General features: G+C 72.7%; 46 protein-coding genes and 1 pseudogene (1 of these 47 running past the window's edge). 23 read left to right on the forward strand and 24 right to left on the reverse strand.

The window, feature by feature from the left end; all coding sequences use genetic code 11:
- Window positions 1-29 precede the first annotated feature (29 nt).
- Window positions 30-1,352, reverse strand: coding sequence for a cellulose binding domain-containing protein (locus IOD16_RS22580; protein WP_201436025.1), 1,323 nt, complete (start codon window positions 1,350-1,352; stop codon window positions 30-32).
- Window positions 1,353-1,674: 322 nt separating this feature from the next.
- A complete protein-coding gene (locus IOD16_RS22585) occupies window positions 1,675-3,789 on the reverse strand; it encodes a glycoside hydrolase family 36 protein (RefSeq protein ID WP_201436026.1) in 2,115 nt (704 codons plus the stop codon).
- A gap of 120 nt (window positions 3,790-3,909) precedes the next feature.
- On the opposite strand from IOD16_RS22585, the gene IOD16_RS22590 reads away from it, so the two are divergent.
- Window positions 3,910-4,893: an acetylxylan esterase gene (locus IOD16_RS22590; RefSeq protein WP_201436027.1), complete on the forward strand. Its 984-nt coding sequence runs from the start codon at window positions 3,910-3,912 to the stop codon at window positions 4,891-4,893.
- A gap of 20 nt (window positions 4,894-4,913) precedes the next feature.
- On the opposite strand, the gene IOD16_RS22595 is transcribed toward IOD16_RS22590, so the two are convergent.
- The 7 genes from IOD16_RS22595 to IOD16_RS22625 form a co-directional block, all read right to left on the reverse strand.
- Window positions 4,914-6,542: a cellulose binding domain-containing protein gene (locus IOD16_RS22595; RefSeq protein WP_236594286.1), complete on the reverse strand. Its 1,629-nt coding sequence runs from the start codon at window positions 6,540-6,542 to the stop codon at window positions 4,914-4,916.
- Between the two features lie 395 nt (window positions 6,543-6,937).
- Window positions 6,938-7,747 (reverse strand): ATP-dependent sacrificial sulfur transferase LarE, encoded by an 810-nt coding sequence (gene larE, locus IOD16_RS22600; protein WP_201436028.1) that lies wholly within the window; start codon window positions 7,745-7,747, stop codon window positions 6,938-6,940.
- Window positions 7,747-8,895 (reverse strand): nickel pincer cofactor biosynthesis protein LarC, encoded by a 1,149-nt coding sequence (gene larC / locus IOD16_RS22605; RefSeq protein WP_236594287.1) that lies wholly within the window; start codon window positions 8,893-8,895, stop codon window positions 7,747-7,749. Before larC ends, larE begins: the two co-directional genes overlap by 1 nt.
- Window positions 8,892-9,575, reverse strand: a complete 684-nt coding sequence (larB, locus tag IOD16_RS22610) for a nickel pincer cofactor biosynthesis protein LarB (protein WP_236594288.1) — start codon at window positions 9,573-9,575, stop codon at window positions 8,892-8,894. The genes larC and larB overlap by 4 nt, the downstream gene beginning before the upstream one ends.
- Before the next feature lie 60 nt (window positions 9,576-9,635).
- Window positions 9,636-10,607: an aldo/keto reductase gene (locus tag IOD16_RS22615; RefSeq protein ID WP_201436030.1), complete on the reverse strand. Its 972-nt coding sequence runs from the start codon at window positions 10,605-10,607 to the stop codon at window positions 9,636-9,638.
- Window positions 10,607-11,458, reverse strand: a complete 852-nt coding sequence (locus IOD16_RS22620) for a fumarylacetoacetate hydrolase family protein (RefSeq protein ID WP_201436031.1) — start codon at window positions 11,456-11,458, stop codon at window positions 10,607-10,609. Before IOD16_RS22620 ends, IOD16_RS22615 begins: the two co-directional genes overlap by 1 nt.
- Before the next feature lie 10 nt (window positions 11,459-11,468).
- Entirely contained in the window at window positions 11,469-12,203 is a 735-nt protein-coding gene (locus IOD16_RS22625; RefSeq protein ID WP_201436032.1) for a FadR/GntR family transcriptional regulator, read from the reverse strand.
- A gap of 248 nt (window positions 12,204-12,451) precedes the next feature.
- Between IOD16_RS22625 and IOD16_RS22630 the strand changes: the two genes are divergently transcribed.
- The 5 genes and pseudogenes from IOD16_RS22630 to IOD16_RS22650 all read left to right on the forward strand — a co-directional run bounded on the left by IOD16_RS22630 (window position 12,452) and on the right by IOD16_RS22650 (window position 18,200).
- Window positions 12,452-13,759 (forward strand): enolase C-terminal domain-like protein, encoded by a 1,308-nt coding sequence (locus tag IOD16_RS22630; protein ID WP_201436033.1) that lies wholly within the window; start codon window positions 12,452-12,454, stop codon window positions 13,757-13,759.
- Window positions 13,756-14,553 (forward strand): SDR family NAD(P)-dependent oxidoreductase, encoded by a 798-nt coding sequence (locus tag IOD16_RS22635; RefSeq protein WP_201436034.1) that lies wholly within the window; start codon window positions 13,756-13,758, stop codon window positions 14,551-14,553. The genes IOD16_RS22630 and IOD16_RS22635 overlap by 4 nt, the downstream gene beginning before the upstream one ends.
- A 10-nt stretch (window positions 14,554-14,563) precedes the next feature.
- Window positions 14,564-15,622 (forward strand): sugar ABC transporter substrate-binding protein, encoded by a 1,059-nt coding sequence (locus IOD16_RS22640; protein ID WP_201436035.1) that lies wholly within the window; start codon window positions 14,564-14,566, stop codon window positions 15,620-15,622.
- A 20-nt stretch (window positions 15,623-15,642) separates the two neighbouring features.
- Window positions 15,643-17,149: pseudogene (locus IOD16_RS22645) on the forward strand (sugar ABC transporter ATP-binding protein).
- A complete protein-coding gene (locus IOD16_RS22650; RefSeq protein ID WP_201436036.1) occupies window positions 17,142-18,200 on the forward strand; it encodes an ABC transporter permease in 1,059 nt (352 codons plus the stop codon). Before IOD16_RS22645 ends, IOD16_RS22650 begins: the two are co-directional and overlap by 8 nt.
- A gap of 510 nt (window positions 18,201-18,710) precedes the next feature.
- On the opposite strand, the gene IOD16_RS41550 is transcribed toward IOD16_RS22650, so the two are convergent.
- Window positions 18,711-19,061 carry a hypothetical protein gene (locus IOD16_RS41550; protein ID WP_201436037.1) on the reverse strand — a complete coding sequence of 117 codons (351 nt, stop codon included), beginning with the start codon at window positions 19,059-19,061 and terminating at the stop codon, window positions 18,711-18,713.
- A gap of 109 nt (window positions 19,062-19,170) precedes the next feature.
- Here IOD16_RS41550 and IOD16_RS22660 point away from each other — a divergent pair, with 109 nt between their 5' ends.
- The 4 genes from IOD16_RS22660 (at window position 19,171) to IOD16_RS22675 (ending at window position 22,174) form a co-directional block, all read left to right on the forward strand.
- Entirely contained in the window at window positions 19,171-19,662 is a 492-nt protein-coding gene (locus IOD16_RS22660; RefSeq protein ID WP_201436038.1) for a DUF5980 family protein, read from the forward strand.
- 213 nt (window positions 19,663-19,875) lie between these two features.
- Window positions 19,876-20,586, forward strand: coding sequence for a ThuA domain-containing protein (locus IOD16_RS22665; protein WP_236594289.1), 711 nt, complete (start codon window positions 19,876-19,878; stop codon window positions 20,584-20,586).
- Entirely contained in the window at window positions 20,556-21,662 is a 1,107-nt protein-coding gene (locus IOD16_RS22670; protein WP_201436039.1) for a Gfo/Idh/MocA family protein, read from the forward strand. Before IOD16_RS22665 ends, IOD16_RS22670 begins: the two co-directional genes overlap by 31 nt.
- Before the next feature lie 74 nt (window positions 21,663-21,736).
- The gene (locus IOD16_RS22675; protein ID WP_201436040.1) at window positions 21,737-22,174 is read left to right on the forward strand and encodes a DinB family protein; all 438 of its coding nucleotides are present in this window, start codon (window positions 21,737-21,739) and stop codon (window positions 22,172-22,174) included.
- A 53-nt stretch (window positions 22,175-22,227) separates the two neighbouring features.
- Here the strand turns inward: IOD16_RS22675 and IOD16_RS22680 are convergent, their stop codons facing one another.
- The 7 genes from IOD16_RS22680 to IOD16_RS22710 all read right to left on the reverse strand — a co-directional run bounded on the left by IOD16_RS22680 (window position 22,228) and on the right by IOD16_RS22710 (window position 29,349).
- Entirely contained in the window at window positions 22,228-22,713 is a 486-nt protein-coding gene (locus tag IOD16_RS22680) for a hypothetical protein (RefSeq protein ID WP_201436041.1), read from the reverse strand.
- Window positions 22,714-22,825: 112 nt separating this feature from the next.
- Window positions 22,826-23,230 carry a hypothetical protein gene (locus IOD16_RS22685; RefSeq protein WP_201436042.1) on the reverse strand — a complete coding sequence of 135 codons (405 nt, stop codon included), beginning with the start codon at window positions 23,228-23,230 and terminating at the stop codon, window positions 22,826-22,828.
- A gap of 19 nt (window positions 23,231-23,249) precedes the next feature.
- Entirely contained in the window at window positions 23,250-24,764 is a 1,515-nt protein-coding gene (locus tag IOD16_RS22690) for a S8 family serine peptidase (protein WP_201436043.1), read from the reverse strand.
- Window positions 24,765-24,901: 137 nt separating this feature from the next.
- A complete protein-coding gene (locus IOD16_RS22695) occupies window positions 24,902-25,597 on the reverse strand; it encodes a hypothetical protein (RefSeq protein ID WP_201436044.1) in 696 nt (231 codons plus the stop codon).
- A 312-nt stretch (window positions 25,598-25,909) separates the two neighbouring features.
- Window positions 25,910-26,977: a sporulation protein gene (locus IOD16_RS22700; protein ID WP_201436045.1), complete on the reverse strand. Its 1,068-nt coding sequence runs from the start codon at window positions 26,975-26,977 to the stop codon at window positions 25,910-25,912.
- Window positions 26,978-27,004: 27 nt separating this feature from the next.
- Window positions 27,005-28,051: a hemolysin family protein gene (locus IOD16_RS22705; RefSeq protein ID WP_201436046.1), complete on the reverse strand. Its 1,047-nt coding sequence runs from the start codon at window positions 28,049-28,051 to the stop codon at window positions 27,005-27,007.
- Entirely contained in the window at window positions 28,048-29,349 is a 1,302-nt protein-coding gene (locus IOD16_RS22710) for a hemolysin family protein (protein ID WP_236595211.1), read from the reverse strand. Before IOD16_RS22710 ends, IOD16_RS22705 begins: the two co-directional genes overlap by 4 nt.
- 168 nt (window positions 29,350-29,517) lie before the next feature.
- Between IOD16_RS22710 and IOD16_RS22715 the strand changes: the two genes are divergently transcribed.
- From IOD16_RS22715 to IOD16_RS22750, 8 genes are all read left to right on the forward strand, one after another.
- Window positions 29,518-29,916, forward strand: coding sequence for a helix-turn-helix domain-containing protein (locus IOD16_RS22715; RefSeq protein ID WP_123747090.1), 399 nt, complete (start codon window positions 29,518-29,520; stop codon window positions 29,914-29,916).
- Window positions 29,917-29,977: 61 nt separating this feature from the next.
- Complete coding sequence (locus IOD16_RS22720; RefSeq protein WP_201436048.1) at window positions 29,978-30,721, forward strand: transporter substrate-binding domain-containing protein; 744 nt, start codon at window positions 29,978-29,980, stop codon at window positions 30,719-30,721.
- A 1-nt stretch (window position 30,722) separates the two neighbouring features.
- Window positions 30,723-31,676 (forward strand): cation diffusion facilitator family transporter, encoded by a 954-nt coding sequence (locus IOD16_RS22725; RefSeq protein ID WP_201436049.1) that lies wholly within the window; start codon window positions 30,723-30,725, stop codon window positions 31,674-31,676.
- Between the two features lie 120 nt (window positions 31,677-31,796).
- Window positions 31,797-32,123, forward strand: a complete 327-nt coding sequence (locus tag IOD16_RS22730) for a DUF3040 domain-containing protein (protein WP_170185352.1) — start codon at window positions 31,797-31,799, stop codon at window positions 32,121-32,123.
- Between the two features lie 446 nt (window positions 32,124-32,569).
- Window positions 32,570-33,493 (forward strand): hypothetical protein, encoded by a 924-nt coding sequence (locus tag IOD16_RS22735; protein WP_236594290.1) that lies wholly within the window; start codon window positions 32,570-32,572, stop codon window positions 33,491-33,493.
- Entirely contained in the window at window positions 33,483-35,144 is a 1,662-nt protein-coding gene (locus IOD16_RS22740; protein ID WP_201436051.1) for a polyprenyl synthetase family protein, read from the forward strand. The genes IOD16_RS22735 and IOD16_RS22740 overlap by 11 nt, the downstream gene beginning before the upstream one ends.
- Entirely contained in the window at window positions 35,141-37,885 is a 2,745-nt protein-coding gene (locus IOD16_RS22745; RefSeq protein ID WP_201436052.1) for a lectin-like domain-containing protein, read from the forward strand. Before IOD16_RS22740 ends, IOD16_RS22745 begins: the two co-directional genes overlap by 4 nt.
- A 215-nt stretch (window positions 37,886-38,100) precedes the next feature.
- On the forward strand, window positions 38,101-39,258 hold the full coding sequence (locus IOD16_RS22750) for a M6 family metalloprotease domain-containing protein (protein ID WP_201436053.1): 1,158 nt from the start codon (window positions 38,101-38,103) through the stop codon (window positions 39,256-39,258).
- Window positions 39,259-39,261: 3 nt separating this feature from the next.
- Here the strand turns inward: IOD16_RS22750 and IOD16_RS22755 are convergent, their stop codons facing one another.
- Window positions 39,262-40,155 (reverse strand): helix-turn-helix domain-containing protein, encoded by an 894-nt coding sequence (locus tag IOD16_RS22755; protein WP_201436054.1) that lies wholly within the window; start codon window positions 40,153-40,155, stop codon window positions 39,262-39,264.
- A gap of 130 nt (window positions 40,156-40,285) precedes the next feature.
- On the opposite strand from IOD16_RS22755, the gene IOD16_RS22760 reads away from it, so the two are divergent.
- Complete coding sequence (locus IOD16_RS22760; protein ID WP_201436055.1) at window positions 40,286-41,191, forward strand: oxidoreductase; 906 nt, start codon at window positions 40,286-40,288, stop codon at window positions 41,189-41,191.
- Between the two features lie 9 nt (window positions 41,192-41,200).
- Here IOD16_RS22760 and IOD16_RS22765 read toward each other — a convergent pair whose 3' ends face one another.
- The 5 genes from IOD16_RS22765 to IOD16_RS22790 form a co-directional block, all read right to left on the reverse strand.
- Window positions 41,201-42,361: a cytochrome P450 gene (locus IOD16_RS22765; protein ID WP_201436056.1), complete on the reverse strand. Its 1,161-nt coding sequence runs from the start codon at window positions 42,359-42,361 to the stop codon at window positions 41,201-41,203.
- Between the two features lie 136 nt (window positions 42,362-42,497).
- Complete coding sequence (locus IOD16_RS40525) at window positions 42,498-44,192, reverse strand: ThuA domain-containing protein (protein WP_442978056.1); 1,695 nt, start codon at window positions 44,190-44,192, stop codon at window positions 42,498-42,500.
- A gap of 31 nt (window positions 44,193-44,223) precedes the next feature.
- Complete coding sequence (locus IOD16_RS22780) at window positions 44,224-47,064, reverse strand: PQQ-dependent sugar dehydrogenase (RefSeq protein WP_201436057.1); 2,841 nt, start codon at window positions 47,062-47,064, stop codon at window positions 44,224-44,226.
- Window positions 47,065-47,161: 97 nt separating this feature from the next.
- On the reverse strand, window positions 47,162-49,558 hold the full coding sequence (locus IOD16_RS22785) for a ricin-type beta-trefoil lectin domain protein (RefSeq protein ID WP_201436058.1): 2,397 nt from the start codon (window positions 49,556-49,558) through the stop codon (window positions 47,162-47,164).
- A gap of 284 nt (window positions 49,559-49,842) precedes the next feature.
- Window positions 49,843-51,348, reverse strand: coding sequence for a glycoside hydrolase family 76 protein (locus IOD16_RS22790; RefSeq protein WP_328809354.1), 1,506 nt, complete (start codon window positions 51,346-51,348; stop codon window positions 49,843-49,845).
- Between the two features lie 363 nt (window positions 51,349-51,711).
- Between IOD16_RS22790 and IOD16_RS22795 the strand changes: the two genes are divergently transcribed.
- From IOD16_RS22795 to IOD16_RS22805, 3 genes are all read left to right on the forward strand, one after another.
- Window positions 51,712-52,815 carry a DUF3103 family protein gene (locus tag IOD16_RS22795; RefSeq protein ID WP_201436059.1) on the forward strand — a complete coding sequence of 368 codons (1,104 nt, stop codon included), beginning with the start codon at window positions 51,712-51,714 and terminating at the stop codon, window positions 52,813-52,815.
- 480 nt (window positions 52,816-53,295) lie between these two features.
- A complete protein-coding gene (locus tag IOD16_RS22800) occupies window positions 53,296-53,859 on the forward strand; it encodes a papain-like cysteine protease family protein (RefSeq protein ID WP_201436060.1) in 564 nt (187 codons plus the stop codon).
- 10 nt (window positions 53,860-53,869) lie between these two features.
- Complete coding sequence (locus IOD16_RS22805; RefSeq protein ID WP_201436061.1) at window positions 53,870-54,736, forward strand: hypothetical protein; 867 nt, start codon at window positions 53,870-53,872, stop codon at window positions 54,734-54,736.
- A gap of 95 nt (window positions 54,737-54,831) precedes the next feature.
- On the opposite strand, the gene IOD16_RS22810 is transcribed toward IOD16_RS22805, so the two are convergent.
- Complete coding sequence (locus IOD16_RS22810; RefSeq protein WP_201436062.1) at window positions 54,832-56,751, reverse strand: Calx-beta domain-containing protein; 1,920 nt, start codon at window positions 56,749-56,751, stop codon at window positions 54,832-54,834.
- A gap of 510 nt (window positions 56,752-57,261) precedes the next feature.
- On the opposite strand from IOD16_RS22810, the gene IOD16_RS22815 reads away from it, so the two are divergent.
- A protein-coding gene (locus tag IOD16_RS22815) for an MEDS domain-containing protein (RefSeq protein WP_201436063.1) crosses the window boundary here: on the forward strand, window positions 57,262-57,671 show its 5' end (the start). Its footprint extends 433 nt past the window's final position; the window shows 410 of its 843 coding nt (coding positions 1-410); it begins with the start codon at window positions 57,262-57,264; the stop codon falls past the right edge of the window.

The raw sequence follows: 57,671 nt of genomic DNA on the forward strand, positions 1-57,671 counted from the left end.
CCGGTCGCTTGCCGGCGCGACCGGTGGTGTCAGGCGACGCTGCAAGCCGCGCCGTTGAGGGTGAACGAGGACGGCTCGCCGGCGTTGCCGGTGTGGTTGGCCTGGAAGCCGATGCTCACCGTCGCACCGGGGGCGATGGCGCCGTTGTAGGAGACGTTCCTGGCCGTGACCTGTCCCGACGCGGGCGAGTAGGAGGCGTTCCACCCGGAGGTGATCGTCTGCCCGCCCGGCAGGGTGAACACCAGCGACCAGCCGTTGATCGGCGCGCTGCCGGTGTTCGTGATGGCGATCTCCGACGTCAGACCGCCGTTCCACGCGTTGACGGTGTCGGTCACCCGGCAACCGTCACCGGGCGGGTTCGTGGTCGTGGTGGTCGTGGTGGTGGTCGTCGTGGTCGTGGTGCTGGTCGTGGTGGTCGTGGTGGTGCCGGGGCCGCCCTGGAACTGGGAGATGAACTTCCAGGCCTCGCCCTTGGTCCAGGTCCGGATGCCGCTCTCGGTGTAGGTGCCGTCGACGGGGCCGGGCATGTGGCCGTTGTCGAACGCGGCCCACTGCACCGGGTACCCGGCGCGGCACGAGTACGTGGTCGTGATGTGGGACATGCTGCCGTTGGCCGGCTCACGGGGACTCTGCGGCGTGCACCCGTTGTTCGCCACGAACCGGTCGCGCAACGACCGGCCCTGCGAGATGTTCAGCACGTTGTCGGTGATGCCGTGCATGCCGAAGTACGCGATCGGCTGGCTGCCGCCGCTGCACCCGCTCAACTGCGCGCCCGCGTACACCACGACCGCGCGGAACACCGTCGCGCGGGCACACGCCAGCGCGTAGCTCATGCCGCCGCCGTAGCTGAACCCCATCGCGAACCGCAGCGCGGTGTCGACGCAGAGGTCCGCCTCGATCCGCTTGAGCATGTCGTCGGTGAACACCACGTCCTCGCCGCCGGAGTTGGCCCACCCGTTGCCCAGGCCCTGCGGCGCCACCAGGATCGCGCTGTTGTTCGACTGCTCCTGCATCCCGTAGTACGACCACGCCGTCCCGCTGGTCCCGCCCGAGGACACGTCGTTCATCGTGCCGCCACGCCAGTGGAACCCGAAGATCAACCGGTAGGGACGGGTGTTGTCGTAGCCGTCGGGCACCCGCAGGATGAAGCTGCGGCTCTTGCCGCTGCTCTGGATCGTGTGCGTGCCGCTGCGCAGCGTCGGGGTCTTGCCGCAGCCCGCGCTCGACGCGAGTGCGCCGACCTGCGCGGCCGGCGCGGTCTCGCCGAGCCCTCCGCTCAACGCCGTGCCGGTCGCCGCCGCGGTGAGGAGCACCGCCGCCAACGCGGGCCCGAGAAGCCTACGCGTGATCATCGAAGACTCTTTTCTGCCGTTCCTGCATCGAGTGCGTGGTTGGCGGTCACCACGCGGGGCGGAGTCGCGCGGTGACCGGATCGCGGGAGCCGCACCGGATCGGCCCCGCGCGGACCACCGTCCTCGATGGGAGGTCGCGCCCGGGCGCACTCCCGGCCGGCAGGTTCGAAATTTTCGACGGAAAAACCTTCACTTTCGAGCCAATCTAGCCGGCGACTCGGGCGGTGGTCAACGCCGCGGAAAGCTAAAATTGTTAGCGCTCACTTCACGTGGACCAGACCACTCAGGCCCTGGAACCAGGTTTGCACGGTGAGCAATCTTGTTAACGCAAACAAAGCCTCGTCAGCACGGCGGACGGCGCCGTCGGCAGCGCGAGCACCAGTTCGGCCCGGTCACCGTGCCACGTCGTGGCGGCCCCGCCGGCACCGGGGTAGAGCAGGTCGACCACGACGTCCGCGCCGCGCAGGTGCGGCAGGCGCAGCGTCACCGCGCCCTCCGCGCCGGGTCGCCGCCACGCGGCGAGGTAGGTGGTGTCGGGTGTGCGCAGGGCGAGCGCGATCCACGGGTCGTCCCAGGCGGGCAGACCGAGCGGCCAGGCGGGCACGGCCAGCGGCAGGTCGGCGCGGATGTCCTTGTACACCGCCACCGCCTCGTGCACGAGAGCACGGGCCTCGGGGCGGAGCTCCGAGATCCGCCCCGACAGGTGCATCCGGCCGAGGAGCGCGTTGACCATGGTGAAGGCGACCTCGTCCAGCGAGTCCTCCGGCTGCGGGTAGGCCCACACCGCGCCCTGCTCCGGGGTCACCGCGGTGGGCGCGGCGGCGGCGATGGGCGCGTAGAGCACCAGGTCCTGCTGGTCGCTGGTGGACTGCACCTGCATCCGGGACAGCAGCGCGTGGTCCATGCGCATACCGCCGGAGGCGCAGTTCTCCAGCACCAGGCGCGGGTGGCGGTCCAGGACGCCGTCGAGCCAGTCCAGGTGCGCGCGGTTGTGGCCGAGCAGGCCGGCGCCGGGGTTGTCGCCGGTGCCGGGACCGGCGTCGATGTTGTGGTCCAGCTTGAGGTACCCGACGCCCCACTCGCCGACCAGGCGGTCCACCACCCGGTCGAGGTGGGCGCGGGCGGCGGGTTGGCGCAGGTCGAGCTGGTAGCGGCCCGCCTCGACCACGCGCACGCCGTCGCGCCGGAAGAACGCCTCCTCGGGCAGCGCGTCGGCGACCGTGCTGCGGACGCCGACCACTTCCGGCTCCAGCCACAGGCCGGGCACCATGCCGCGGTCCCGGATGCGGTCCAGGACCTCGTGCAGGCCGCGCGGCCCGGGGAAGCGGGAGCGCGAGGCCTCCCAGGGGCCGACGGTGTCCCACCAGTTCTCGGTCTCGTCGGCGTACCAGCCGGCGTCGATGACGAAGTGCTCCGCGCCCGCCTCGGCCGCGGCGTCCACCAGCGGCAGCAGCTTGGCCGTGGTGGGGTCGCCCATCAGGCAGTTCATGTAGTCGTTGAAGATGACGGGCAGGCTCTCGTGGTCGGGGTGGGGTCGACGCGTCGCACGGCGGTAGTCGGTCAGCGCGGCGAAGGCGGTGTCGGGCCCGCCGTCCGCGCCGAACGCGAGGGCCGCGGGCACGGTGCGGAACTCCGCGCCCGGTTCGAGGTCGTGACGCCAGCCGTGGTGGCTGTCGCAGGGGCCGAACACCGCCAGGTAGGCCGACTCCTCGCGTTCGCCGCACTCCCAGCGCCAGCCGCCGCCGTTGTGCTCCACCTGCCACAGCCACGTCCGGCCGGTCCGGCGGTCGACCAGGCCCCCCATCGGCAACCGGCCGCCGCTGGACCAGGCGCCGACGCCCGCCAGCACGAACGCGCCCCGTCCGTCGGGGGTCCGCACGCGCCCGTTGAGGGCGGGCGAGGTCAGCCGCAGCGGGCTGCGCCGCCAGCGGCACTCGGCGAGCCAGTCGTTGTCCGCCCACAACAGGTCGGCGTCGTCCAGCGCGTCCGCCCACCCCGGGGTGAGGCACCCCACCGCGAGCGAGCTGACCGCCTGGAGCGGGAGGACGGTCTCGCCCTCGTTGCGCAGCAGGACCTCGCCGCGCAGCACGGGCACACCGTCCGGCGAGCCGTAGACCACCTCGGCGACCAGGCCGGTCACCGGGTCGTCGAGTTCGACGACGAGCGTGTGCCACCCGTCCTCGTGGGTCGAGCGGTGCGCCCGGTAGCGGAGCCGCTCGCCGATCGCGGTGTGGATGAAGCGGTCGCCCGACCAGGTGCGGCCGTGACCGACCGCCGTCACGGCCACCAGCGGCACCGGCGCACCGGGGTGGCGCCCACCCGGCGCGTCACCGGGCGAGCCGAGGCGGGTCAGCCGGAGGACGCCGTCCCCGCCGAGGCCGAGCTCGACCGCCAGGCTGCCGTGGCCCCAGTGGATGACGCGCGGTTCGTCGGTCACGATCACTCCTTCTGTTGAAGCGCTTGAACAGTCTCATTTGGGGGTTTGGCGATTGACAGGGTGGCTGGCCGAATGCGAACGTCGAAGCGCTTCACCACTGGCCACCCGAAGGGACTTCGCATGCCGCTGACGGACTCCCCGCAGGACGAGCTGATCCACTACCGCCCGGAGTCGAGCCCACCGCCGGACTTCGACTCCTTCTGGGCGCTCACCCTCGCGGCGGCGCGCACGCGTGGCGGGTCCGTGGAGGTGGAGCGGGTCACCGACCGGCACCTGCTGCGCTCCGTCGAGGTGGACGACGTCCGGTTCCCCGGCTGGAACGGCGAACCGGTGGCCGCCTGGCTGCTGCGCCCGCGCGGCGCCGAAGGCCCGCTGCCCGTCGTCGTGACCTACATCGGCTACACCGGAGGTCGCGGCCTGCCCACCGACCACCTGCTCTGGTCGGCCGCCGGGTACGCGCACCTCGTCGTCGACAGCCGCGGCCAGGGCCACGACACGCCGGACACGACGGAGGGCAACGGCACCCAGTGGGCCGAGGGCTTCATGACCCGCGGCGTCGACTCCCCCGAGCACTACTACTACCGGCGTCTCATCACCGACTGCGTCCGGGCGGTGGACGCGGTCGCCGACCTGCCCGGGCTGGACCACCGGCGGGTGGTCGTCACCGGCGGGAGCCAGGGCGGCGGTCTGGCGCTCGCCGTCGCGGGGCTGGCGCCGGACGACGTGGCCGCGGTCATGCCGGACGTGCCCTTCCTGTGCCACTACCGCAGGGCGGCGGAGATCAGCGGCGAAGGGCCGTACGAGGAGCTCGCGAAGTACCTGCGCTGGCACAGCAGCCGGCACGTGGAGCGGACCTTCACCACGCTGTCCTACTTCGACGGCGTCCACTTCGCCCAGCGGGCCACGACGCCGGCGCTGTTCAGCGTCGGCCTGATGGACCCGATCTGCCCTCCTTCCACCGTCTACGCGGCGTTCAACCACTACGCGGGCGAGGACCGGACCATGACCGTGTGGCCCTTCGCCGACCACGGGGGCGGCTACGGCTCCAACCCGGTCGAGCAACTGGCCTGGTTGCGCGAGCGCGGACTCGGCGTGCCGGCCTGACCGGCACACCCGCCTGCCGGTCAGGTGGTGCAGGCCGCGCCGTCGAGGGTGTACGACGCGGGTTTGGCCGCGTCGCCCGTGTGGGTGGCCTGGAAGCCGATGCCGACCGACGCGCCCGGTGCGATGTCGCCGTTGTAGGAGACGTTCCTGGCCGTCACCTGCCCGGAGGACGGCGAGTAGCTCGCGTTCCAGCCCGAGGTGATGGTCTGCCCGGCGGGCAGGGCGAACGCCAACGACCACCCGGCGATGGGCGCGGACCCGGTGTTGGTGATGGTGATGTCCGAGGTCAGGCCGTTGCCCCAGGCGTTCACGGTGTTCGTCACCCGGCAGGAGCCGCTCGGCTCCGGGGTGGTGGTGGTCGTGGTGGTCGTCGTCGTGGTCGTGGTGCTGGTAGGCCAGCCGGACCCGGACGCCCGGTAGACGACGGTGCCGTGGGCGGGCACGGACGCGGAGATGTTGCCGCTCGTCCCGGTGACCGCGTCCGTCCAGACGTCCCGCAGGGTGAACGACACGCCTTCCAACCCGACGGAGAAGCCGTTGGTGGACACCGTGGTCGTCGTCGAGCCCTGGTTGAACAGCGCCACCGCGACCTCGCCGTTGGACAGCCGCTTGGCCAGCACGCGGCGGGTGCCGTCGTTGGAGACCTCGATGGCCTGCACCCCGAGCGGGTCCTGGTTGATGGCGATGAGGTTGGCGTTCTTGAGGATCGTGGTCGTGGCCGCGTTCATGTTGCGCAGGTCGTTGCCGGCGATGAGCGGTGACGCCATGACCGCCCACAGGGCGAAGTGGCTGCGCATCTCGGTGTCGGTCATGCCGCCGCGGCCGACCTCCATCATGTCCTGGTCGTTGAACGCCCCCGGCTTGGCGTAGGACCACAGGGGCACGGTGACGTTGACGATGTTCTGCACGCCCATCGGGTAGCCGTTGGTCTGCCCGGTGTCCCACTTGTTGGTGATGTCCTCGGTGGTGCGCCACATGTTCGCGATGTCGCCCCAGTTGCGGCGGGGCCCGGTCTTGTCGTGGATGCTGTTGGAGTTGATGCTGTAGACGATCGGCCGCCCGGTGGCCTTGAGGGCGTCGCGCATCTTCGCGAAGGTGCGCACCTGGTCGTCGATCGTGCCGCTGGGCGAGCACCAGTCGTACTTGAGGAAGTCCACGCCCCACGCGGCGAACTGCCGGGCGTCCTGCGCCTCGTGGTTCAGGCTGCCGGTGGCGCCGGGGTAGGAGTCGAAGTACTGCGCGCACGTCTCGGCCAGCGGCGCCTGGTAGATGCCGAACTTGAGGCCCTTGCCGTGGATGTAGTCGCCCAGCGCCTTCATGCCGCTGGGGAACCGGCTCGGATCGCCCTGGAGGTTGCCCGACGAGTCGCGGTTGGGGTTCATCCAGCAGTCGTCGACGACCACGTACTGGTAGCCCGCTTCACGCATGCCGGAGCTGACCATCGCGTCGGCCATCTGCCGGATCAACGCCTCGTTGATGTTGCAGCCGAACGTGTTCCACGAGTTCCACCCCATCGGCGGGGTGCGCGCCACGCCGTTGTCCAGTGCTCGGGCGGGCTCGGCGTTCAGCACCGTCACCATGCCCGCCGCCACCAGCAGGGCCGCGGACACGGCGTGCACGACGCGATGTCGCCGGGATGGGTGTTCCATGGTCTCGGGTCCCTTCGCTGTTCGGTGTCGTGGCTCGCGCGACGCGCGGCGGCCCAGCGTCGTCCGACCGACACCGACGGGGTCGGGTCGCGGACGGCGGGCGACCCCGATTGCCAGTCGAATGTAGCGACGCGCGATTCGGCCGGTCAAAGCTAAAGATGTGAGCGTTCACTTTAGCCACCGGCCGTCGACCGCGAGCTGCTCCGTCCAGCCCAGCGGCCCGGCATCCCCGCCGGAACCCGGTGCGGGGCAAGCGGATCCGGGACGAGGACGACGGCACGGGCGGCCACCGCGCCGGGGAGACGCGCTCTGCCGATCCGCGTTCGCGCCGCCCGCACGGCCGCGCCCGGCTGGTCGGTGCTCCTGTCAGGCCGCCCGGACGCGCGGGACCGGGTTCACTCGTGGTTCAGGGCGCCCGACCGGAACACGGCCAGTTCGACGCCCTCGAAACCCGCCGCCCGGACGATCTCCGCCAGGGCGGGCGCGAGCTCGGGCCGGTCGACCAGGTGCGGGTCCAGCTCGACCCGGCCCGTGTCGCCGAGGTCGCGCACGCGCAGGTCCCGGGTCGGGGCGCCCGCGTCCGCCAGCCACGCCCGGACCGCCACCTCGGCGCGTTCCACCCTGGCCAGGCGGGCGGGGGTGATCGCCACCCCGTAGCGCACGCGGCTGGCCAGGCAGGGCATCGCCGGTTTGTCCCAGGTGGACAGTCCCCAGTGGCGGCTCACCGCGCGGACGTCGGCCTTGGTCAGGCCGAGGTCGCGCAGCGGGGTGCGCACGCCGATCTCGTCGCCGGCGCGGATGCCCGGCCGGAACGGGTCGTGCGCGTCGTCGGCGTTCACACCGGTCGCCACCGAGGCCACACCGTGGTCCCGCGCGACGGCGGTGATGGTGTCCAGCACGGTGGACTTGCAGAAGTAGCAGCGGTCCCGGCCGTTCGCCGCGTACGAGGGGTTGTCCAGCTCCGCGGTGCCGGGCGCCAGGTGCCGCACGCCGAGGCCGGTGGCGAACGCGACCGCGTCGGCCAGCTCGGCGGCGGCGAGGCTCGCGGAGTCGGCGGTGACCGCGAGCACCGCGTCGGGCCCCAGGGCGCGCGCGGCGGCGGCGAGCACGAGCGCGGAGTCCACGCCGCCGGAGAAGGCCACGGCGACCGGGCCGACCTCCGCGAGGTGTCCCACGAGCCGTGTGGCGGCGGTGCTGGTGTCCATCAGCGCTCCTCGGTGCTTCGCGCGGCCATCCCGAGCACGGTGCGCAGCGGCAGACCGGTCTGCCGGGCGACGGTGACGGCGTCGTCGTACTCCGGTTTGCCGTGGTGCGGCCCGTGCTTGCGGCGCACCGGCATCCCCCGGACCTGCACGGTGTCGGTCTCCCGGGGCTGGGCGTCCCGCCGCACGGTGGTCCGCCGCACGCCCAGCGTGCCCGTCTCCACGAGCATCCGGCGCTCGATCCCGTCGGCGGCCTCCGGTGTCGCCAACGCGTGCAGCACGTGGCCCGGCCTGCCCTTCTTCATCGTCACGGGGGTGATCCAGCTGTCCAACGCGCCCGAGTCGAGCAGCAGCGCGACGACGTACCCCAGGACCTCCCCCGTCACGTCGTCCAGGTTCGTCTCCAGCACCACCAGGTCGCGCACGTCCGCGGGCTCCCGGTCGCCGAGCCGGACGACGGCCACGTTGGGCCGGTCGGGCAGCGTCCTGGTGCCCACGCCGTAGCCGGTGGACCCCATCCGCATCGCCGGCGCGGGGCCGTAGTCGGCGCCGATCGCGAGCAGCAGCGCGGCGGCGGTCGGGGTCACGGTCTCGCCGGTCAGGCTGGTGCCCACGACGCGCGCCCCCGCCAGCAGCGCCGAGGTCGCCGGGGCCGGGCACGGCAGCACACCGTGCGCGGTGCGGACCGTCCCGGCGCCGATCGGCAACGCCTCGCAGTGCACGGCCCGCACGTCCAGGGCGCGCAGCGCGGCGGCCACGCCGACGATGTCCACGAGGGTGTCGTGACCACCCAGCTCGTGCAGGTGCACCTGATCGGGCTCCTCGCCGTGCAGGCGTCCTTCGACCTCGGCGATGGCGCGCAACGCGGCGACCGCCACCTCCGCCACCTCCCGGTCGCGCACCCGGGTCGCCATGGCGATCAGCTCGCCCGCCTTGCGGCTCGTCGCACCGTCGGTCACCGACACGGTCGCGCGGCGGCCGGTGAGCCCGTGCGTGAGCACCGGCGTGACGGCCAGGTCCCAGCCGGTCAGGCCGGTGTCGGCGACGGCCGCCCGGACCGCCTCCAGCGGCGCGCCCGCGTCCACCAGCGCGGCCAGCAGCATGTCGCCGGCCAGCCCGGTGAACGGGGAGATCACGCAGACCCGGCTCACGGCGTCCTCCGCCCCGCCACGCGGGCGAGCCGGAACGCGGCCATCGCGGCGCCGAAGCCGGAGTCGATGTTCACCACCGTGATGCCCGCCGCGCAGGACGCGTGCATCGCCAGCAACGCGGTGACACCCTCCAGCCCCGCGCCGTATCCGGTCGAGGTGGGCACGGCCACCACCGGGCAGGCGACCAGGCCGCCCACCGCGCTGGCCAGGGCACCCTCCATCCCCGCCACGACGATCACGGTGTCCGCGGCCCGCAGCCGGTCCTGCTCGGCGAGCAGCCGGTGCAAGCCAGCCACGCCCACGTCGGTGACCGTGGTGACGTCCAGGCCGGTCGCGGCGGCCACCGCCGCGGCCTCCCGCGCCACCGGCAGGTCCGCCGTGCCCGCCACGGCCACCACCACGCCGAAGCCGAGCGACGCCGCCGGACGCCACACCAGCAACCGCGCTTCGCGGTCGTACGCGCCGTCCGGCACGGCGGCCAGCACCGACGCCGCCACGTCGTCGTCCACGCGCGTGGCCAGCACCGGGCCGTCGTTGTGCCGCAACAGCGTCCGCACGATCCCGCTGATCTGCTCGGGCGTCTTGCCGCTGCCGTAGATCACCTCGGGCAGCCCCTGGCGCGCTTCGCGATCGACGTCGACCCTGGCGAAGCCGAGGTCGACCACGTCCGGTCCGGCCACGTTCATCCTCCTCGCGCGACCGCGGCAGGCGCGCGCGTGCCGGGTTCGCGCCTGATCATGTCACCCCGACGCGTCGAGTTCCGCCCACAGCGCCTCCGGGATCGCGGTGGCGGCGTGCGCGATGTTCTCGGTGACTTCCCGCGCGCTGCGCGCGCCCACGACGACGCTGGTCACCGCCGGGTGCCGCAGCGGGAACCGCAGCGCGGCGGCGGCCGGCGCGACGCCGTGCTCGGCGCACCGCTCGGCCAGGGCGCGGACTCGCCGCCACACGTCCTCCGTGGCGGGTGCGTAGTCGTAGGTGGCGCCGGGGACGGGGTCCGCGAGGATGCCGCTGTTGAAGACACCGCCGACGATGACGCCCACCTGCCGCCGCGCGCACAGCGGCAGCAGGTCGTCGGCCGCCGTGCGGTCCAGCAGGGTGTACCGGCCGGCCACGAGCACGCAGTCGACGTCGGTCTCGGCGACGAACCGGGTGAGCATCGCCGTCTGGTTCATCCCCGCGCCGATCGCCCGCACCGCGCCCTCGGCGCGCAGGCGTTCCAGCGCGGGGTACGCGCCGGTGACCGCCTCCTGCCAGTGGTCGTCCGGGTCGTGGATCAACGCGATCTCGAAGGAGTCGAGGCCGGACCGCTCCAGGCTCTCCGAGAGCGACCGGTAGACGCCCTCGGCGCTGTAGTCGCGCACCCGGACCAGGCCCTGGTCGTCGTGGAAGCCCTCACCGCCCGCCGTCGCCTCTCCCGGCACCAGAAGCCGGCCGACCTTGGTCGACACCGTGGGCTCCGCGCGGGGCCGGGTGGCCAGGAACGCGCCGAGGCGTCGTTCGGCCAGTCCGGCGCCGTAGTGGGGCGCGGTGTCGAAGTAGCGGATGCCGGCCGCCCACGCCGCCTCCAACGCGGCGGTCGCCTGGTCCTCGCCCACCGCCGAGTACAGGCCGGCCAGCGGCGCGGTGCCCAGGCCGAGGCGGGTCACGGTGACGTCGGAGCGGCCCAGCGGCACGCGTTCGGCGAACCACGGCCTCGCCGGGGACGCCATCACGCCTGTCCGAGGACGTGGCGCTGCCGGCCCAGCCCCTCGATCTCGGCCTCGACCACGTCACCGGCGCGCAGGTAGGGGAAGTCGTTCGCGCCGAACGCGACGCCGGCCGGGGTGCCGGTGTTGACGACGTCCCCGGGCTCCAGCACCATGAACTGGCTGAGGTACCACACGACGTGGCGCACGCCGAAGATCATGTTCTTGGTGTGGCCGTCCTGGCGCGGCTCGCCGTTGACCCGCAGCCGCATCGCCAGGTCCTGCGGGTCGCCCACGTCGTCGGGCGTGACCAGCCAGGGGCCGAGCGGGTTGAACGTCTCGCACGACTTGCCCTTGTCCCACGTCCCGCCGCGCTCGTGCTGGAACGCCCGCTCGGTGACGTCGTCGGCGATGGCGTAGCCCGCGATGACCCCGTCCGCGTCGGCCGGCGAGTCCAGGTAGCGCGCGGTGCGGCCGATGACGACCGCGAGTTCGACCTCGTAGTCGGTCTTCACGCTGCCGCGCGGGACGAGCACCGTGTCGTCCGGACCGACGACGGTGTTCACCGCCTTCAGGAAGACCACCGGCTCGGCGGGCGGCGGCGTCCCGGTCTCGGCAGCGTGGTCGGCGTAGTTGAGCCCGACGCAGACGACCTTCCCGGGACGGGCGACGGGAGCGCCGACGCGCTGCCCGGCGAGGTCGACGACGGGCAGCAGGCCGTCGGCCAGGGCCTGCCGGACCCGGTCCACGCCGCCGCCCGCCAGGAAGGCGCCGTCGATGTCGGCCGTGAGCGGGGTCAGGTCGTGCGCGACGTCGTCGGCGTCCAGGACGGCGGGCCGCTCGGCGCCCGCCGGGCCCACGCGGAGCAGTCTCATCGGGTTCTCCTCACTGCGGGTACGCCGGCGGCGGCGGGCCGTCGACGCCGGGCCGGGCGTCGCCATCCCGGTCGACGTGCTCGCGCAGCCAGCGCTCGGTGGTGGTGATGTGGACCAGGGCGGCGGCCTGCGCGAGGACGGCGTCCCGGTCGACCAGGGCGTGGTAGATCGCCTCGTGCTCGGCCAACGTGCGACTGGCGGCGTTGTCGTCGACCAGGCCGCGCCACACCCTGGCCCGGACCGTGGGCCCGGAGATGCCCTCCAGCAGGGTCGTCAGGGTGGCGTTGCCGGTGGCGGCCACGACCGCCCGGTGGAACGCGGCGTCGTGCTTGTTCAGCAGCTCCACGTCGTCACGGGCCAGGCGCATCGCGTGCAGGTGGCGTTCGACCTCGGCGAGTTCCGCCGCGGAGATGCGGGTGGCGGCGAGCCCGGTGGCGACCGGCTCGAACAACCGGCGCACCTCGGTCAGCTCCAACAGGGTGTCGCCCCTGAGCAGCTCCACCGCGGACGCGATGCTGCCGAGCAGCACCTCCGGCTCCAGGCTGGTCACGTAGGTGCCGTCGCCCCGCCGGATCTCCAGCACCCGCGCGACGACCAGCGCCTTGACCGCCTCCCGCATCAGGTTCCGGGACAGGCCCAGCCCGGCGGCCAACTGCTGTTCCGGCGGGAGCTTGGACCCCGGTGGCAGCTCGCCCGACTGGATCAGGTCCCTGATGCGGTCGATCGCCTTGTCGGTCAGTGACATGCGGTGGATCTCCCCGGAACGTGGCGTGCGCGCCGAGGCAGGCTAGCAAGACATCCTATCTCCGTGGAAGAGATGGGATGTGTCGCCGAAGCGGCAGATTCTCGCCACAGGGGATCCACCAGGATTTACGACCTTTTCTCACCCGAATCTGGCTGCTCGACCTGGACATCGCCCCGACGAAGTCCTATAAATCCATCCCATGTCCAGGATCGATTCGTCGCACCTCTGAACCGGGAGTGCCGGGCACGATGACTGAGCTGATCACCGCCGTCGACGCGGTCGACGTGCGGTTCCCGACCTCGCTCGACCTCGACGGCTCCGACGCCATGAACCCCGAGCCCGACTACTCCGCCGCCTACGTCACCATCCGGACCAGCGGGGGCGGGGAGGGGCACGGGCTGGCGTTCACCGTGGGACGGGGCAACGACGTCGAGGTCGCCGCCGTGCGCGCCTTGGCGCCGCTGGTCGTCGGCCTGCCGGTGGACGAGGTCCTCGGCGACCTGGGCGCGTTCTCCCGCCGGCTGACCGGTGACAGCCAGCTGCGCTGGCTCGGCCCGGAGAAGGGCGCCATCCACATGGCCGCCGCCGCCGTCGTCAACGCCGTCTGGGACCTGTACGGGCGTCGCGAGCGCAAGCCGGTGTGGCAGCTGCTCTCGGAGTCGTCCCCGGAACAGCTCGTGGACCTGGTGGACTTCCGCTACCTGGAGGACGCCCTCACGCGTGACGAGGCGTTGGACATCCTCCGCCGCGCCGAACCCGGTCGCGCCGAACGGACGGCGCACCTGCGGAGGCACGGCTACCCGGCCTACACGACGACCCCCGGCTGGCTCGGGTACGACGACGAGAAGCTCGTGCGGCTGTCGCAGGAGGCCGTCGCCGACGGGTTCACCCAGATCAAGCTCAAGGTCGGGGCCGACCTCGCCGACGACGTGCGCCGGCTGCGGCTGGCCCGGGAGGCCGTCGGACCGGACATCAGGATCGCCGTGGACGCCAACCAGGCGTGGGGCGTGCGGCAGGCGATCGACTGGATGACCGCGCTGCTGCCCCACGACCCGTACTGGATCGAAGAACCCACGTCACCCGACGACATCCTCGGCCACGCCGCCATCCGCCGGGCGCTGACCCCGGTGAAGGTCGCCACCGGCGAGCACACCCACAACCAGGTGATGTTCAAGCAACTGCTCCAGGCCGGCTCCCTCGACGTCCTGCAACTCGACGCCAGCCGCACCGCCGGCGTCACCGAGAACGTCGCCGTCCTGCTGCTGGCCGCCAAGTTCGGCGTCCCCGTCTGCCCGCACGCGGGCGGCGTCGGGCTGTGCGAGATGGTCCAGCACCTGGCGATGTTCGACTACGTGGCCGTCAGCGGCACGACGGAGGACCGCGTCATCGAGTACGTCGACCACCTGCACGAGCACTTCACCGACCCGGTGCGGATCCGCCGCGGCCACTACCTCCCCCCGACCGCGCCCGGCATCAGCGCCGAACTGCACGCCGCGTCCATCGCCGCCCACCGCTTCCCCGACGGGCCCGTCTGGAACAGGCAGGCCACCGCGTGAGCGCGCCCGAACTCGCCGGCCTCGCCGCCGTGGTCACCGGTGGCGCCTCCGGCATCGGACTGGCCACCGCGCTGCTGCTGGCCTCCCGCGGCGCCCGCGTCGCGTGCCTCGACCTCGCGCCGGAAGGCCTGCCGGAGCCGCTCGTCGGCATCCGGGCCGACGTGGCCGACGACGCCACCGTGCGGGCGGCCGTCGACCAGGCCGCGCAACGGCTCGGCGGCATCGACATCCTGGTCAACAACGCCGGCATCGGCGCCCAGGGCACCATCGAGGACAACCCGGACGACGAGTGGCGGCGGGTCTTCGACGTCAACGTCTTCGGCATCGTGCGCACCACCCGTGCCGCGTTGCCGCACCTGCGCCGGTCCCACCACGCGGCGATCGTCAACACCTGCTCCATCGCCGCGACCGCCGGCCTGCCCGACCGCGCCCTGTACTCCGCCACCAAGGGCGCGGTGCTCTCCCTCACCCGCGCGACCGCCGCCGACCTCGTCGCCGCCGGCATCCGCGTCAACTGCGTCAACCCGGGCACCGCCGACACCCCCTGGATCGGCCGCCTGCTCGACCGCGCCGCCGACCCCGAGGCCGAGCGCGCCGCGCTCAACGCCCGCCAACCCACGGGACGGCTCGTGACCGCCGACGAGGTGGCCGCCGCCATCGCCTACCTGGCGAGCCCGCTCGCCGGCTCCACCACCGGCGCCGACCTCGCCGTCGACGGCGGCATGAGCGGTCTGCGCACCCGTCCCCGGACCCCGACCCCCGACCCCGGCTCCCCGCACCACACCGCGCGCTAGGAGAACCGCCGTGCCGACCACATCCCGCGCCGCCGTCGCCGTCGTCGCCGCCCTCACCGCCGCGCTGAGCGCCTGCGGCGCCCAGGACTCCGGGCAGTCCGGTTCGGGCGGACCGGTGGTCGGCGTCGACTACCCGCGGTCCGACACCGACTTCTGGAACTCCTACATCAAGTACAGCCCGGAGTTCGCGAAGGAGCTCGGGCTCGAGCTCAAGACCACCAACTCCCAGAACGACGTCGCCAAGCTCACCGCCAACGCCCAGACCTTCATCAGCCAGGGCGTCAAGGGCGTCGCGATGGCGCCGCAGGACACCGCGGCCATCGCACCCACGCTGGAGCAGCTGGCGGCGAAGAAGATCCCGGTCGTCACGGTGGACACCCGCCCCGACACCGGCGACGTCTTCATGGTGGTCCGGGCCGACAACCGCGCCTACGGCGAGAAGGCCTGCCGCTTCCTCGGCGCGAAGCTCGGCGGCAAGGGCAAGGTCGTGATGCTGCAGGGCGACCTGGCCTCGATCAACGGCCGCGACCGCACCGAGGCGTTCAACGACTGCATGAAGGCCCACTACCCCGACATCACGGTGTTCGGCGAGGCCACGAACTGGGACGGCGCGGTCGCCGCGCAGAAGCTCCAGACCGACCTCACCGCCCACCCGGACATCAAGGGCGTCTACATGCAGTCCAGCTTCGCGCTCGCCGGCACGCTCCAGGTGCTCAAGCAGAAGGACCTGCTGGTCGGGCCGGACGACCCCGAGCACGTGTTCGTCGTCTCCAACGACGGCATCCCGGAGGAGCTGACGAGCATCGCCGAGGGCCGGATCGACGCCACCGTCTCCCAACCGGCCGACCTCTACGCCAAGTACGCCCTGCACTACCTCAAGGCCGCGATCGACGGCAAGACGTTCGCGCCCGGCAAGACCGACCACGACAGCACCATCATCCAGGTCCGCGAAGGCCTCCTGGAGGACCAGCTCTCCGCTCCCCTGGTCACCGCCGACGGCGGCACCTACGACGGCGTCCCCAGCCTCAAGAGCGACGACCAGTCGTTGTGGGGCAACAAGCTCGGCTGACCGGAAGGGCGGCACGCGAGATGGCTGCGACTGCGCCCGTCGCCGAGGCGACGGGGATGACGAAGCGGTTCGGGTCCACGGTGGCCCTGCACGAGGCGTCGATCAGGATCGAGGCCGGCCAGACCCACGCCCTGGTCGGGCGCAACGGGGCGGGCAAGTCGACCCTGGTGTCCATCCTCACCGGGCTCCAGCCGCCGGACGAGGGCGAGGTGAGGTTCGACGGCGAGCCCGCGCCCCGGCTCGCCGACCGGGACGCCTGGCGGCAGCGGGTGGCGTGCGTCTACCAGAAGTCCACGATCATCCCCGAGCTGACCGTCGCCGAGAACCTGTTCCTCAACCGGCACGGCCGCGGTCGCGGCGGGCTGATCAGCTGGCGGACGGTCCACAGCAGGGCACGCGAGCTGCTGGACACCTGGTCGGTCGACGTGGACGTGCGCACGCCCGCCAAGGAGCTGGGCGTCGAGCAGCGGCAGTTCGTGGAGATCGCCAGGGCGCTGTCGTTCGGCGCGCGGTTCATCATCCTGGACGAGCCGACCGCCCAGCTCGACGCCGCGGCCATCACCCGGCTGTTCGCCCGGATCGGCGACCTCCAGCGCCAGGGCGTCACGTTCCTGTTCATCAGCCACCACCTCCAGGAGATCTACGAGATCTGCGACACGGTGACGGTCTTCCGCGACGCCAGGCACATCCTCACCGCCGCGGTCGACGAACTGCCCCGGGCCGAGCTGGTCGCCGCCATGACCGGCGAGGCCGCGGCGGAGGCGGGCGGTCGACGCCGAGGACCGGCGGCGGACGCCGCCGACGTGCTGGAGGTGGACGACGCCTCCCTGCCCGGGGTGTACGAGAACGTGTCGTTCCGCGTCCGGGCCGGTGAGATCGTCGGTCTCGCGGGCGCGGCGAGCAGCGGTCGCATCGAGATCGCGGAGACCGTCGTCGGGTTGCGGGCGGCCGGGCGCGGCACCGTGGAGATCGCCGGTTCCCGGCCGCGGCCGGGCAGCGTGCCCGCGGCGCTGAGAGCCGGGGCGGGGTTCGTCCCGCAGGACCGGCACCACCAGGGACTCGTGCCGGAGATGTCCATCGCGGACAACGGGACGCTGACCATCCCGGAACGGCTCGGGCCCGCCGGGTTCATCGACGGTCGCCGCCGCGACGACCTCGCCGCGGCCATGATCGAGAAGCTGGCGATCAAGACGCCGGGACCGGAGCTGCCGGTCTCCGGTCTCTCCGGCGGCAACCAGCAGAAGGTGGTCATGGCCCGCGCCCTGGCGGGCGACCCGGAGCTGCTGGTGCTGATCAACCCGACCGCCGGCGTGGACGTGCGGGTCCAAGGAGTTCCTCCTCGGCAAGGTCGAGGAGGTCGCCGACGCGGGCGCCGGCGTGCTCATCGCCTCCGACGAGCTCGACGACCTGCGCCTGTGCGACCGGGTCCTGGTGGTGTTCCAGGGCCGCGTGGTCGCCGAGACGACCAGCGGCTGGCACGACCACCAGCTCGTGGCCGCGATGGAAGGAGTGGACCTCGATGCCTGAGACCACGACCGCGGCCGCGGTCACCGACGACGGCTCGACGGGCGACCCGGTCGGGAAGCGCCCGGCCGGCGGGCGCGCCGGCGGGCGGCGGATCGCCTTCGCCCGCCTGCGGGACCTTGCGCTCATCCCCGCCATCATCGTGATCGCGGTCGTCGGCCAACTGGTCAGCCCGGTGTTCCTCCAGGCCGACAACCTGATCAACATCCTGCAGACCATGTCCGAGATCGCGGTGCTGGTGCTGGCCCAGACCCTCGTGCTGGTCGTCAAGAAGATGGACCTCTCCCTGGAGTCCACCGTCGGGCTCGCGCCGGGGATCGCCGCCTGGCTCACCGTGCCCGTCGGCACCGGCCACGGGCTGGGCCTGGTGCCCGGCGGCTGGTCGGTCCCGATCACGCTGGCCGTCGGCGTGCTGATCGGCGTGGTGAACGCGTTGTTCATCATCCGGTTCGGGCTGCACGGCTTCATCGTGACCCTGGGCATGCTGATCGTGCTGCGCGGCATCCTCACCGGCATCTCCGGCGGCCAGACCTTCTTCCGCCTCCCCGAGTCGATGCTCTACCTCGGCACCGCGCAGTGGTTCGGCGTCCCCGCGTCGGTGTGGCTGTGCCTCGTCCTGTTCGCCATCGGCGTCGTGGTCCTCGGCTTCACCAGCTTCGGCCGGTCCCTCTACGCCATCGGCGGCAACGTCGACGCGGCCAAGGCCGCCGGCATCCGCACCGACCGGGTGCTGTGGACCGTCATCGTCACCGCGAGCCTGCTCGCCGCCCTCGGCGGCCTGCTGCTCTCCGGGCGGCTGGCCTCGGTCGCCTCCGCGCAGGGCAACGGCTACATCTTCACCGTCTTCGCCGCCGCCGTCATCGGCGGCATCAGCCTCAACGGCGGCAAGGGCACGGTGTTCGGCGCCTTCACCGGCATCCTGCTCCTGTTCATGATCCAGAACGTGCTCACCCTCGGCGGGGTCCCGGCGCAGTGGATCGGCGCGCTCAACGGCGCCATCATCCTCATCGCCCTGGCCCTGTCCCGCGTCACCGGGGGCAAGGCCCAGGAATAGCTCCGCAGGTGTGCGGTTTTGCGGTCACCCGGCCCGCGAACCGCCACCGGGGTCGATCCGGTGATGCCGCAGTCGCAGGTGCCGGGGTACCGGCTGCTCGATCCGGTGGGCCGTGGCGGGTTCACCGTGGTGTACCGGACCGTGCAGGTGAGCGTGGACCGCGAGGTCGCGGTCAAGATCGACAGGACTGGCCGACTTCGGGCGCGCCGCGCCGGCCGAGCCGGGTCGGGAGTCCTCGGCGAGCCTGACCGCGTTGACGCCTGCCTACGCGGCCCCGGAGGCGTTCCGGCAGGAAGCGCCCACCGAGCGGGTCGACATCTACGCGCTGGGCGCCACCCTCTACGGCGCCGACCAGCGTCGCACCGGACGGGACGACCACCGCCGACGCGGCCGGGCTGCGGGCGTTCGTCGGCGGACTGGCCGTCGGCGCGGCGACGACCTCGGCCACGGCCGCCGCAGCGGAACGCGGGGTGGCGCCGGTGGGCTTCGTCCGGCGCGAGCCCACCTGCGTCAACTGACACCGTCCACAAGGCACAGCCGCCCGGCGGCACGACCTACCGCCTCGGCCTGGCCACACCCGGCCGCGCCCCGTGCCGCGTCCTCCGTGCGCGACCGGTCGTGCGACCCCGCAGTTCCGCGGCGACCGGCTGGCAACGACAGGGTGATCCAGGCCGATCGCGGGTCAGGCCGCGTGATCGTTGGAACCTGGTGATCGGCCGGTGGCCGCCGAGCCGACGGCGCGGCAGCCCTTCTCTTGTCCACCAGCAGTGTCATGACGTGGGCCGTGGCCGCTCCCGCCGACACCGGCTCCGTCACCTGGGTTCGACCGGACGTGCCGGTCCGTCCGAACCGGACGGTCACGGGGGCGCCGATCGAAATTGCCCGAAAGGGCAGGGAGTTTCAGCGGACTCTGAGATCCGGTCGGTACGGTCGGCCGAGGCGTCTTCCGCACCAGTTCAGGAGGAATTCGGTGACATCGACTTCTCGGATCGTCAGATCGGCGCTCGCCCTCGTCGCGGTGCTGCTGCTCCCCCTGGTCGGACCGCTCGGCGTCGCGTCGGCGGAGACGACCGCGCAAGATCAGACCTGGCAGCTGGAGAAGTGGGACCGCCCGCAGCGGATGTGCGTCCAGCACGGCACGGACGACCGGGTCCACCAGTCCTACTTCATCTTCGCGGTGACCGGTGACTGGTCCACGGACCTGGACTACGGGATGCGCGACCTGCCGCCCGGTTGGACCTCCACGGAGAGCGTCCTCCCGCCGGGTTCCAACCACCCCGACCCGGACGACGGCGGGGTCACGATCAACGGGTGGCTGCTCGTCGGCGGTCCGGTGTCGGTGCCGATGGGCGTGTACGACGCGCAGATCCGGGTGTCGGACGGCACGGTGACCGAGAGCACCCCGGTCGAGATCGTCGTCACCACCGCGTCCTGGCTCGACTGCATGCAAGCACGGGGGTGAGCGCCGGGCCGTGACCCCCGGCCCGGATCGGGAGGTGACGTCCGTTCGTCGGAACGAGCGTCACCTCCCCCGCCGGACCGCCTCCCGCGCAACAAGGTGTCGACATCCGGGAGGGGGTGACGGATACGATCAAGACGGGTGGACGGGGGCCGGCACCGGCCTCGCCCGCCCGGGATGTCGTGGCCGTCGAAGAGCAGTTCCCGGGGGGTGGGCGTGAGGCAGCCGAAAGCATTGGTGGTCCGCGGCGGGTGGGAGGGTCACCGGCCGGTCGAGGCGACCGACTCGTTCCTCCCGTTCCTGGAGCGCGGCGGCTACGCCGTGCGGGTCGAGGACTCGACCGAGGTGTACGCCGACGCCGCCGAGATGGCCGACACGGACCTGATCGTGCAGTGCGTGACGATGTCGCAGATCACCGCCGAGGAGGTGGCCGGGCTGCGCGCGGCGGTCGAGGCGGGCACCGGCTTCACCGGCTGGCACGGCGGCATCGCCGACTCGTTCCGCGCCTCGTCGGACTACCTGCACCTGGTGGGCGGCCAGTTCGCGACGCACCCCGGCAAGCGGCCGGACGAGCGCGCGGGCGGACCGGAGGACAACTACCTGCCGCACTCGGTGACCATCACCGCCCTCGGCCGCGAGCACCCGATCACCGCGGGCATCGAGGACTTCGAGCTGGTCACCGAGCAGTACTGGGTGCTGCACGACGGCCTGAACGACGTGTTGGCCACCACGACCCACCCGGCCGAGGAGTGGCAGCCGTGGCAGCGGCCCGTCACCTGCCCGGCGATCTGGACCCGCCAGTGGGGCGCCGGGCGGATCGTCGTGACGACCCCGGGGCACAGCCTCGACGTGCTGGAGCACCCCGACGTCCGCACCGTCATCGAGAGGGGAATGCTGTGGGCGACCCGCACCGCGTCGGCGTCGTAGGTCTCGGGGTCATCTCCCGCGCCTACCTCGACACGCTCGCCGACCACCCCGCGGTGCGCATCACCGCGGTCGCCGACCTCGACGACGCCCGCTCGGCCGCCGTCGCCGCCGGACTCCCGGGAGCCTCGGCGGTGAGCGTGGAGCGCCTGGTCGACGGGCCCGACGTCGACACCGTGCTCAACCTCACCACCCCGGCGGCGCACGCGGAGATCGCGCTGCGCGCCGTCGACGCGGGCAAGAACGTGTTCGGCGAGAAGCCCTTGGCCGTCACGTTCGAGGAGGGCCGCACCATCGTCGACCGGGCCGCCGCGGCCGGTGTGCTGGTGGGCTGCGCACCCGACACCGTGCTCGGCACGGGCACGCAGACCGCGCGCGCGGCGATCGACCGCGGGCTCATCGGCCGGCCGCTGTCGGCGTCGGCGGTGATGGTCACGCCGGGACACGAGCGCTGGCACCCCAACCCCGACTTCTACTACGCGCCCGGTGGCGGTCCCCTGCTGGACATGGGTCCGTACTACATCGCCGCGCTCGTCCACCTGCTCGGCCCCGTGCGCGCGGTGATCGGCGCGGCGGCCCGGCTGCGCGACGAGCGCGTCATCGGGTCCGGACCCCGGGCTGGTCAGCGGATCCCGGTCGAGGTCGCCAGCCACGTCTCCGGCGTGCTCGAACACGCCGGCGGCGCGCTGTCCACCATCACCACGAGCTTCGACGGCGTGGCCACCACCGCCGTGCCGATCGAGGTGCACGGCGAGACCGGCACCCTCGCCGTCCCGGACCCCAACCACTTCGACGGCGTGACCCGCCTCTTCCCGCTGGGCGGGGCCGAGTGGCAGGCGCTGACCCCGGACGCCGGCTACGCCGGGGCCGGCCGCGGCATCGGACTGCTCGACCTCGTCGCGGCCGGCGGCCGTCGACCGCCGCGCGCGGGCGGGGACCTCGCGCTGCACGTGCTGGAGACGATAACCGCCGTGCTCCGCTCCGCCGGGGAAGGGCGGAGGATCGACCTCACGACCACCGTCGAACGCCCGTCACCGGTCCCGTTCACGCCCGCGCAGGAGTGGACCACCGCCCGCTGACACGCCGGGACGGGCGATGGCGTGGCCGCCTCCGCCCGCGCAGGAGCAGTTGCCCGGCCGGGCACGATCACCGTGTGCCCGAGGACCACCTCTGGGAACCCGCCGGGGTGGTGTGGACGATCCGGGACGGGACGCCGGACTGGGCCGAGACCGAGCCCGACCCGGTGCCCGTGCCGACCATCGCCTGGGTGTCCTGGCACCTGGGCTGGTGGTGGTCGGTCGCGATCGACCACGCCCTCGGTCGCGCCCCGCGCCACCGCACGGAGATCCGGTGGCCCGGACCGGACCGGGTGGTGGACTGGCTGCGCGGTCTGCGCGACGAGTGGGTCGGGCTGCTGCCGACGTTGGACCTGTCCGCGCCGTCCACCTTCCCGTGGCCGGACAGCACGGTCGGGCACTCGGTGGCGTGGGTGAACGCCGAGTTGATGAAGAACGTGAGCGAGATCGGGCAGCTGCGCCTGCTCAGGGCAGCCGCGTCGACGAACCCGCAGGTCGACGGCCGCCCGGGTTGAGCCCGAGCCCTCGCGCGACGAAGCCCTTCGGGGTCGCCGAAGGGCTTCGTCGCTCAGGTCCCACCGCCTCGCGGTGGGTCCAGTGGTCCTACCGGGTCTCGTCGACCCCCGCCGTCGACAGCGCGGCGCCGCAGTCGGGCCGGTAGACCATCCGGTTGGCGCAGCTCGCGAGGTTCCAGGTCGTCGCGAGGAACGACCCGGCCAGCGTGTTCCTTGTAGCACATGACGTCGGCGTCGTCGTCGCAGTGACCGGCCCCCGAGGTGTCGGGCGTGTTCGGGAGCACCGCGCCCATCGAGTGGCCCTGCTCGTGCAGCAGGTAGGCGAAGGGGCACCGCCCGTGGACCACCACGATGCAGGGCGCGTTGTTGACGCTGTTCTCCACTCCCGGACGCGTGTCGCCGCTGCCGTAGGCGACACCGCCGCCGCAGCCGCCGTCACCCCAGTACACGACGTTGTCCTGACCGGTGATCCGCTGGCCGTGGCGCGCCACCTCCTGGTCGATCGCGCCGATGTCGCCGTTGTCGTGACTGCTGCGCATGACCCGGCGGGCCGGCCCCCGGAGTCGCAGGCGACGCGCAGCGACAGGTCACCGCCGTATTCCGCGGCGCGGTTCGAGACCACGGCGTTGGACTGGACCAAGTGCTGCCTCATCAGCGGGACCATCGTCGCCGACGCGTCGGGCGCCCGGCGGGGATCAGGTAGATCAGCTGGACGCGGTAGGAGTCGGTCGCGCAGTGGGGCGCGCGGGCGGCCGGGGTGGTGATCGCCGACGGGGTGATCTCGTCCCGGACGCCCTCGTGCTCGGACGTGGGCACGTCCAGGCCGTGGGTCACGTGATCACCGCTCGCGGTGCGCACCTCGAACAGGCCGTCACCCGTCTCGCACACGTCGGCCCCGAGCCCTTCTCGGGGTGCGAAGTCGTCCGCGTGGTGGCACTGCCCGGCGGCCGACGTCGACCGCGGTGGGACCGGAGCGCTCGCGGCCACCCCGCCGGGCAGGGCCGGCACCGATGCGACGACCGCGCCGGAGGCGATCATCGGGAGCGACTTCTCCATGAGGTCAGACCTCCGAGGATCACGACGACCGGGTGGGCAGGGCGGCGATCGCGGCACGCAGGTTCGGCAGGGGGCCGATGTTGCCGGTGCCGGGGTTGGCCTGCGGGGTCCCGGTCGACTTCAGGATGGCGCGCACCCGGTCGGGGGTGAGCGTGGTGCCGCGTTGCTTGGCGACGCTGGACAGGGAGGCCGCGGCCGCCGCCACGATCGGACCCGCGCTGGACGTCCCGCTGAACGAGGCCGTGTAGTAGGCGTTGGCGCCACCGCTGCTGTAAAGGTTCCCGTACCCGGTGCTCACCACGCAGTTGCCCCAGCCCTGGACGTCCACCCGGCTGCCGTAGGTGGAGAAGTTCAGCCGGGCGCGGGCGGTGCCGCAGCCGGGCGCGGAGCCGGCGCCCTCGATGATCGCGCCGGAGTCGGGCCTGCCGCGCGGGAACCTGCTGCCGAAGCACGGGTTGTCCAGGTTCATCGACCCGTTGCCCGCCGTCTCGACCACGGTGATGCCCGCGGACGTGGTGGCGACGATCGCGTCGTAGATCGCCGGGACCCACTCGGGGGCGACGTACCCGGTGCAGCCGGCCGGGCCGGAGGTCTGCTGCTCGATCAGCAGCACGTCGCCGGGCCGCAGCGAGCGGGCCAGGACGATGACCGAGTTGGCCACGTCCCAGCCGCGTTCGGCGTTGGCCGCGTTGGTGACGTGGATCGGCGAGTCGGGGACCAGCCCGGTCACACCGCCCGCGTTCGCGTCGCCGACCAGGATGCCCGCCACGGCGGTGCCGTGGTTGTTGTCGCCGAACGGGTCCTTCGCGGTGCCGTTGGCGACGAACGTGCCGGGGGCGCGCAACTTGGACAGGTCCTCGTGGGCGAAGTTCCAGGCGTACTCGACGTCGGCCACTCGCACGTTCGCGCCGGTGCCGCCGGGGACCGTCCGCGCGTAGTCGGCGTCGATCCCGCTGCCGGTGGCGGCGGAGCGGTAGCCCTGGCGCGCGGTGAAGTCCGGGGCGATCGGCGGGGAGACGGCGAGTGGTTCGGCGTAGGCGATCTCCACCTCGCGCAGCGCGTTGAGCGCGTCGATGACCGCCACCGGGTCGGCGCCCGGTCGCAGGTCCAGGCGGTACCACAGGGTGAGGTCGGCTTGCGCGCGACCCGAGCGGGCCGCCGCCTGGTCGGTGAACGTCCGCAGCGCCTCCTCCGGCGCCGTGAACAGCCGCCGCACCGCCGAGACCGCGCCGGATCGGAGCACCTCGCGGACCGCGCCGAGGTCCGTGCCCGGGGCCGACGTCAGCTCGGCGCCGCGTAACCGGACCCGGCTCCCTTCCGCGAACTTCACGTGCACGTGCTCACGGGAGTCGTTCGCCGTGAGGGTGGTCGACGCGGGTTTCTCCGCCGCCCGGTAGAGCTGGTCGGCCGCCGGCGCGCCGGACCCGGCGGCCTGGGCGGGTGTGCCGATCCCGAAGGAGAACGCCGACGCGAGGCAGACCGCCGCGGTGAGCGCTCGGTGTCGAAGACCTCTCGTTCGCCGGCTGTTGATCACGAGGACCTCTCGGTGGTGCGCAGGGATGAGGCGTGACCGGGGATGTGGTTCCCCGTACGGCTTGCGGGCGCGCGGGGTCGCCGGTCCCCGCGGTCGCGGGGACCGGGCCTCGCCGCTTGGCGCCCGGTGGTCCCGGGTCAGTACAGGAAGCTGCCGTACGGGCCGTTCAGGATGCCGTTCTTCTGGCTCTGGGTGAAGTGCGTGTTCGGGTAGTCGTAGAAGGACGCCGACATCGGGGTGCCGTCGGTGTAGGAGGAGTCGGGCAGGCCGAACGCGTGCCCCAGCTCGTGCACCATGCCGCCGTACCACCGGTTCATCGGGCCGTTGACGCCCGCCGCGCCGTCCGCGTCGTGACCGGACAGGATCACCCAACCGCCGCCGCCACCGCCGCCCGCGCCGGGGCCTTCCGCGCGGATCTCGCCGACGTTGAGCCAGCGCCGGTCCGGCGCGCCGAGGCCGAGCCGGCGCATCAGCTCCTGCTGCATGTTGAACACCGTCCACCAGTACCGCTCGGGCCCGTTGGGCGTGTTCTCGTACCAGCTGCGCACCCGCTCGCCCCGGATCACCTCGACCGCCGGGCTGTTCAGCCGGAACGTCTTGCCCAGTTCCTGCTTGTAGTAGCGCTGTGCCTCGACCATCACCCGGGTGATGCCGTCCGCGTAGCGCTGGTCGGGCGCGACGTCGGACGGGACCAGCAGGTGCACCCGCACGGTCCCGGTCGGCGGGGCCATCGCCGCCGGGCCGTCCACCGCCTGTGCCGCGCCCGGCCACGTCGCGGAGCCGGCGAGCAGGGCCGCCAGCACCGGCATGACAACTCTGGCGAAACGCGTCATCGAATCCTCACATCCTCGCTCGGAAACGGTCTGTCCGCAGGCGGCGGAGGACGCACCGTCCACACAGGACGGATAGACTCGCCGACCGGCCCGTCGCCGGTGGTGAGAGCGCCACTCAGCACTGTGGCAGCCGAAAATCGTTTCGGCAATGGCGCGGGGCCGGATCCACAGTGGATGCCCGTCGCGACGCCGGCGGCCGACCCGTCCACCGCGGGAACGCGCAGGTGGAGACCTGTCCGGGACGCACGAAGGCCGTGGCACCTCGCGGTGCCACGGCCTGGTGGTCGTGCGGTCAAGCGGTCGGCGGAGCGGTCACTCCTCGAACGCCATGTCCTCGCCGCCGTCGTCCTCGAAGACCTCTTCCACGACCTCGCCGAGCACCATGCCGCCGACCACACCGGCCGCGACGCCGCCGACGACCGCGCCCATGCCCGGACCGCGACGGCCGTGGTGGTGGTCGTCGTCGTAGTGACCGCCGTGGTGCCCGTACCCGGGCTGACCGTAACCCGGCTGGCCGTAACCGGGCTGGCCGTAACCCGGCTGACCGTAGCCGGGCTGGCCGTAACCGGGCTGACCGTAGCCGGGCTGGCCGCCGAACGCGGAATGGCCGCCGCGCTGGGAGATCTGCGCCATCCACTGGTTGATCGCGCCGGCCCAGTCGGTGTTCAGCGCGTCCTGGTGCGTCACGTGGAAGCGGCCGAACGCGTCCGAGCCGGAGGAGAACATGCCACCGCGCTTGTCGGCCTCCAGCACCACGACCAGCTCGTGCGGGTTGGTGACGAAGGTCAGCTCGACCTGGTTGACCCGCCCCGCGAACTGGCCGGGCGGGTAGAACTCGATCTCCTGGTAGAAGCCGAGCTCCTGCCGGACGCCGTGGATGCGCCCCGCCTCGACGTCCGCGCTGCGGAACTGGAAGCCGAGCTGCCCGAACGCGTCGAGCACCCGGTCCTGGGACGGCAGCGGGCCGACGAGCAGCGGGTCGAGGTCGCCCTTGTCGGGCGCGCCGGAGATCACCAGCTCGGTGCGCACGCCGACGGTCATGCCGGGCAGGGGCTGCCCGCCGACGGCGGTAATCGGGGTCTCCCACGGCACGGGGAGCTGGAACGGCACCGCCATCGGCTGCCCGGCCGGGACGCGCACGCCCTGCGCGACCACCACGCGCAGGAACTCCGACACGCCGGCGAACTCGTGGTCGCCGTGCTCGACCTCGACGCGCGTCACCAGCGACAGCACGATCTGGTCGATGTTGGCGTCGTTGCTGCCGCCCTGGATGCGGACCTGACCGGTGACGACCTGGCCGGGGGTGGCGTGAGGCGAGTCGAGGACGGTGTCGACGGACGGTCCGCCGACGCCGAACGCGCTGAGCATCCGTTTGAACATCGGGTTCATTCCTCCGGGAGGGTGTGTTCAGGTGGTGCGGAGCAGGGTGTCGGTCTCGTCCTCGAAGTCGCCGATCAGCTCTTCGAGGAGGTCTTCCAGGGCCGCGATGCCGATCACGCCGCCCTCCGCGTCGGACACCAGCGCCAGCTGGGCCCGGTCGGCGCGCATCGCGGTGACCGCGCTCGCGACCGGCATGGCGGCGGGCAGCGTCACCGTGGTGTTCATCAGCTCGCGGGCGGTCGTCCGGCGGCCAGCGGCGGTGGCGCGGACCGCTTCGCGGATGTGCACCAGGCCGAGGAACCGGCCGTGCACGTCCATCACCGGGAACCGGGAGCGCCCGGACTCGCGGCTGCGGCGTTCGACGGCCAGCGGGCTGCTGTGCTCGGAGACGCTCAGCGTGTCCTCGATCGGCACCATGACCTGGGCGACGGTGGTGTTCTGCAACTGCAGCATCCTGGTGAGCAGCCGCTGCTGGCCCTCGGGGATCAGGCCGTGCTCGGCGGACTGCCGGACCAGCATCCGCAGGTCGTCCGGCCGGTGCGCCTGCGCCAGCTCGTCCTGCGGTTCGACCTTGCCGAGGCGCAGCAACGCGTTCGTGGTGCGGTTCAGTCCACTGAGGACCCAGCGCACCGAGTGCGCGAACGCGCGGAACGGCAACGCCAACAGCACGGCCGAGCGCTCGGGGTGCGAGATCGCCCACGACTTCGGGGCCATCTCGCCCACGACCATGTGCAGGAACACCACCAGCACCAGGCTGACCGTGAACGCGACCGCGTACGACACACCGGAGGGCAGCCCGGTGGCCAGCAGCAGCGGGTCGATCAGGTCGGCCACGGCCGGTTTGGCCAGCGCGCCCAACCCGAGCGTGCACAGCGTGATGCCGAGCTGCGCGCCGGCGAGCATGAGGGACAGCTCGCGAATCCCGGCCACGGCCGCGCGGGCGGCGCGGCTGGTCTCGGCGTCCTGCTCCAGGCGGTGCCTCTTGGCGGCGATGAGCGCGAACTCGGCGGCCACGAAGAACGCGTTGGCCACCAGCAGCACCAGGGAGATCAGCAACGACCAGGTGGTGCTCATCGGGCGTCCTCCCGCTGCGCGGTCCGGTCGATGGTCGGGGTGGCCAGCACGAGGCTGGCGGGCACGTTGCGGGCCACGGCGGTCACCCGCAGGGACACGCCGTCGACCTCGATCTCGTCGTCCACCCGGGCGGTGCGGCCCAGGCGGGTCAGCACCAGGCCGGAGACGGTGTCGTAGCTGTCGTGGCGCGGCAGGTCGACGCCGGTCGCGTCGGCGATCTCGTCCACCCTCATCCGGCCCGGCACCCGCCACGCGCCGTCACCCAGCGGTTCGATGCCGGCCTCGTCCAGGTCGTCCTCGTCCCGGATCTCCCCGACCAGCTCCTCGGCCAGGTCCTCCAGCGAGACGACCCCGGCGAAGCCGCCGAACTCGTCCACCACGCACGCCAGCTGCCTGCGCTCGGCGCGCAGCCGCTCCAGCACGCCGGGCAGCGGCAGGGTCGTGGGCACCACCAGCGCGGGCGAGGCGACGGCGCCGATCGGCGTGTCCGCCCGCCGCTCCGGGTCCACGGTCAGCACCTCGGCCAACCCGACCACCCCGCGCAGGTCGTCCAGGTCCGCGCCGAACACGGGGAACCGGGAGTGACCGGTGTCCAGCAGCTCGACCACCCGCGCGACGGGCTCGTCGGCGCGCACGGAGTGCACCAGCACCCGCGGGGTCATGGCCTGCTCGGCGGCCAGCTCGCGGAAGCCCAGGCCGCGTTCCAGCAGGTGCGACAGCTCCGGATCGAGGTGACCTTCGCTGCTCGCGTCGCCGATGATCTGCTTGAGGTCCTCCGGGGTCGCGCCCTGGGGCAGCTCCTCGACCGGCTCGATGCCGACCGCGCGCAGCAGCCGGTTGGCGGCCGCGTCGAACAGGCGGATCACCGGGCCGGCGACCTTGAGGTAGACCAGCGTGGAGGCGCTCAACGCCTTGGCCAACGGCTCGGGCCGGGCGATGGCGAAGTTCTTGGGCAGCAGCTCGCCCAGCACCATCTGCACCACCGTGGCGACCACCAGCGCGACCACCATGGACAGCGACACCGACACGGCGGGCGACAGGCCGGTCAGCCCGACCAGGTCCGCGAGGCCGGTGCCGAGCAGCGGCTCGGCCACGTAACCGGCCAGCAGCGCGGTCACCGTGATGCCGAACTGGGCGCCGGAAAGCATGAACGACAACTTCTGCGTCACGCGCAGGGCCCGCTCGGCGGCCTTGTCGCCGCCCTCGGCCATCTGCCGCAACCGGCCCCGGTCCACCGCCATGTAGGCGAACTCCTGGGCCACGAAGTACCCCGTGGCCGCGGTGAGGGCCACGATCACGAGCAAGCCGGAAACGATCAGCACGGCACGCCCGCCGGAGAATCCATGATCAGCCGGGTCCCACCCGGCCTACTACTACAACCGTCTACGTCGGCGTCTTCAGGCATACTTCACGGTAGCACGTGAGGCTGTACGGTTCACGGTGAGCAACCGGAGGTGAGACCCGCAGTGACCGACGTCCTGCTCAAGATCGGCGAACTCGCCGCCCGAGCCCAGGTCAGCCCCCGCACCGTCGACTACTACACGAGCCTCGGCCTGCTGGCGCCGGCCAAGCGCACCGCGAGCAACTACCGCCTCTACGACCCCGCCGACGTCGACCGCATCCACCTCGTACAACGTCTCGAGGTCCAGGGAGTTCCCCTGGAGGAGATCGCCGCCGCGCTGCAGAGCCGGCACGCCGACGTCGGCCCGATCCTGGAACGCATCGACGAAGACCTGCGCACCCTCCAAGCCGCCGCCGAAACGGCCTCGCCCGAGGTCCAGGGCCTGCTGGCCGCGGTCGCCACCCGCGTCCACTCCCTGATCACCGTCGCCCTCCAGATCCCGCCCGACCTGCCCCTGCCCTGACCCCGACGACCGGCCGGCCGCCCGATGATTGGGAACCGGCCGTTCGGGCAACATCAACACCATGGCATCAGCTGCGGTCGCTCGACGGGCGTGGACACGGGTCGTGGCGGTGGCGCTGGTCGTGACGTCCGCCGCCGGTTGCCAGTGGCCGCGCGACGCGGACGGGACGCTGGACCGGGTGCGCGAGGGCACCATCCGGGTCGGGGTCGCGCACAACCCGCCGTGGACGGTCACCGGCGGCGACGCGGCGGACGGGCAGCCGCCGGAGGGCGTGGAAGCCGTGCTGGCGCAGCGCTTGGCGGACAGCCTGGGCGCCCGCGTGCAGTGGGTGCGCGGCAGCGAGGCCGAGCTCATGGCCTCGCTGGCCGAACGCGGCCTGGACCTCGTGGTCGGCGGGCTGGACGCCCGGTCGCCCTGGTCCCAGGACGTGGCCCTGACCACCGACTACCTCACCACCGACACGGTCGTCGCCGTGCCCGCCGGCTCGGCGACCGAGGTCGCCGGACAACGGGTGCTGGTGCGGGAGGGCAGCACCGACGCGGCCCTCCTGCCCGACCACGACGCCACCGCCGTCCCCGTCGCCGACCTCCCCGAACGTCCCGACGCCGCCGCGGTCGTGCCGGACTGGCTGGTGGACGCCATCGGGCTGACCGACACGGGCACCCACCTGTCCAGCCTCGACCACGTCATGGCCGTGCCGCCCGGCGAGAACGCCTGGCAGAGCACGGTCGAGCGGTTCCTGCTGGCGTTGGACGACGACGAGGTGCGGCGCCTGCTGCTCGACGACCACCGCGCGGGGGCGTGACATGGCCGCGGTCTACGACCACTACGAGCTGCCGCCCGAGAAGGCGGCGCTGCACCGCCGTGCCGTCCGCCTCGAGTGGTGGACGATCGCGTTCTTCGTCGTCGCGATCACCGCGCTCGCCGTGGTGCTCGGCCAGTCACAGGCCATGAAGGCGGCCTGGGTGGAGGACATCCTCGCCCTGGCGCCGCCCGTCGCGTTCCTGATCGCCAACCGCTACCGCAACCGGCCGCCCGACGCCGACCACCCCTACGGGCACCACCGCTCGGTGGCCATCGCGTTCCTGGCCTCCGCCCTGGCGCTGCTGGCGCTCGGGGGCTACATCCTGGTCGAGTCCGTGCTGCGACTCGTGCAGGGCGAACGCCCGCCGATCGGGTTGATCGAGGTGTTCGGCCACACCGTGTGGCTGGGCTGGCCGATGATCGCCGTCCTGCTGGCGACCATGGTTCCGGCGATCCTGCTCGGCCGCGCCAAGACGAAGCTCGCCGAGCAGCTGCACGACAAGGTCCTGCACGCCGACGCCGAGATGAACCGCGCCGACTGGCTCACCGCCGCGGCCGCCGTCCTCGGCATCCTGGGCATCGGCGCGGGGCTGTGGTGGGCCGACGCGGTCGCCGCGATCGTCATCTCCGCCGACATCGTCCGCGACGGCCTGCGCACCACCCGCGTCGCCGTCGCCGACCTCATGGACCGCCGACCCCGCACCGTGACCGACGACGAACCGCACCCCCTCCTCACCCGGCTCACCTCGCTCGCCCTCGACGAGCCCTGGGTCGAGGACGCGTGGATCCGGCTCCGCGAGGAAGGGCACGTCTTCGTCGGCGAGATGCTCGTCGTGCCCCGCCCCGGCACGGACGACCTGGTCGAGCGGCTCGAACGGCTGGGCCGGCTGCTGCGGGAGGCGGACTGGCGCATGCACGACATCGCGGTCGCGCCCGTTCTCGGGATCCAGCGGTGAGCCGCACGGCGGCGGCCGTCGCGGGCTCCCGGCCAGATGGGCAATCCGCGCTCTAGCGGGTGACCCCTCCCGAGGTGACACTGGAACCGGCACTTGACCCGGCACAGCGGAGGTGGCGAGGTGGCACTGCGGGACGACGAGAAGCGCGCCCTGGCGCAGATCCAGCGGCAGTTGGCCGATGACGATCCCCGGTTCGTCGCCCGGCTGAGCCGCAAGGGCTCACTGTTCCGCATCCCGCGGCGGGTGTTGTTCACCGCGGCGCTGCTCACCACCTACGCCGTCGGTCTGCTGGCGATCGTGATCGGGGTGACCCTGCCCTCGGCGCTGCTCGTCATCGTCGGCGCGCTGGTCACCGCCGGCTTCCCCACCGCGGTGGCGGTGCGGGCCTGGCGCGGTCGCCGGTTCCGGGAGGACGACGTCTTCGAGCTGCCCGACCGGGTGGAGTAGCCGGGTCGGCCGAACGTGGCGGACCGCCACGAATCGCGCCGGTTCGCGACAGCGAGCACGAGCCGCCGCCGCGCGCCGTATCGCACGGCGCGCCGGCGGCGGCCGCCGCAAACCCGCGGCAGTACACACACTCGGGTGACGTTCGACGGCGTGTCCTCACCGAAGCGGTGATGCGGGGCGCAGTCGTGGGACCGGGTGCCCTACCGTGGCCGCCATGGAGCCATTAACACCCTGACTTCCGCACGTCACCGCCGACGGATTCGCGACCGGCCCGAGGTTTCCCCGCCCGTGCGCGAGCGCTGTCGAGCTGAACCCGCCTGCGGCGGCATGGTCAGGAGTATCGGATGCTGGGCGTGCTCGGCCCTTTTCCCGAGTCGGAGTTGTGCCATCCGCTCGATCGCCAGTGGTTGCACTACGCGTTCCTGTCACCGAACGGTTCGCACGCGGTGATCTCGAACCTGTCGGTGCTCGGCGCGGAGCCGCCGGCGGACGGTTCGGCCACCCGCTGGGAGCCGCAGCGGATGGCCATCCTCCTGGTGTACGACCCCGTCCACGGGTGGTCGTCGACCCAGTTCAACGCGGACGCCCCCGATCCGGCGTGGTCGGCGTTCCGGCTGCCGCACCCGCACGCGACGCCCGGCCCGTTCGAGGTGGCGGCCGTGGCGGGCCGGCCCGCGGTCGACCTGCGGCTGTCGCGCACCAGCAGGCCGTGCACGTCCCAGTGCGCGCCGTTCGGGGACGACCAGTTCCTGCGCTGGCAGTCCGAACCGGGCGTGCGCGGCACGGGGACGCTCCGGTCGCCGCACGGCGACACCCGCTGCGAGCTGGTGGGCTACCACGAACGCGTCCGCGGGCGGTGGAGCTGGCCGGTGCTGGGCGGCTGGGTCTTCGGCTTCGCCAACGCGCCGTCCGACGACCCGGTGGCCCCGCCGCCGTGGTCGGTGGTGTTCACCCTCATCCAGCCGCGGTACCCGCGTGACGCCGCCAACGGCTCGGTGATGTTGTGGCGGGACGGCCGGATGATCCGGCACTTCCCCCGGCGACGACTGGAGGTCGCGGTGCACGGCGAGCTCGACCGCGACCGGGTGGTGCTGGTCCCGCCGCTGGCCGCCACCCTGGCCACGCCGCCCGCCCCGGTGGTGCCCCGCCGGTTGCTGATCACCGCGCGCCTGGGCGACGACCGGCTCGTGCTCGACTTCCGACCCACCACGGCCGCCCGGATCGCCAACCCGTCCGAGACCAGCCTGAGGCCGTTCAGCGTGCACGAACTGCTCGGCGCCTGCGCGATCGAAGGCGTCGTCTCCGGCCGCGCGTTCGGCTTCGAGACGCACGGCATCGTCGAGTTCGCCGGAGACGCCCATGACGACTGACACCGCCCCGTACACCGGCACGCGGCTGCTGACCGAGACCGTGACCGCCCTGTCGGAACGCGCGCCCGCCATCGTGGCCGCCGCTGCCGAGGAGCTGCGGGAGATCCGGCTGGGGCTGCACTTCCACGACGGCAGCCGGGCGACCCTGACCGCCCGCCACAGCCGCCTGCTGGTCGAACCCGACCTGGTCGGCGAACCGGACGTCGAGGTGGCCTTCGACGACCGGGCGATGAACCTGGTCTTCGACGCCCAGCGCCCGCCGGTGGAGCAGGTGTTGCCGCAGAGCCTGGACGTGCGCGGGCCCCGCGACCGCGTGCTGGCGGTGTGGCGCGCGTTCGTGCTGCTGTCCCAGCGCGCCTCAGGTCTGCGGTTCGTGCAGCAGCTGTGGCGCGACTACCGCGAACAGGCCCCCCGCCTGTGGGGTGCGACCACCGGCGGTTCGGCGCCGCGTTCCTCACCGCACGGCGACACGCCGACCGGCTGGCACGCCGTCGACTTCCTCGCCGACCGCCGGCCGCTCGACCCCGGCGAGCACTCGACCATCGGCGGCACCGTGAACGCCGCGCCCAGGCTGCTCTGGGACGGCCGCCGCAGCACCGGCTGGTGGGAGGTGAAGCCGGTCGACGACGCGGACCTGGTGGAGACCATGCGGGCCTGCCGCGCGCGGGCCAACCGGGAGATCGACCTGCTGCTGCCCGACCGGGAGCCGAAAGCGGACCTGTACGACCTGATGCGGTCCTACCCCACCCGCCAGGGCAAGGGCCTGCGCCCGACGCTGGTGTTCGCCGCCTGCGCGGCCTTCGGCGAGAAGCCCGAGAACGCGGTGCGGGCCGCCGCCGCGCTCGAGCTGTTCCACAACGGCTTCCTGGTGCACGACGACATCGCCGACGAGTCGACCCACCGCCGCGGCCTGCCCACGATGAACACCGAGTTCGGCAACGGGCTGGCGGTCAACACCGGCGACGGGCTCAACCTGCTCGCGGTGGACGCCGTGCTGGCCAACCTCGAAACGCTCGGGCTGGCCCGGACGCTGGGGCTCATCCAGGAAGTCATGCACATGTGCCGGGAGTCCATCGAGGGCCAGGCCATGGAGCTCGGGTGGATCCACCGCCGCGTGGTGCCGACCCGGGACGAGGACTACTTCACCATGAGCACCAAGAAGACCGGCTGGTACACGTGCATCACCCCGTGCCGGATGGGCGCGGTCTGCGCCGGGATCACCGACCCGGACGTGCTCGGCCGCTTCGACGAGGCGTTCCGGCTGATCGGGATCGCCTTCCAGATCCAGGACGACATCCTCAACCTCGTCGGCGACGAAGCGCTCTACGGCAAGGAAGCCCTCGGCGACCTGCTGGAGGGCAAGCGCACGGTGATGCTGATCCACCTGTTCCGCCACGCCGGCGGACGCGAGCGCGCACGGCTCGGTCAGCTGTTGCACCGGCGACGGGGCGACAAGTCCCAGGACAACGCCGACGAGATGCTCGCGGCCATGCGGAAGCACGGCTCCATCGAGTACGCCACCGACCTCGCCGACCGGCTGGCCGCCGAAGGCATCGCCCGGTTCGAGCGCGACCTCGCCATCATCCCGGAGAACGAAGGAAAAGCAGTGCTGCGACAGATCGCCCACTACGTCACCACCCGACCGCTGTGACCGGCGGCCTCGACGACTCCGCCCTGCGCGACGGCGACCGGGCCGCGATGCGCTCCCTGGGCCGGGTCGGCGTCCGGTTGCGCGGGGTGCTGTGCACCCTGGCCCGGCGCGGTGTCGCGGTCCGGCGGGACGACCCGCGGCGGGCCAGGCAGATCCTCGACGCCCTCGCGCCCTGGCCGTTCTACAAGGGCGGCCAGTTCCTGTTCGACCTGCTCGAGTGGGAGGACTTCATGATCGACGGCGAGCCGCCGCCGATCCTGTCCCGCGCGGAGCTCGGCGCCCTGCTGGACCTGCCGATGCGCTGGGTGGACACCGCGGTCGCCGCGGTCGACACCCACCTGCCGGGCCCGCTGCGGCACATCGGCGCGAACCCGCAGCTGCGGTGGGCGGTCGCCACCGCCCAGTCGACCCTGCGCGGGGTGGTGCGCGGGTTGACCGAGGTGCTCACCCCACCGCCGGGCACGCCCGATCCGGAGGGGGCCGACGACGAAGCCCTGCCACCCCTGGAAGGCGGTTTCCACCTCTACGAGGACGTCGTCCTCGGCCTGTTCGACCTCGTCGGCGGCCGGGTGCACCGCTCGGCCGAACCCGAACCCGAACCCGAAACCAAGCCCGAAACCAAGCCCGAAACCCCGTCCCCGTCACCGGAGGAGCCCGACCAGGAGCACGACGGCGAAGGAAGTGCCATGACCACCAGCCGACAGCCCGCGCCGACCGCGAGCACACCCTCCCCCCGGGTCTTCCCGATCGAGGAGACGTTCCGGGCCACCCGGGTCGCAGACCTCGCCCACGACTGGACGTTGCGCGGTGACGCCACCCTCGTGGGTGACGACGGCCTGCAACTGACACCCGCCGCGAACGACAAGGCCGGCACGGCGTTGCTGAACACCCCGTTCCCCTCCTCGGCCGGTGTCGCCATCGATTTCGACTTCTACTGCGCCGGTGGTGACGGCGACGGTTTCGCCGTCTACCTCATCGACGGCGCCCACGACACGGACGTGGGCGGCTACGGCGGTGGGCTCGGGTACGGCCCCGGCCCCGCGGGCGCGGGTGTCAGCAAGGGCTGGGTCGGCCTGGGCTTCGACCGGCACGGCAACTTCTCCACCACCTGGGGCGGGCCCACCACCGACAACGCGACCAAGCCGAACCGGATCGTGCTGCGCGGCTCCGGCGACCGCGCCGCCGGGTTCAACTTCATCACCGGCGCGCCCGCCCCCGGTGGCGTGACCGCGGTCTGGGCGGACCGGGCGCACGTCCAGGTGGTGATCGTCAACGCCGTGGTGACCGTGCGCGTGACCCGCGGCGACACGACCACCACCGTGTTCGACGGGGTCGACCTCAAGCTGGCCCAGGGCCAGGCGGCGATGCCGGAGACGTTCAAGCTCGGCCTGTCCGCGAGCACCGGCGCGGCGATCTCCCGGCACTGCGTGCGCAACCTCGTGGTGGCCCTGCCCGCCGCGATGCCGCTCACCGCCGACGGAGCGGCCGAGGCGCCGGCGGGCAGCCAGGTCGACTTCACGGTCACCGTCCGCAACGACGGCCCCAACGACGTGCCCGACGCCGTGGTGACCGGCACCCTCGACCCGGCGCTGCCGGACGTGGGCATCTCGGTCGCCCAGACCGGCGGCGGCGGCGCGGGCACGGTTCCGGGCAGCGCCGGTCTCGGGGTCTTCCAGCAGCCGCTCGACCTGCCGGTCGGCAGCACCGCCACGATCACCCTCACCGGCACCGTCGACCGGGAGACCACCGGCAAGGTCAGGTGCGCGGCGACGATCGAGTCACCCACGCGCAGCAACACCGCGCCGGACAAGTCGGATGCGCACGACACGCGGCTGACCGCGCACATCCCCAAGGACGACCTGCGGGTGTGCCAGCACGCGGCGGTGTCGGTCGCGCCGGGAGCCGAGGGGCACGTCGCCTTCAGCGTGGAGAACCCGGACGACAACCCCGTCGACCTGGCGAGCGCCGAGCTGGTGTTCGACGCGCCGACCGGGTTCGAGTGGACCGGCACGATCACGTTCACCTACTACAACGCCGGCGGCCAGAGCAAGGGCAGCGGGAAGGCGAAGCTCAAGCCCACCCTGGAGAACGGCGCCACCCGCCTGCGGCTGACCGGTCTGCAGAAGTTGCAGGCCACCAAGGGCTACGTGCTCACCTACGCCCTGGGCATCAGGGCGAAGGCGGACGCGCAGCCCGGCCGGCACACCGACGGCAAGGTCGTCCTCGGCGACTCCCGGCCGCTGCGGTTGACCGCCACCGTGCAGGGCGCCGCACAACCGCAGACGTTCACCAACGACGACCTCGCGCTGCCCGTCGTCCAACCGGCCCTGCTGGAGGTCAAGCAGGGCGAATCCGGGTTCATGGCGGTCACCGTCGGTTTCGAGAAGGCGGCCGGTCAGGACCTGAACAGCCTCGACCAGGTGTTCCGCGCCCCGTCCGGGTCCCGGTGGAACGGTTTCGTCTCGTACTCCTACTACAGCGGCGGCCAGACCACCCAGGGCAGTCACGGCGACGTCAAGCACCAGCTCACCGGGAACGGCGCGGTCCTGAAGATCACCGGCATGCCCGCGCTCAAGGTGTCCAAGGGCCTGTACCTGACCTACGTCCTCGGCCTCACCGCGGACGAGGACGCCGCGACCGGCCCGCACGACGACGGCAAGGCCGAGATCGGCGACGCCCGGCCGCTCGCCCTGCACACCCTCGTGATGGACAGGACCGAGCCCTCCCGCTGCAACCGCTGAGCAGGCGCTCCGCTCCGGTGCGGACCCGGCCCCGGGTCCGCACCCGGCACGATCGGCGACCGCTTCGCGGGCCGCGGTCACCGGGACGGGGTGTCCGGGCGACGAGTCGGATGACGCCCGTCGCGGAGGACCACCCGTGACGTGGTCCCGGACTAGCGTTCACCGCGTCCGGCCGCGGGCGAGCGGCCCAGTGGTCCGCCGACAGGAGGTCGTCCATGACAGGGCACCGGCTCCTGCTCACCGCCGCGGTGGTGCTCGCCGCGACGGTGCTCCCCACCGGGACGGGGCACGCCGACGTGCCGGCCGGCGCCTGCGCGCTGCCCGCGACCAACGCGCACCTGTCCGAGGGTGTGCCCAACCTCGCGGGATCGGCGCCGTCGCACGGCACGCTGCGGGCCACGATGCTCTTCGTCGACTTCCCCGACGCGCCGGCCACCGACTCGACCACGAGCCTGCGCGACCAGCTGCTGCCCGGCGGCCCGGACTGGTTCGCCACCAGCTCGCACGGCGGCTTGACGCTGTCGGTCGACGCCGTCACCGCCCGCTTCCACCGGATGCCGCGACCGTCCGCGGACTACGGCTGGCGGCGCGGCCTCACCGCCGAGGCCCACGCCCGCTACCTGAACGACGCGCTGGCCGCGGCCGGCCGGGCGGTGTCGTTCAGCGGCACGCACCTGCTCTACGTCGTGCCCACCCGTGCCGCGGGCGAGATCTCCTTCGCCGCCGCCTACCTGAACCCGCTCACCGCGCCCGACGGCACGGTGATCACCAGGTCGGTCACCTTCGGCCAGGACACGGCGCACTGGGGCAGCAAGGTCCTCAACCACGAGACCGGGCACGCGCTCGGCCTGCCGGACCTGTACGGGTACCGCGGCGAGGTCCACCGGTTCGTCGGCGGCTGGGACCTGATGGGCCTGATCTCCGGGCCGGGCCCGGACCTCCTGGCCTGGCACAAGTGGAAGCTGAACTGGTTGCGCCACGACCAGATCGGCTGCGTGAGCGCGCCCGGCCGCTACCTCGACACGCTCGTCCCCGTCTCGGCGCCGGGAGGGCGCAAGGGCGTGGTGGTCCGGACCGGCGCCACCACCGTGCTGGTGGCGGAGGCGCGGTCGCGCACCGGCCTCGACTCCGCCGCCTGCGCCACCGGTGTCCTGGTCTACTCCGTCGACACGGCGGTCGCGAGCGGCAACGGGCCCGTGCTGGTCGCGGACGCGCGACCGCGCTCGGGCGGCTGTGGCGGGCACGAGTTGAACGACGCGCCGTTCGACGTGGGTGGCCGGTTCCACGACGCCAGGAGCAACACCACGATCGACGTCGTCGGTCGGGCCGGGGACGACTACCGCATCACGATCGCTCACGGCGTGGCCCCGTGAGACCTACCGCCCCGGCCGGGGGTAGCGCTCGTCGGCGTGCGCGGACCGGGTCGCGTGCAGTGATGCCAGGAGCCGCAGCCGGTCCGCGTCGGCGCTGCCCGGCTCGGCGGTGAAGACCAGCACGACCGGTCCGGGGTTGCCGGGCAGCGGGTAGGTGTCCCAGTCCAGGGCGATGTCGCCCACCCCGGGAACCCGGAAGGTCTTGGTCCCGCTGACCGACTCCCGCACGTCGTGCCGGGCCCAGAGGCGGCGGAACTCGGCGCTGCGGATGCTCAGCTCGCCGACGATCGCGGTGGCGCGGGGGTGGGTCGGGTCGGTGGCGACGGCGGCCCGCATCATGCCGATGTAGTCCAGGGCCTGCCGCTCCCAGTCCGGGCAGCTCCGCCGGCCGGTCAGGGCGTCGTCGAACAGCAGCAGCAGCATGTTGAGCCGGTCGGGCGGGTAGCCGGTCGGGTCGCCGAGCAGCGCCTCCGCCATGGGGTTCCAGTCGAGCAGGTCCAGGTGCCTGCCGAGCACCACCGCCGGCGTGTCGGTCACCCGCAGCAGCCGACGGGTGCGGTCCGGCACCCGTTCCGGGCGGCGGTCCGCCCGGGCGGGCACCGGCCGGCGGGCGGCGTGGGCCAGGGTGAACAGGTGCCGGCGCTCCCCGTCGCCGAGGCCGAGCGCGCCGGCGATCGCCTCCAGGACGTCGTCGGACGGGCGCACCTCCCGGCCCTGCTCGATCCGCTGGTAGTAGTCGGTGCTCAGGCCGGCCAGCAGGGCCAGCTCCTCGCGCCGCAGCCCGGTGACCTTGCGCCGGCCGCCCGGTTCCAGGCCGACGTCGCGCGGGCGCAGCCGACCGCGCCGGGCGCGCAGGAAGTCGCCGAGCTCGCGGGCGTGGGGATGACGGCTGCTCATGACCACCAGTGTGTCGCCCCGCCGGGCGGCGAGGTAGGTCTCGCAGACCCAGGCAACCGGGACCGACCGAGCGGACCCGGACCACTCCTAACGTCGTCGGCGGAGCACACCGACACCCCAGGAGCAGCACATGACCGGATGGACCGCCGACCGCATCCCCGACCAGCACGGGCGGGTGGCCGTCGTGACCGGCGCGAACTCGGGCCTCGGCCTGGTGACCGCCACCGAGCTGGCCCGGCGCGGCGCCCACGTGGTGCTCGCCGTCCGCGACACCGCCGCCGGGGAGCGGGTGGCCCGCGGCATCGACGGCGACACCGAGGTGCGCGAGCTGGACCTGGCCTCGCTCGACTCGGTGCGCGCGTTCGCCGCCGGGCTGGTCGTCGACCACCCGGCGATCGACCTGCTGGTCAACAACGCCGGTGTGGTCCTGCTCGGCCCGCGCCGCACCTCGGCCGACGGCTTCGAGCTGCAGTTCGCCACGAACGTGCTGGGCCACTTCGCCCTGACCGGCCTGCTGCTCGACGCCCTGGCCGCCGCGCGGGCCGCGCGGGTGGTCGGCCTGAGCTCGATCACCCACCGGAACGCGCACCTCGACTTCGACGACCTGCTGTTCGAGCGCGACTACCGGGCCGCCGCCGCGTACGGCAGGTCCAAGCTCGCCACCACGGTCCTCGGCGTCGAGCTGGACCGCCGCCTGCGCGCCGCCGGATCGCCGATCACCGCCGTGCTGGCCCACCCCGGTCTGACCCGCACCAACCTGACCCCGCGCGCCTGGGAGCACCGCGGCCGGTCGGGGCGGCTGATCGCGCGCCTCGGCCTGCTCGCCACCCAGTCGGTCGAGCGGGGCGCGCTGCCGCAGTTGCGCGCCGCGACCGCGCCGGGGGTGCGGGGCGGCCAGTTCTTCGGGCCGTCGAGGTTCTGGGAGACCTCGGGCCCGGTCGCCGAAGCCCGGTTCAGCCGGGACGCGACGGACCCGGCCGTCGGCACGCGGCTCTGGGCGGCGGCCGAGCGGCTGACCGGCGTCGCCCACCTCTGAGTTCCGGGGTCAGCCGATCGCGACCTGCATGCCGCGCAGCTCGTACCCGGCGATCTCGTCCTTGAACGCGATGCGCGGCGGCCGGGCCATCCGCACCCCGTCCGACGACATGAGCCGGCGCAGGAAGATGTCCGACTCCAGCATCGCGACGTGCGAGCCGGGGCACTTGTGCGGGCCGTCCCCGAAGGACAGGCCGGTCGAGCTGCCGCCGTCGGCCACCGGCCGGCCCGGGCACAGCGCCGAGGGCCGTTCGCCGACCACCCCGGGGTCCAGGTTGGCGTGGTCGAGCTGGACCCGGACCAGGGAGCCCGCCGGCACCGTGACCCCGTCCACCCGGACGTCCGCGGTGGTGCGGCGCTTCAGGTGCCCGATGACCGGTTCGAGGCGCAGCACCTCGTGCAGGAGCCGCAGCCGCTCCGGTTCCCCGGCGGCGAGGTACCGGGCGCGGAGGGCGTCGTCGGTGAACAGGTGCCACGCGGCCATCACGATGAACTCGCGCGTGGTGACCATGCCGGCGGCCGCGAAGGTCAGGCACTCCCCCAGGATCTCCGCCGACGTGAGGCCCTCGTCGAGCAGGTGCGAGATCAGGTCGTCCCGGCGGTGCGCCCGCCGCGCCCGCACCGCCGGCCGGACGTCGCCGAAGTAGATGGCCGACCAGCCCTTGAGCTGCCGCCACGTCCAGTAGAGGCCGTGCGCGCTGGTGAACCCCGGCTTGCCGAACTCCTCCGGGAAGAAGTAGTCCAGCCGCCGCTTGATGCCGGGCTTGCTCCCGGTCAGCCCGATCACCGCCGACGTGACGTCGATGACGAGCTGGAAGCCCAGGTCGGCGAGGTCGACCGCGCCCGCGCCGCGCAACCGCGCCACCTGCTCGTCGGCGACGCGTTCCATCACCGGGCGGTAGGCCTCGTCGACCCGCCGGGGTGTGAAGAACCGCGCCGTCTGCTTGCGGTGCTCGCGGTGCTCGGGTCCGTCGCGGTAGAGCACGGGACGGCGGATCCGGCGCGGGAAGTTCTCGGTCGTCTCCACGCCCAGGCCCGCTTGCACCGTGTTGTGGTCGCGCAGGAACGCGCGGGCGGCCGCGTAGCCGTCGACCTGCCACGTCCCGTCCGGCTCCTGGTGGACGGGACACCCGGCCTCCGGCAGTCCCCGATCGACCTTGCGAGCGCTCACGACCGCCGAGCTTCCTCTCCCGCCCCCGGGCGGCGCAACCGGCGTGGTCGCGGGGTGTCCCGCCGCGCGTGCGGCGGGACACCTCCGGTCGGGGCAGATCCCGGTCAGGGCAGGTGCCGGTCAGGGCAGGTGCCGGTCAGGGCAGGGTCCACCTCTGGTTGGCCGCGCCGTTGCAGTCCCAGATGTGCAGCGCGGTGCCGTCGGCGGAGCTGTTGCCGGACGCGTCCAGGCAACGCCCGGACTGCGGGTTGCGCAGCGCGCCACCGGACTGCGCCGCCCACTGCTGCGCGCCGCTGCCGTTGCACGTCCACAGCTGCGTGAGCGTGCCGTTGGCCGTGCCGCCGGAGCGCACGTCGAGGCACTTGCCCAGCGCGCGGACCGTGCCGTCACCCGGCAGGGTCCACTGCTGCGCGTTCGTGCCGTTGCAGGTCCACAGCTGGATCTTCGTGCCGTCCGCGGTGCCCGCGTTGCTGACGTCGACGCACTTGCCGCCCAGGCCGGTGATCCGACCGGTGCGAGTGGCCGACAGCTCCTTGACCCGGATGTTGCGGAACGACACGTCGTCGCCGTCGCCGTGGTTCTGCAGGCCGAAGTGCCCCTGCTGGAGGCTGCGGGCCGGATCGGTGTTGGTGAAGTCGTTGATCTTCACGCCGTTGAGGAACACCTGGAGCCGCTCGCCCTCCACGAGCAGCTCGTAGGTGTTCCACTCGCCGGGCGGGTTGAGCGCGCCGTCGCGGGCGGCGATGTCGGCCGACTTGAAGGTGTACACCGCGCCGGTGGTCCGGTCGACCGCGTCGGTGGGGTCGATCTGGATCTCGTAGCCGTTGTTCACCGCCGACCACGGGTCGCTGCTGGCCGGGAACCCGATGAACACGCCGGAGTTGTCGTCGCCGGCCAGCTTCCAGTCCAGCTTCAGCGAGTACGACCGGAACTCCTTGGCCGAGTACCACAGCATGCCCATGCCGCCCCGCGAGGTGAGGGTGGCGTCGGCCACGGCGAAGCTGCCCGGACCGGCCTGGCTCCACCCGGTGGTGTCGGAGCCGTTGAACAGCGAGGTGTAGCCGGTCTCGGCGCGGCAGTCGGCGTCGGTCATGCCGGCCGCGTAGCGGATGCCGCCGAGCAGGTGCGCGCGGAACCCGGGCTCGGCGAAGGCCTGCTCGGTGTGCCCGCCGGCGGTGTACCAGGACCGGCCGCCCTGGTAGGTCTGGCACCAGGCGATCGGGTGGTCGCCCATGTTGCCGCCCGAGTAGGTGCCCTCGTCCAGGCGCGCGAGCACGTGCACGTTCGCCCGCGGGTTGGCCTGGAAGTTGTACCACTCGTCCGTCCGGACCCAGTCCGAGCCGAGGTGGGAGGTCGAGGCGTGGGCGCGGTCCTCGACCCGCACCGTCGCCTGCTGGATCGCCGGGTGGGAGTGGAAGTACCCGCCCACCACGCCGCCGTAGAACGGCCACTGGTACTCGGTGTCGGACGCGGCGTGCACGCCGACGTAGCCGCCGCCGGCCCGCACGTAGGACTCGAAAGCGCCCTGCTGGGTGTCGTTGAGGACGTCACCGGTCGTGGACAGGAAGACCACGGCGCGGTACTGGGCCAGGTTCGCGCCGGTGAAGGCGCCGCCGTCCTCGGTCGCGTCGACGGTGAAGTTGTTAACCGCGCCGAGATCCCGGATCGCCTGGATGCCGTTGGGGATGGACGAGTGCCGGAAACCCGCCGTCTTGGAGAAGACCAGCACCTTGTAGGAGGGGTCCGCGGCGGGCGCCGGGACGGGCGCCGCGGCGAGGACCATCACCGCCGTCGCGGTGATCGTCGACAGCACGGATCGCAGTCGGGACATCAGTTGCTCCTCGGTCGAGCGGTCGTCGTGGTCAGGGCCCGATCCACTTCTGGTTGGCGCCGCCGGTGCAGTCCCGGATGGTCAGCGCGGTGCCGTCGGCGCTGCCGCCGCCCTCGGCGTCGAGGCAGCGCCCGGACTGCGGGTTCACCAGGGCGCCGTCCGGCTGCGCGGCCCACTGCTGGGCGCCGCTGCCGTTGCACGTCCACAGCTGGGTGGCCGTGCCGTTCGCCGTGCCGCCCGACCGCACGTCGAGGCACTTGCCCAGCGCGCGCAACGACCGGTCGGCCGCCGCGGTCCACTGCTGCGCGGTGGTGCCGTTGCAGGTGTACAGCTGGATCTTCGTGCCGTCGGCGGTGGCCGCGCCGCTGACGTCGACGCACTTGCCGCCGACGCCGGTGATCCGGCCGGTGCGGGCGCCGGTGGCGAAGGTGAAGTCGTCGACGTCGAACAACGCGCCCGTGCCGCCCTTGAACACCAGGTAGAGGGTGGTGGTGCCGGCGGGCCGGTTGGTCAGGGCCGCGCTGACGTCGGTGAAGGTGTCCCAGCCGCCGGTCACCGGCACGGTCGCCGAGCCGAGCAGGGCGCCGGTCACGGACCCGGCCCGCACCTCGATGACGCCGCCCGCGCCCGCCGAGGACACCCGCGCGGTGATCGACGTCGCGTCGGCCAGCACGTAGGGCTGGAACGCGATCCAGTCGCCGTTGTGGATGTCGCCGACCGTCTTGCCGCCGTGCGCGGCGGCCTTGTCGAAGACCGCCACGCCGCCGGCCGAGCCGTGGTGCTCGGCCTGCCTGGTCTTCGGCTGGGTGACGTGCTGGGTGTGGGTGGTGGCGCCGGCGCGGTCGGTGTACTCCGCGTCCCAGACGCCGAAGATGTTGGCGTTGGGGTCGTGCTCGCCGTCCTGGGGTGTCTGGACGGTGCCCGAGCAGCCGGTGGCCTCGGTCAGCTTGTGGCCGTGCGAGTCGTGCCCGAGGATGTAGCTGAGCTTGACCTTCGTGCAGTCGACCGCGCCGTCCTCGGGGTCGGTCACGGTGATCCGGAACGGCACCGCGTCGCCGAAGTCGAACAGCTGCCCGTTCTGCGGCAGGTGCAGCGTGACGGTCGGGGCCGTGTTGCCGACGGTGACCTGCACGCTCGCCGTGGCCGTCCGGCCGGTGGCGTCGGTGACGGTGAGGGTGGCGGTGTAGACGCCGTTGGCCGAGTAGGTGTGCTGCGGGTTGGCCGCCGTCGACGTGCCGCCGTCGCCGAACTTCCACGCGAACGTGATGGCGTCGCCGTCCGGGTCGGACGAGCCGGCCGACGAGAAGGTCACCGCCAGGGGCGCCTGGCCGGAGGTCTTGTCGGCGGCGGCCTTGGCGATCGGCGCGAGACCGCCGGTCGCGTACTCGATGCGGTACAGCGCCGAGTTCGCGTCACCGGCGAACCAGCCCGTGCCGTAGTCCAGCACGTACAGGGCGCCGTCCGGACCGAACGCCGAGTCCATCACCTGCGTGCCGGTCCAGGGGAAGGCGGCGATCGCGCCCGGCGTGCCGTTGGCGTTGACCGTGATGTCCTTGATCCAGCGGCGGCCGAACTCGGTGGCGAAGAAGTGCCCGTCGTAGGACTGCGGGAACTTCACCGCCGAGTTCAGGCCGGCGTCGTAGCGGTAGACCGGGCCGCCCATCGGCGACTCGCTGCCGCAGCCGAGCTCGGCCACCGAGCAGTTGTCGTACTTGATCCAGGCCGCCTTCGCGGCGGGCAGCGCGGGCAGGCCGGTGTTGCGCGGCGAGTTGTTCGTCGGCCCGCCCGCGCAGTTGTACTTGGCCCCGGAGACGCCGGTGGCGAAGTTGTGGTCGTTGTAGGTCTCGTCGGCGGTGTTCGAGCCCGTGCAGTACGGCCAGCCGTAGAAGCCGGGGCCGGTGATGCGGTTGAACTCGACCTGGCCCGCCGGGCCGCGGGTGGCGCTGGTCGACCCCGCGTCCGGGCCGTAGTCACCGAGGTAGACGACGCCGGTCGCCTTGTCCACGTTGAACCGGAACGGGTTGCGGAAGCCCATGGCGTAGATCTCGGCCCGGGTGCCCGCCGTGCCGGGCGCGAACATGTTGCCCGCGGGCACGGAGTAGCCGCCGTCCGCGTTGACCTTGATCCGCAGGAGCTTGCCGCGCAGGTCGTTCGTGTTGCCCGCGCTGCGCTGGGCGTCGAAGGCCGGGTTGCGGTTGGCGCGCTCGTCGAGCGGGCTGTAGCCGTCGGAGGCGAACGGGTTGGTGTCGTCGCCGGTGCTCAGGTAGAGGTTGCCCGCGGCGTCGAAGTCGATGTCGCCGCCGACGTGGCAGCACGTGCCGCGGCTGGCGGGCACGTCGAGGACCACCTTCTCGCTGGCGGTGTTCAGCGTGCCGTCGGCGTTGAGCACGAAGCGGGACAGCCGGTTGACCCCGTTCCAGGCGGAGAAGTCGGTCCCGTCGGAGGGCGCGTCGCCGGCCGGCGTCGACAGCGGCGGGGCGTAGTAGAGGAACAGGTGGCGGTTGGTGGCGAAGTTCGGGTCGGCGGCGATGCCCTGCAAGCCCTCCTCGTCGTGGGCGTAGACGGTGAGCTTCCCGGCCACCTTGGTGTTGCCGGCGGCGTCGGTGAGCCGGACCGTGCCGTCCCGGGAGGTGTGCAGGACCGACCGGTCGGGCAGCACGGTCATGGAGATCGGCTCGCCCATCTCGGCGGCGCCCTTGGCCAGCGTGACCTGCTGGAACGAGGGCGCCGGCGCGGCTCGCGGCGCCGAGTGGCCCCGCAGCTCGGGTGCTTGGGCGACGGCGGTCGTCGGTGCGGCGGTCTGGACCGCGGCGGCCACCAGGAGCAGGGCGGCGGCGCCGAGGCCGGTGCGGGTTCGCGCGGATCTTGCCATGGTGATGTCGTCCTCCCGGACTTCACTGCCTGGACGTGGGGTTGGGGGTGGTCCGCCGGCCGGCGGGGCGACCGGCGGACCCGTGGCGTCCCTGCGCTCAGGGAAGGACCCACTTCTGGTTGGCGACGTCGAGGCAGTCCCAGATGTGCAGCGCGGTGCCGTCGGCGGAGTTGTTGCCCGCCACGTCCAGGCAGCGCCCGGACCTCGGGTTGCGCAGCGAGCCGTCGGGCTGCGCGACCCACTGCTGGGCGCCGGTCCCGTTGCACGTCCACAGCTGGGTGACGGTGCCGTTCGCCCTACCGCCCTGCTGCACGTCCAGGCACTTGCCCAGCGCCCGGACCGTCCCGTCGGTCGCCACCGTCCACTGCTGGGCGGCGGTGCCGTTGCACGTCCACAGCTGGACCTTCGTGCCGTCGGCGGTGCCACCGTCGCTGATGTCCGCGCACTTCGCGGCCAGGCCCTTGATCGGCCCGGTGCGGGCGGTGGCCCCCGGCTTGGCGTTGAGCGTGTACCAGGCTTCCGTGCTCCACAACGACTTGCCGGACTCGGAGGTGAACGGCCGGGGCGAGCGCAGGTGCACCACGTGCCCGCTCTGCAGGCCGGAGAGCAGGACGGTGACCTTCCTGCGGTCCGCGGACGGCGTCGCCGACTGCACGGTCACCGCCTGCTGGCCGATCTTCGGCCCGCCGTAGGCCGAGGTCGGCAGGTAGCGCCACTGCGTGGCCCGGTACTTGCCCGCGAGGCCCTGCACCGTCTGGGTGGACAGCGGCTGGGTGTACTCCAGCTCGAAACCGCCCTGGACGGCCCGCATGGCGACGATGTCGAACGCCTCCGCGCCGTTGGGCGTCAGCTTCTGCAGGCCGAAGTTCAGCTTGCCCGCCTGGCCCCAGTTGCCGCCCGCGCCGATGCCGCCGGTGTAGATCGCGCCGTCGGGGCCGAGGCTGATCCGGTTCACGCCCGATTCGAGCCCTTGCGTCAGGCGGAACACCGCGCCCTGGTACTCGCCGCCGACCTTCTCCAGGAAGCCGCGCTGCAAGCCGCCGTAGGTCACGTCGCCGAAGACCACCTGCCCCGCGAACGGTCCCGTGGTCAGCTGCACCGGGTTGCTCGGCGAGTTCGCGATCTCGTTCTGCGGCAGCCACAGCACCGGTGACGTGATGGCGCGGTTGTCGAACGGGCCGGCCGGGTTCGTGTAGTGGTTGAAGAACCGGTCCTGCTTGATGTGCACCAGCTTCGACGACGGCAGCCAGCCGCCCTGGTTGTCGGTGACGAAGATGTCGCCTTCAGGGCCCCAGCCGATGCCGTGGGGCGTGCGCAGCCCGCCGGCGAGGTAGGTGACGGCGCCGGTGGCCTTGTCCACCTTGATCGTGGTGCCGCGGTTGGCCGCGGGCTGGGGATCGGTCGTGGCGCCGCCGTAGTCGATGGCCACCGACAGGTTCAGGTAGAACGCGCCGTCCCGGTACAGCATCCCGAACGCGAACTCGTGGAAGTTGCCGCCGAACGGCCAGGTCGCGACGCGGCGGTAGTTGTCGGTCACCCCGTCGCCGTTGGTGTCGTTCAGCTCGGTGAGCCCGACCTTCTCCGACACGTACAGCTTGCCGTCGACGTACTTGAGCCCCATCGGCTCCTGGAGCCCGGAGGCGATCCGCTGCGTGCGGACCTTCGTGGGGTCGGTGGCGCCGGTGACCCCGCTGATCAGGTGCACCTCGCCCAGCTTGGTGTTCGAGCCGCCCCAGGTGGCGATGGCCAGCCTGCCGTCCGGCAGCCAGTCCATGCCGCTGACCTGCGGCTCGAACCCGCTCGGGCGCAGGTTGGTCAGGGAGTAGGCGGGGTGCACGGAGGTCAGCGGCAGGCCGTCGCCCGCCGCGTCGCCGCCGCCCTCGCACTCCTTGCGGCCCGGTGCGGTCACCCGGACCACGCCCGCGTCGGTGCTGAGCGCGGAGTTCGGCACGACGCTGAACCCGGTCGCGCCGGGCGGCTGCCACTCCAGGGTGAGCTGCTGGCCGCCGCCGTTGTCGAAGTGGTCGATCCGCAGGGCGTGGTAGCCGGCCCCGAGCTGGACCGAGCCGCTCTTCGACTCGCTGCCGTGCAGCCCGTCGTGGTCGACCACCACCGCGTTGTCGATCCGCAGCCGGGACCCGTCGTCACTGGTGAGGCGGAAGGTGTGGGTGCCGGCGGTGGTGACGTTGACGTTGCCCGTCACCTCGGACAGGAACCGGTCACCGAGGCCGAAGTCCCCGGTGGTGGTCCAGTCGACCGACGGCATGAGCTTGTCGACGTTCGGCGTCTGGCCGGTCTTGAGGACGCACAGCCGGGCGAGCTCGGTCTGCATGTCGAAGACCCTGAGCGTCACCCCGGGTTCCTGGGGAGGGGGTGCCGCCGCGGCGGCGCGCGCGGACGAGGAGACGGACAGGGACGCGGCCGTGACGAGGGCGATCGAGGCGAGGGAGCCGGTGGCGCGCAGCCACCGGATGCGACGGGCAGGGGACGACATCGGGCGTTCTCCCTTGAGCTAAGCCGGTGAGCAGGGGACTCGACTCGGCAAGGGGTCGGGGGCAGGGAGCCCTGGGAGCCGGCGTGTTAGCCAGGTCACATCCGGCCAGGTGACGGTAAGGCGACTTTTGTACAGAGTCAACGAAAGGCCGTACGGAAAATACGAAAGTAGTGCCAATGCTTGCGCAACTACCGGCGTTCGGCCGCAGCCGTTGGTCGGCAAGGCGCACCGGGGCCGTCCGCCGACCCCGGTGCGCGGTTCATCCGGGCCGGCGCCCGGACCGGTCAGCCGGCGGCGTTCATCAGGTCCACCGCGCTGTGCTGGCGCGCCGCGTCGCTGCGCTGGAACGGCCCCGCCCACGGCTGGTCGTAGGAGTCGCTGCTGGACCGGTCCCGCGCGTGGGCGGTGTCGGCCTGCCTCTTGAGGTAGGCGGTGTACGGGCGGTCGGACAACGCCCGGTTCAGCTGACCGAGCCCGCGCGCGAAGGCGCCCTTGAACGACGGGACGTCGCCACCGCCGCCGTTGTCGAACACGATCCCGCCGGGGTTGAGCGCGGCGTTCGTCGTCGAGGCGTCGGCCAGCACGCGCGCCCTGGCGAGGTACGCCTGGTCACCCGTGGCGCGGTGCAGCTCGGTCAACGCGGCCAGCGGCACGCCCTGGTTGTAGCTCCACGGCGTCTGGCCGTTGTTGCGGCACGTGGACGTGACGAGCCCGTCGTTGACCAGGTTCGACCCGTTGACCATCCCGCTGCCCTCGAACCACCGCCAGCCGTCCCGGGCGCGCTGCACGTAGGTCGTCTCGCCGGGCAACCGGTTGTGCAACGCGGCGTTGAGCTGGACGTACAGCGAGTTGGCGATGGCGTTCTTGTAGGTCCGGCTCGACGTCCACCAGATGCCGCCGCCGCACGTCTGGTCCCAGTAGCGGTGGATGTGGTCGGCGCCGACGCGGGCGGTGTCGAGGTAGCGGCGGTCGCCGGTCAGGTCGTAGGCGGCGATCCACGCCAGGCCCCACCACGCGACGTCGTCGTTGTACTCGTTGACGAAGTTGCCGCTCCAGGCGGTCCGGTTGAGGTCGTAGGTGCGCGCGATGGCGTACCGGTAGCTGCCCATGCCGCTCACCCGCGCGTTGTCGATGATCGCGTTGAGCGCGTTGGCGGCGTTCCACCAGCCGGTGGTGTCGAACAGGCCGGTGCCAAGGTTGTACCGCTGCATCAGGGCGGTGGCCGCCGCGGTGGCGCGGTTCCCGGCGTTCCAGGTGGTGCGGTACCAGCTCGTGCAGGCGATGGACGACGACCCGGCCGGTTGGCCGCAGGCCCGCAGCAGCCCGACGCCGAGGTTCGCCCAGTCGTCCACGTTGTGCATGGACGTGCGCCAGCCGCCGTAGCCCCCCGGCGTCGTGGTCGAACCGAGCTTGGGCTGCCAGGTCGCCCCCGCGTCGTAGGAGCGGTCGAGCCACACCGCGTCGCCCTGGCCGCCACCGGAGATGACCGCCCAGCCCATGGTCTCGGTGCTGTCGAAGTGCAGCGCGACCCGGCGGGTGCCGGCGGGCACGGCCTGGGCGACGCGCTCCCCCGCCGAGAGGGCGGGGTCGCGCCCGTCGCAGTGGAGGTTGCAGACCGGCGCCAGGGCGGTCGGCCGGGGCGCGGTCGCCGGCCGGGTCGGCGACCGGTGCGCGCCGGGGGGCAGGGCGGGGTCGCGGTCGTCGCAGTAGCTGTCGCAGACGGCGGTCGCCGACGGCGGCACGGTCGCCGGATCCGGTGGCGCGGTGGTGGAGGGTGCCGGTAAGGCCACAAAGGACAGAAGCAGGGCTGCGTGAACCACGGTGTTCAGCACAGGACCTCCCCAACGGGAGTGAGCGGCCGACAGGGGCGTGAGAACGCTCTCACGTCGAGGCTAGGACCGGCCTTCACGCAGCGTCAACACAGCGCACCGGACAGATTCGGGTCGAGCACCCACCGCCTCGTCCCGGCCTTTCCCGGTGCGAGTCCGCTCGTCCACAGTGGACTCACCTTGCCGCGCAGGTGGCAGCCCGGGACGCGGGGGGCGACGGCATCGGGGTTTCCCATTGACAACGGGCGGTGCAAGTACGTGTAATTCTTTCATATGTCACTCTGCCCACCTGTCCCTGCACGCAGAGTAAAGGTAGGTACGGCCATGTCCTTGTCGCGCTCCACCCGATTACTGGTCTCGACGGTCGGCGCCCTCGCGGTCACCGCCGGCCTGGTGACCGCGCCGGCCCACGCCGCGCCCGCCGCGACCACCGCACCCGCCGACTCCGTCGCCGCGGTCACCGACCGGATCGCCGCCCTGCTGGCGGGCGAGTTCGCCGACGACGCCCGGCGGGCCGGCGTGCTGTCCGCCTCGACCGACCCCGTGCCCCTGGCGCGCGCCGCCGGGGACACCGCGCTCGGCCGGGCCGTGCGCGACGCCGACCGGGAGGTCCTGACCGCCAAGGGGCTGCCGCAGGACGGCACGTCCCTGCTCACCGTCCGCCTCGCGCACGCCGACATGGCCGCCGCGCTGCGCCGGGGCGCCACGCCGCTGATCGCGTCGTCGCCCGCCGACGACGCGCCGACGACCGTGACGGCCTACGACCGCGCCGGCCGGCGGATCGCGCTGGCCGCCGACCGCGTGCCGGCGCGCCCCGTGTACCTGGTCGAGGTCGACACCGCGACCGCGCTGGCCAAGGGCACGGAGGTGCTGCGCTCGACCCTGTCGCACCGCGGCCTGTCCCCCGCCGCGGCACGCGCGGCCGTCGCGCCCGCCTCCGGCTACTGGGCCACGCAGCTCACGTCGATCCGCCTGGACGACGACCACGAGCCGTGGCACAAGGGCGACGCGGAGATCTTCACGATCACCGCCGGGTTCGGCCTCGACGGCAAGGTCAAGGTCGACACCGCCCAGCTCCCCTACCTGGACGACGACGGCAAGACCTACTACCCCAACCAGCTCCTGGTCCACTTCTCCGACTACAAGTACGACCTCGCCGACATCGTCATGATGGAGGAGGACGGCGGCACCAACTACCGCGACCTCGCCCTGGCCCTCACCCAGGCGCTGCTGACCATCATCGACGGCGGCGCGTACATCCCGCTGGTCAACGCGATCATCAACGCCCTGCCGGACGGCTGGTGGACCGACGACCCGGACTACGTCGACTCCTGGTACACCCTGTCGACGACCACCAGCGGCACCCTGCGCGGTGCGGCGGGCAACGGCACGATGACCGTCGTCCCCTACTGGGTCGCCCCGCTGTAGCGCGCTCGCGCGGGCGAACCGCTCCCGCACTGCGCGGCGGCCTTTCTCCTCGTTAGCTGGATCGAGTGACACCGACAACCGCGCACGACCGCCGCGCGCCGGCCCGGCGACGAACCGCTCCCGGTTCGTCGCCGGGCCGGCGCCGGTGACCGGGTCCGGACGCGTTCACCTCACCGTGTCCGAACCGCGCTCGCGGTCCCGTCGCCGAGTGGCGGACGGTCACCTCCCGACGGGTGACGACACTGCAAAGAGTGCGGCTCTGCGGCCATCGGTGGGACGGGACGGGGAAGGCCTCGGCGAACCGAGTCGATCTCCGATGGTCCTCCGCGACGCCCTCCGGGCCCCCGGTTCCGGGCCGGACGCCGATCTTCACTCCGACGAGCGTAATCCCGCGTTCCCCCTGTGTGGCAACGACATTTCGCGCTGTCATGTCCATGCAGAGCGCCCGGCACCCGCCGTGCGCAGGGGAAGGCAGGGAAGATGGGCAGATTCAGGTTCGCGACCGCCGCGTCCGCCATCGCGCTGGCGGCCTGCGGGTTGCTGGTGGCCGCCGCGGGCGCCGCTCAGGCGGAAGCCGGGTACGACGACATCGCCATGTACAAGCAGGAGAAGACCCAGTGGTGCTGGGCCGCGTCCGGCCTGACCATCGCCAAGTACCAGGGCTACGGCAGCACGCAGACGGACTTCTGCAACCGGGCGCAGCCCTACTACGGCTGCAACAACCAGCCCGCCACGCTGGAGGACATGGCCAGGGCCTGGGGCAGCCTCGGCATGGCGCACACCGGTTCGGGCCTGAACAGCGCGGCGTCGTTCAACCAGGTCTACACCGACGTCAAGGCGGCCCGGCCGCTCGGCGCGCGCATCGGGTGGAACTCCGGCGGCGGCCACATGAACGTGGTCTACGGCTTCGACACCTCGAACACCACCATCGGCGTGGCCGACCCGTGGCCGGACACGACCACCTACACGTGGTGGAACTACAACGACTACGTCAGCAACAGCTCGTTCAAGTGGACCCACTCCCGGATCGGCATCTCCCGTTAAGGCAGGCGACATGCGCGAAACACCGACGTCCGGCGGACGGGCGGCCGCACGCCTCTCCCGCCTGGCCACCGCCCTGGCGCTGGGCGCGTCCGCGCTCCTGTGCGTCACCGGGCCCGCCCACGCGGCGCCGGCCCAGGGCCCGAGCGCCGTGGACATCCCCGACTACCAGGCCGCCCTCGCGGCGGTGAAGTCGCAGGCCGTGCTCAACGCCGTCTGCCGCTTCCTGAGCGTGCCGGTGCCCCAGGGCGGGTCCGACACGCCGCAGGCGATCCCCGACAAGGCCGCGCCGTGCGAGGGCCTGCCGGCCTTCACGGTCAAGGACCCGTTGGCGGTCAGCGAGATCACCCCGGGTTTCGTCGCCGGCACGGTGCAGCCCATCCCCACCGAGGCGGTCAAGCTGAGCCACCTGGTGTCGTCCCTGAGCGTCAGCGTCGACAACCGCCAGGCCACCGTCATGCTCGCACCCACCCAGGGCGGGGGTTGGCACCTGGCGGCGGTGCGCGAGGGCGACAGCGACGCCGTGTTCGCCGGCAAGGCCGAGCCCGGGGGTCTGGTGTTCGCCGAACCGCAGATCCGGGCCTGGTACCAGCTGACGCTGCTCACCGTCACGCCGCTCAACGACCAGGCGCGGCAAGGGCTGAACGGCCGGGCGTCGATGTCGCTGAGCGACTACCAGAAGCAGGTCAAGGCTCGTTACGCCGACAAGCAGACCGGGTCGGAGTACGACACCAAGGGCTTCTCCAGCGGCTACGGCAGCGCGGGTGAGGAGCCGGAGCCGTCATCCGCGCCGCTGGTCGTCGGCGGCTCGAGCGCGGCGCTCGTGCTCGCGGGCGGCGTGCTCCTCCTCCGCCGCCGGCGGCGCGACCCCGTCGACTGAGCCGGGCCGCGTTCGCCTCCACCGTCCCGCTGTCGGAGGACGGGCCGTCGCACGGGTAGGTGCGGCGGCCCGTCCTGTTCCGGCTCGAACGCCCGTCAGCCGGTGCAGGGGTTGCCGTTCGGGTGGGCGCCGGTGCCGTGGACGTCGGCGTGCGCCTCACCGATGACCACGTCGGCGAGCACGGTGTCCAGCACCACGGCGCGCTGGGTCACCGAGGTCGCCATGGTCTCGGTGCTGTTGAGCTTCAGCGAGCCGATCAGCAGCGGGATGGTCAGCGGCGCGGAGCCGACGGTCGTCGACACCCCGTTGATCTTGAGCGAGGCGATGGTCGAGCCACCCGAGAACCGCGGCGCGAGGCCGCCGCCGCTCGGCGCGCACCGGGCCGAGGCCTCGGCCTGGACCACGCCCAGCTCGATGGTCAGGCCGAGGGTGCTGATGGTGGTCGTGTCGACCTTGGCCTTCGCGGTGGAGTCGTCGCCGGCGGCCGGCGGCGCCGAGGTGAGGTCGTCCGGCGTCTGGTCGGTGGTGGCGGACAGCACCTTGGCGCCGACCGTCAGCGCACCGGCGTTCAGGCCGACCTGCGCCAGCGCCTCGGCGTCGTCCACGCAGGGCACGTCGGCCGGGTTGGCCACCACCGGCTCGATGCCGACCACGTTCACGGCGCTCGCCCGGCAGGAGAACACCCCGTCGCGGTCGTCGTCGTGGATCGTGCCCACGCCCACCGCGTCGGTGATCGCCGCGCCGCCGGCCGCGGCCAGGGTCACGGTGAAGGTCTCGTCCAGCTCGTCCACCGTGTCGCCGACGACGGGGACGGTCACCGGTTTGGCGGTCTCACCCGGCGCGAACGTCACCGTGCCCGCGGTCGCCGAGTAGTCCCCCGGCGCGACCGCGGTGCCGTCGGCGGTGGCGAAGTCCACCGTGACCGGGTCGGGGCTCGGCCGGTCGAGGCTGACGGTGAAGGTGGCGGGTGTGGTGCCCGCGTCGCCCTCGGTGACGGCCACGTCGTCGATCGACAGGCCGGGCACGTGCACGGTGTTCTGCTCGACGAAGCCGCGCGAGGCGCCGTCGACCAGGAAGTCGACCGTGCAGTGGTAGGTCCCGGCCGGCGTGCCCGGGTTCACCGCGATGGTCTCGGTGAACGCGGCGACGTCACCGCTGTCCACGGTGCGGCTCGCGGGCGCGAACCCGAGGGTCAGCTGCGGGTCGCAGGCGGTGATCGTGGGCGTGACGGTGACCTGCACGGCTCGGATGCCGTCCAGGATGGCCTGCGCGACCTGGTCGGACGGGACGTTGTTCAGCAGCACGCCGCCGGTCGCGGCCACGATGGCGGTGGCTTGGCCGCCGGCGTCGAGCCCACCGCCGGCCGGACCCACGTTGACCGCGACGACGCGGATGTCCGCGGCCTGCAGCGCGGCGATGGCGGCGGCCAGGGTGTGGCCCTGGCTGGGGTCGTGGGAGGGCGCGTCGCCGAACCACGCCACGATCCGGGTGCCGTCGGGGCGGAACGCGATGGCGCCGCTGCCGATCTCGAACAGGGCGTTGATGGCGGCTTCGGGGAGGTCGCCGCCGCCACCGGCGACCCAGGCGTTGATCCCGTCCTGCACGGCGGTGGTGTCGCCGGTGAGGTTCTGGTCGACCCGGAACGCGAACGCGTCCCCGGCGTCGCGGTACTCCGCCACCGCGAACCGCGCGGTCGGCTGCGCGTCGAGCACCGCGCTGGTGACGGCGCCCGCGTTGTCGCGGACGTCGGTGATGGCGCCGCCCATGCTCCCGGTGGTGTCCGCCAGGAACACCAGGTCGGGGTTGGGCGGGACCGCCGGGGTGGTGACCGTCTTGGCCACGGTGGTGCTCGCGCCGGGGCCGAGGGTGACGACGACGTCGACCGGGTCGACCTGGGCCGCCGCCTGCGGCGCCGCGACGACCACCGCCGTCGCGGCCCACAACGTCAGGGCGGCCGTGGCCGCCGCCGCGGATCTCCGCAGCGCCGAGCGGCGCCGCCTGCCGGACTGGGACATGAATCCTCCCGATGAAGGTTGGTTCGCACGACGCGCCAAGGGGTGCGGCGGGGTGTCGGGCACTGACCGGCACGAGCGGGCGCGGCAAACGTCAATGCGTCGAAATCCGACGAGCGAAATGCATCGCCCCGTCCTGGAAACGTCACTGGGATCATCGTCGCCGCGATGACTCCGACCAATCCGCCACCGGCGGGACACCGAAAATCGGGTCACGACACTGGCGGTGCCTTCATTGGTGCCGGCAGGTGACGCGCACCCGCTGTTCGCGGTCACGCCCGGCCTACACCCGCGGTATTCGTCGATCGATTTCCCGCGGCACGCCGATCGGCGAATACCGGGTGGTCGGCGCGGCCGCGAGCGGGCCACCCACGTCACCGAGGTCCGGTCGCAGCACCGCTGCCGGCTGTCGCGAGCACCGCCCCCACCGGGTTATCCTCCCTTCGGGGGATGCGTCGATGACACACGCCCGACCGCGGCGACGTCCGCCGCGAGGAGTGCTGAGGTGTGCGGATGCGCAGGTCCGGGTTGGTGGAACACGTGCGTGGCTTCGGTCCCGGCGACCACGTCTGCTGGCGGTACCGCGACGTGCGCGAGTTCCGCGACCGGGCCCGGGAGTTCCTGTCCGAGGGGCTCGCCCTGGGCCACCGGGTCCGCTACCTCGGCGCCGGTGACCCCGACGCCCTGGTCGAGCACCTGAACGGGATCGACGGGATCGACGAGGCGCTGCTCACCGGCGCCGCCCAGGTCGCGTCGCTGGACGCCGCGTACCCGATCGGCACGGTGATCGAACCCGCCGCGCAGGTGCGGACCTACGCCGGGGCGACCGAGGCGGCGCTGGCCGCCGGGTTCACCGGCCTGCGCGTCGCCGCGGACTGCACGCCGATGGTGCGCAGCCCGGAGCAGTTGGCGTCCTTCGCCCG

Source organism: Saccharothrix sp. 6-C (assembly GCF_016695385.1).
Taxonomy (GTDB): Bacteria; Actinomycetota; Actinomycetes; order Mycobacteriales; family Pseudonocardiaceae; genus Actinosynnema; species Actinosynnema texasense.

Coding starts and splice junctions, on each gene's coding strand:
- IOD16_RS22580 (WP_201436025.1), bottom strand. CDS start 1,352: ATGATCACGCGTAGGCTTCTCGGGCCCGCGTTGGCGGCGGTGCTCCTC.
- IOD16_RS22590 (WP_201436027.1), top strand. CDS start 3,910: ATGCCGCTGACGGACTCCCCGCAGGACGAGCTGATCCACTACCGCCCG.
- IOD16_RS22595 (WP_236594286.1), bottom strand. CDS start 6,542: ATGGAACACCCATCCCGGCGACATCGCGTCGTGCACGCCGTGTCCGCG.
- larE (WP_201436028.1), bottom strand. CDS start 7,747: ATGGACACCAGCACCGCCGCCACACGGCTCGTGGGACACCTCGCGGAG.
- IOD16_RS22615 (WP_201436030.1), bottom strand. CDS start 10,607: ATGGCGTCCCCGGCGAGGCCGTGGTTCGCCGAACGCGTGCCGCTGGGC.
- IOD16_RS22620 (WP_201436031.1), bottom strand. CDS start 11,458: ATGAGACTGCTCCGCGTGGGCCCGGCGGGCGCCGAGCGGCCCGCCGTC.
- IOD16_RS22625 (WP_201436032.1), bottom strand. CDS start 12,203: ATGTCACTGACCGACAAGGCGATCGACCGCATCAGGGACCTGATCCAG.
- IOD16_RS22630 (WP_201436033.1), top strand. CDS start 12,452: ATGACTGAGCTGATCACCGCCGTCGACGCGGTCGACGTGCGGTTCCCG.
- IOD16_RS22650 (WP_201436036.1), top strand. CDS start 17,142: ATGCCTGAGACCACGACCGCGGCCGCGGTCACCGACGACGGCTCGACG.
- IOD16_RS22680 (WP_201436041.1), bottom strand. CDS start 22,713: ATGCGCAGCAGTCACGACAACGGCGACATCGGCGCGATCGACCAGGAG.
- IOD16_RS22685 (WP_201436042.1), bottom strand. CDS start 23,230: ATGGAGAAGTCGCTCCCGATGATCGCCTCCGGCGCGGTCGTCGCATCG.
- IOD16_RS22695 (WP_201436044.1), bottom strand. CDS start 25,597: ATGACGCGTTTCGCCAGAGTTGTCATGCCGGTGCTGGCGGCCCTGCTC.
- IOD16_RS22700 (WP_201436045.1), bottom strand. CDS start 26,977: ATGTTCAAACGGATGCTCAGCGCGTTCGGCGTCGGCGGACCGTCCGTC.
- IOD16_RS22705 (WP_201436046.1), bottom strand. CDS start 28,051: ATGAGCACCACCTGGTCGTTGCTGATCTCCCTGGTGCTGCTGGTGGCC.
- IOD16_RS22720 (WP_201436048.1), top strand. CDS start 29,978: ATGGCATCAGCTGCGGTCGCTCGACGGGCGTGGACACGGGTCGTGGCG.
- IOD16_RS22725 (WP_201436049.1), top strand. CDS start 30,723: ATGGCCGCGGTCTACGACCACTACGAGCTGCCGCCCGAGAAGGCGGCG.
- IOD16_RS22740 (WP_201436051.1), top strand. CDS start 33,483: ATGACGACTGACACCGCCCCGTACACCGGCACGCGGCTGCTGACCGAG.
- IOD16_RS22750 (WP_201436053.1), top strand. CDS start 38,101: ATGACAGGGCACCGGCTCCTGCTCACCGCCGCGGTGGTGCTCGCCGCG.
- IOD16_RS22755 (WP_201436054.1), bottom strand. CDS start 40,155: ATGAGCAGCCGTCATCCCCACGCCCGCGAGCTCGGCGACTTCCTGCGC.
- IOD16_RS22760 (WP_201436055.1), top strand. CDS start 40,286: ATGACCGGATGGACCGCCGACCGCATCCCCGACCAGCACGGGCGGGTG.
- IOD16_RS40525 (WP_442978056.1), bottom strand. CDS start 44,192: ATGTCCCGACTGCGATCCGTGCTGTCGACGATCACCGCGACGGCGGTG.
- IOD16_RS22780 (WP_201436057.1), bottom strand. CDS start 47,064: ATGGCAAGATCCGCGCGAACCCGCACCGGCCTCGGCGCCGCCGCCCTG.
- IOD16_RS22785 (WP_201436058.1), bottom strand. CDS start 49,558: ATGTCGTCCCCTGCCCGTCGCATCCGGTGGCTGCGCGCCACCGGCTCC.
- IOD16_RS22795 (WP_201436059.1), top strand. CDS start 51,712: ATGTCCTTGTCGCGCTCCACCCGATTACTGGTCTCGACGGTCGGCGCC.
- IOD16_RS22800 (WP_201436060.1), top strand. CDS start 53,296: ATGGGCAGATTCAGGTTCGCGACCGCCGCGTCCGCCATCGCGCTGGCG.
- IOD16_RS22805 (WP_201436061.1), top strand. CDS start 53,870: ATGCGCGAAACACCGACGTCCGGCGGACGGGCGGCCGCACGCCTCTCC.
- IOD16_RS22810 (WP_201436062.1), bottom strand. CDS start 56,751: ATGTCCCAGTCCGGCAGGCGGCGCCGCTCGGCGCTGCGGAGATCCGCG.